This window comes from Phytobacter palmae (genome assembly GCF_039409775.1).
GTDB lineage: Bacteria > Pseudomonadota > Gammaproteobacteria > Enterobacterales > Enterobacteriaceae > Phytobacter > Phytobacter palmae.
Map to the genome: position 1 here is coordinate 1 of NZ_JBCIVJ010000027.1, position 47631 is coordinate 47631.

51 protein-coding genes and 1 pseudogene are annotated in these 47631 nt (G+C 55.8%); 8 read left to right on the forward strand and 44 right to left on the reverse strand.

Annotation, left to right across the window (positions count from 1 at the left end; all coding sequences use genetic code 11):
* Positions 1-166 precede the first annotated feature (166 nt).
* Positions 167-616, forward strand: a pseudogene (locus tag AAIG39_RS22380) (DDE-type integrase/transposase/recombinase); the annotation flags it as partial.
* Between the two features lie 195 nt (positions 617-811).
* Entirely contained in the window at positions 812-1213 is a 402-nt protein-coding gene (locus AAIG39_RS22385; protein ID WP_050597357.1) for a hypothetical protein, read from the forward strand.
* A 24-nt stretch (positions 1214-1237) separates the two neighbouring features.
* Here AAIG39_RS22385 and AAIG39_RS22390 read toward each other — a convergent pair whose 3' ends face one another.
* The 21 genes from AAIG39_RS22390 to AAIG39_RS22490 form a co-directional block, all read right to left on the reverse strand.
* A complete protein-coding gene (locus AAIG39_RS22390; RefSeq protein WP_032636818.1) occupies positions 1238-2761 on the reverse strand; it encodes a conjugal transfer protein TraG N-terminal domain-containing protein in 1524 nt (507 codons plus the stop codon).
* Positions 2762-2763: 2 nt separating this feature from the next.
* On the reverse strand, positions 2764-3102 hold the full coding sequence (locus tag AAIG39_RS22395) for a hypothetical protein (protein WP_032636816.1): 339 nt from the start codon (positions 3100-3102) through the stop codon (positions 2764-2766).
* 10 nt (positions 3103-3112) lie between these two features.
* Positions 3113-4588 carry an integrating conjugative element protein gene (locus tag AAIG39_RS22400; RefSeq protein ID WP_032636814.1) on the reverse strand — a complete coding sequence of 492 codons (1476 nt, stop codon included), beginning with the start codon at positions 4586-4588 and terminating at the stop codon, positions 3113-3115.
* On the reverse strand, positions 4588-5580 hold the full coding sequence (locus AAIG39_RS22405; RefSeq protein ID WP_032636812.1) for a TIGR03756 family integrating conjugative element protein: 993 nt from the start codon (positions 5578-5580) through the stop codon (positions 4588-4590). The genes AAIG39_RS22400 and AAIG39_RS22405 overlap by 1 nt, the downstream gene beginning before the upstream one ends.
* The gene (locus AAIG39_RS22410; RefSeq protein ID WP_032636811.1) at positions 5577-5975 is read right to left on the reverse strand and encodes a TIGR03757 family integrating conjugative element protein; all 399 of its coding nucleotides are present in this window, start codon (positions 5973-5975) and stop codon (positions 5577-5579) included. The genes AAIG39_RS22405 and AAIG39_RS22410 overlap by 4 nt, the downstream gene beginning before the upstream one ends.
* A gap of 682 nt (positions 5976-6657) precedes the next feature.
* Positions 6658-7962 (reverse strand): 5-methylcytosine restriction system specificity protein McrC, encoded by a 1305-nt coding sequence (locus tag AAIG39_RS22415; protein ID WP_032636809.1) that lies wholly within the window; start codon positions 7960-7962, stop codon positions 6658-6660.
* Positions 7963-7965: 3 nt separating this feature from the next.
* Entirely contained in the window at positions 7966-9105 is a 1140-nt protein-coding gene (locus AAIG39_RS22420; protein WP_110212582.1) for an AAA family ATPase, read from the reverse strand.
* Positions 9095-9667, reverse strand: coding sequence for a hypothetical protein (locus AAIG39_RS22425; protein ID WP_016808250.1), 573 nt, complete (start codon positions 9665-9667; stop codon positions 9095-9097). The genes AAIG39_RS22420 and AAIG39_RS22425 overlap by 11 nt, the downstream gene beginning before the upstream one ends.
* Entirely contained in the window at positions 9660-11888 is a 2229-nt protein-coding gene (locus AAIG39_RS22430; protein ID WP_032636805.1) for an Eco57I restriction-modification methylase domain-containing protein, read from the reverse strand. The genes AAIG39_RS22425 and AAIG39_RS22430 overlap by 8 nt, the downstream gene beginning before the upstream one ends.
* A complete protein-coding gene (locus tag AAIG39_RS22435) occupies positions 11885-12979 on the reverse strand; it encodes a DNA adenine methylase (RefSeq protein ID WP_032636803.1) in 1095 nt (364 codons plus the stop codon). Before AAIG39_RS22435 ends, AAIG39_RS22430 begins: the two co-directional genes overlap by 4 nt.
* Before the next feature lie 691 nt (positions 12980-13670).
* A complete protein-coding gene (locus AAIG39_RS22440) occupies positions 13671-14048 on the reverse strand; it encodes a hypothetical protein (protein WP_016808254.1) in 378 nt (125 codons plus the stop codon).
* Positions 14045-16903, reverse strand: coding sequence for a conjugative transfer ATPase (locus AAIG39_RS22445; protein WP_160840701.1), 2859 nt, complete (start codon positions 16901-16903; stop codon positions 14045-14047). Before AAIG39_RS22445 ends, AAIG39_RS22440 begins: the two co-directional genes overlap by 4 nt.
* Complete coding sequence (locus tag AAIG39_RS22450) at positions 16903-17313, reverse strand: TIGR03751 family conjugal transfer lipoprotein (protein ID WP_023205278.1); 411 nt, start codon at positions 17311-17313, stop codon at positions 16903-16905. Before AAIG39_RS22450 ends, AAIG39_RS22445 begins: the two co-directional genes overlap by 1 nt.
* Complete coding sequence (locus AAIG39_RS22455; RefSeq protein ID WP_020899223.1) at positions 17313-17708, reverse strand: hypothetical protein; 396 nt, start codon at positions 17706-17708, stop codon at positions 17313-17315. Before AAIG39_RS22455 ends, AAIG39_RS22450 begins: the two co-directional genes overlap by 1 nt.
* Complete coding sequence (locus AAIG39_RS22460; protein ID WP_006785974.1) at positions 17692-19191, reverse strand: TIGR03752 family integrating conjugative element protein; 1500 nt, start codon at positions 19189-19191, stop codon at positions 17692-17694. Before AAIG39_RS22460 ends, AAIG39_RS22455 begins: the two co-directional genes overlap by 17 nt.
* Positions 19181-20131, reverse strand: a complete 951-nt coding sequence (locus AAIG39_RS22465; RefSeq protein ID WP_006785972.1) for a TIGR03749 family integrating conjugative element protein — start codon at positions 20129-20131, stop codon at positions 19181-19183. The genes AAIG39_RS22460 and AAIG39_RS22465 overlap by 11 nt, the downstream gene beginning before the upstream one ends.
* Positions 20131-20790, reverse strand: coding sequence for a PFL_4703 family integrating conjugative element protein (locus AAIG39_RS22470; RefSeq protein WP_004115533.1), 660 nt, complete (start codon positions 20788-20790; stop codon positions 20131-20133). Before AAIG39_RS22470 ends, AAIG39_RS22465 begins: the two co-directional genes overlap by 1 nt.
* Positions 20787-21143 carry a TIGR03750 family conjugal transfer protein gene (locus tag AAIG39_RS22475; protein WP_004115534.1) on the reverse strand — a complete coding sequence of 119 codons (357 nt, stop codon included), beginning with the start codon at positions 21141-21143 and terminating at the stop codon, positions 20787-20789. Before AAIG39_RS22475 ends, AAIG39_RS22470 begins: the two co-directional genes overlap by 4 nt.
* Positions 21144-21155: 12 nt before the next feature.
* Positions 21156-21542 (reverse strand): TIGR03745 family integrating conjugative element membrane protein, encoded by a 387-nt coding sequence (locus AAIG39_RS22480; protein WP_006785968.1) that lies wholly within the window; start codon positions 21540-21542, stop codon positions 21156-21158.
* 35 nt (positions 21543-21577) lie between these two features.
* Positions 21578-21820, reverse strand: coding sequence for a TIGR03758 family integrating conjugative element protein (locus tag AAIG39_RS22485; RefSeq protein WP_003029734.1), 243 nt, complete (start codon positions 21818-21820; stop codon positions 21578-21580).
* Positions 21820-22167: an integrative conjugative element protein, RAQPRD family gene (locus tag AAIG39_RS22490; protein WP_006785967.1), complete on the reverse strand. Its 348-nt coding sequence runs from the start codon at positions 22165-22167 to the stop codon at positions 21820-21822. The genes AAIG39_RS22485 and AAIG39_RS22490 overlap by 1 nt, the downstream gene beginning before the upstream one ends.
* Positions 22168-22351: 184 nt before the next feature.
* On the opposite strand from AAIG39_RS22490, the gene AAIG39_RS22495 reads away from it, so the two are divergent.
* Entirely contained in the window at positions 22352-22699 is a 348-nt protein-coding gene (locus AAIG39_RS22495; protein WP_016808262.1) for an FxLYD domain-containing protein, read from the forward strand.
* Positions 22700-22789: 90 nt separating this feature from the next.
* Here AAIG39_RS22495 and AAIG39_RS22500 read toward each other — a convergent pair whose 3' ends face one another.
* The 16 genes from AAIG39_RS22500 to AAIG39_RS22575 form a co-directional block, all read right to left on the reverse strand.
* Positions 22790-23548 (reverse strand): TIGR03747 family integrating conjugative element membrane protein, encoded by a 759-nt coding sequence (locus AAIG39_RS22500; RefSeq protein WP_006785966.1) that lies wholly within the window; start codon positions 23546-23548, stop codon positions 22790-22792.
* On the reverse strand, positions 23541-25640 hold the full coding sequence (gene traD / locus AAIG39_RS22505; protein WP_006785965.1) for a type IV conjugative transfer system coupling protein TraD: 2100 nt from the start codon (positions 25638-25640) through the stop codon (positions 23541-23543). Before traD ends, AAIG39_RS22500 begins: the two co-directional genes overlap by 8 nt.
* Entirely contained in the window at positions 25633-26121 is a 489-nt protein-coding gene (locus AAIG39_RS22510) for a hypothetical protein (protein WP_006785964.1), read from the reverse strand. Before AAIG39_RS22510 ends, traD begins: the two co-directional genes overlap by 8 nt.
* Positions 26122-26131: 10 nt before the next feature.
* Entirely contained in the window at positions 26132-26704 is a 573-nt protein-coding gene (locus AAIG39_RS22515) for a restriction endonuclease (protein ID WP_006785963.1), read from the reverse strand.
* Entirely contained in the window at positions 26704-27237 is a 534-nt protein-coding gene (locus AAIG39_RS22520; RefSeq protein WP_006785962.1) for an integrating conjugative element protein, read from the reverse strand. The genes AAIG39_RS22515 and AAIG39_RS22520 overlap by 1 nt, the downstream gene beginning before the upstream one ends.
* 5 nt (positions 27238-27242) lie before the next feature.
* Positions 27243-27878, reverse strand: coding sequence for a lysozyme family protein (locus tag AAIG39_RS22525; protein WP_006785961.1), 636 nt, complete (start codon positions 27876-27878; stop codon positions 27243-27245).
* Positions 27857-28579 carry a TIGR03759 family integrating conjugative element protein gene (locus AAIG39_RS22530; RefSeq protein WP_006785960.1) on the reverse strand — a complete coding sequence of 241 codons (723 nt, stop codon included), beginning with the start codon at positions 28577-28579 and terminating at the stop codon, positions 27857-27859. The genes AAIG39_RS22525 and AAIG39_RS22530 overlap by 22 nt, the downstream gene beginning before the upstream one ends.
* Before the next feature lie 11 nt (positions 28580-28590).
* Positions 28591-29349, reverse strand: coding sequence for a hypothetical protein (locus AAIG39_RS22535; RefSeq protein ID WP_160840699.1), 759 nt, complete (start codon positions 29347-29349; stop codon positions 28591-28593).
* Positions 29346-30011, reverse strand: coding sequence for a PFGI-1 class ICE element type IV pilus protein PilL2 (gene pilL2, locus AAIG39_RS22540; RefSeq protein WP_032636767.1), 666 nt, complete (start codon positions 30009-30011; stop codon positions 29346-29348). The genes AAIG39_RS22535 and pilL2 overlap by 4 nt, the downstream gene beginning before the upstream one ends.
* A 136-nt stretch (positions 30012-30147) precedes the next feature.
* A complete protein-coding gene (locus AAIG39_RS22545) occupies positions 30148-30396 on the reverse strand; it encodes a DUF2442 domain-containing protein (protein WP_004115558.1) in 249 nt (82 codons plus the stop codon).
* A complete protein-coding gene (locus AAIG39_RS22550; protein WP_032636764.1) occupies positions 30380-30622 on the reverse strand; it encodes a DUF4160 domain-containing protein in 243 nt (80 codons plus the stop codon). The genes AAIG39_RS22545 and AAIG39_RS22550 overlap by 17 nt, the downstream gene beginning before the upstream one ends.
* A 64-nt stretch (positions 30623-30686) precedes the next feature.
* A complete protein-coding gene (locus AAIG39_RS22555; protein WP_032636762.1) occupies positions 30687-31223 on the reverse strand; it encodes a single-stranded DNA-binding protein in 537 nt (178 codons plus the stop codon).
* A gap of 61 nt (positions 31224-31284) precedes the next feature.
* A complete protein-coding gene (locus tag AAIG39_RS22560; protein WP_032636760.1) occupies positions 31285-31755 on the reverse strand; it encodes an STY4534 family ICE replication protein in 471 nt (156 codons plus the stop codon).
* Between the two features lie 635 nt (positions 31756-32390).
* On the reverse strand, positions 32391-34400 hold the full coding sequence (locus AAIG39_RS22565; RefSeq protein ID WP_032636758.1) for a DNA topoisomerase III: 2010 nt from the start codon (positions 34398-34400) through the stop codon (positions 32391-32393).
* Positions 34401-34415: 15 nt separating this feature from the next.
* Entirely contained in the window at positions 34416-34970 is a 555-nt protein-coding gene (locus tag AAIG39_RS22570) for a hypothetical protein (protein ID WP_032636756.1), read from the reverse strand.
* A 1-nt stretch (position 34971) separates the two neighbouring features.
* The gene (locus tag AAIG39_RS22575) at positions 34972-35697 is read right to left on the reverse strand and encodes a PFL_4669 family integrating conjugative element protein (RefSeq protein WP_032636754.1); all 726 of its coding nucleotides are present in this window, start codon (positions 35695-35697) and stop codon (positions 34972-34974) included.
* A 68-nt stretch (positions 35698-35765) separates the two neighbouring features.
* On the opposite strand from AAIG39_RS22575, the gene AAIG39_RS22580 reads away from it, so the two are divergent.
* Positions 35766-35990: a hypothetical protein gene (locus AAIG39_RS22580; RefSeq protein ID WP_139152775.1), complete on the forward strand. Its 225-nt coding sequence runs from the start codon at positions 35766-35768 to the stop codon at positions 35988-35990.
* Between the two features lie 34 nt (positions 35991-36024).
* On the opposite strand, the gene AAIG39_RS22585 is transcribed toward AAIG39_RS22580, so the two are convergent.
* From AAIG39_RS22585 to AAIG39_RS22615, 7 genes are all read right to left on the reverse strand, one after another.
* Positions 36025-37263: an STY4528 family pathogenicity island replication protein gene (locus tag AAIG39_RS22585; RefSeq protein WP_032636752.1), complete on the reverse strand. Its 1239-nt coding sequence runs from the start codon at positions 37261-37263 to the stop codon at positions 36025-36027.
* Positions 37264-37362: 99 nt separating this feature from the next.
* Positions 37363-37611 carry a ParE family toxin-like protein gene (locus AAIG39_RS22590; RefSeq protein WP_032636750.1) on the reverse strand — a complete coding sequence of 83 codons (249 nt, stop codon included), beginning with the start codon at positions 37609-37611 and terminating at the stop codon, positions 37363-37365.
* Complete coding sequence (locus tag AAIG39_RS22595) at positions 37608-38195, reverse strand: DUF2857 domain-containing protein (protein ID WP_020899225.1); 588 nt, start codon at positions 38193-38195, stop codon at positions 37608-37610. The genes AAIG39_RS22590 and AAIG39_RS22595 overlap by 4 nt, the downstream gene beginning before the upstream one ends.
* A 9-nt stretch (positions 38196-38204) precedes the next feature.
* Positions 38205-38915: a DUF2786 domain-containing protein gene (locus tag AAIG39_RS22600; RefSeq protein ID WP_032636747.1), complete on the reverse strand. Its 711-nt coding sequence runs from the start codon at positions 38913-38915 to the stop codon at positions 38205-38207.
* Positions 38908-40608 (reverse strand): ParB family protein, encoded by a 1701-nt coding sequence (locus tag AAIG39_RS22605; protein ID WP_032636746.1) that lies wholly within the window; start codon positions 40606-40608, stop codon positions 38908-38910. The genes AAIG39_RS22600 and AAIG39_RS22605 overlap by 8 nt, the downstream gene beginning before the upstream one ends.
* Complete coding sequence (gene dnaB-PI, locus AAIG39_RS22610; protein WP_032636744.1) at positions 40605-41975, reverse strand: SPI-7-type island replicative DNA helicase; 1371 nt, start codon at positions 41973-41975, stop codon at positions 40605-40607. Before dnaB-PI ends, AAIG39_RS22605 begins: the two co-directional genes overlap by 4 nt.
* Positions 41968-42843 carry a ParA family protein gene (locus tag AAIG39_RS22615; RefSeq protein ID WP_032636742.1) on the reverse strand — a complete coding sequence of 292 codons (876 nt, stop codon included), beginning with the start codon at positions 42841-42843 and terminating at the stop codon, positions 41968-41970. The genes dnaB-PI and AAIG39_RS22615 overlap by 8 nt, the downstream gene beginning before the upstream one ends.
* Positions 42844-43080: 237 nt before the next feature.
* Here AAIG39_RS22615 and AAIG39_RS22620 point away from each other — a divergent pair, with 237 nt between their 5' ends.
* From AAIG39_RS22620 to AAIG39_RS22635, 4 genes are all read left to right on the forward strand, one after another.
* Positions 43081-44670 carry a site-specific integrase gene (locus AAIG39_RS22620; RefSeq protein ID WP_122008382.1) on the forward strand — a complete coding sequence of 530 codons (1590 nt, stop codon included), beginning with the start codon at positions 43081-43083 and terminating at the stop codon, positions 44668-44670.
* A 29-nt stretch (positions 44671-44699) separates the two neighbouring features.
* Positions 44700-45635, forward strand: a complete 936-nt coding sequence (locus tag AAIG39_RS22625; protein ID WP_057056247.1) for a hypothetical protein — start codon at positions 44700-44702, stop codon at positions 45633-45635.
* A 715-nt stretch (positions 45636-46350) separates the two neighbouring features.
* Positions 46351-46914, forward strand: a complete 564-nt coding sequence (locus tag AAIG39_RS22630; RefSeq protein ID WP_122008383.1) for a recombinase family protein — start codon at positions 46351-46353, stop codon at positions 46912-46914.
* 14 nt (positions 46915-46928) lie between these two features.
* Entirely contained in the window at positions 46929-47414 is a 486-nt protein-coding gene (locus AAIG39_RS22635; protein WP_196594954.1) for a DUF5683 domain-containing protein, read from the forward strand.
* The last annotated feature ends 217 nt before the right edge of the window (positions 47415-47631 follow it).

Sequence of the window (47631 nt, forward strand, 5' to 3'; positions counted from 1 at the left end):
CCAGATATCTTGCCCCGTTAACATGTCCGCCTCGTGCTGTGAGTTCAACGGGTCGATGTAACGCTACCTTAATCAAGTGGGACGTTGCCATGAAACGAAGAACTCGGATTAACTACATACCAGAACAGAAGGCGATTATCTGGGACAGATATAAACAAGGTGATTCAAGCGCTGGGCTTACCTCACCGTAGTTCTCCAACTGTTCGCAAGGAAACCAGTGGGATGGGCAATGTCGTTCTCACCGGATAGCAGACTGACTATCAAAGCGCTGGAAATGGCGTGGGAAATTCGCGGCAAGCCTGCCGGGGTGATGTTCCACAGCGATCAAAGCTGCCACTTTACAAGCAGGCAGTTCCGGCAATGTCTGTGGCGATATCGGATCAGACAAGGTATGAGTCGGCGTGGAAATTGCTGGGATAATAGCCCAATGGAACTCTTCTTCAGAAGCCTGAAGAATGAGTGGGTGCCAGCGACTGGCTATATAAGCTTCAGCGATACTGCCCATGCGATAACTTACTATATTGTTGGGTATTACAGCGAACTCAGGCCACACGAATATAACGGCGCGTTACCACCAAACGAATCGGAAAAACGATACTGGAAAAACTCAAAGTAGAGGCCAGTTTTAGTTGACCACTACATTACGCATAGAATCCCCTTCTATGATGGGTAGTCGTAACGAATTGGTAAAAATATTAACCTTATGATTTTAGAGAATTTATTAGGTAGCCCAGAGTGCTGAAACAGTAATTAGCAATTGCTCAAAAAATCCGCTATAGTCCCTGAGAACTCACCTACTTCGGAGGGGGATATGTATCAGTCTCAAGAGAAACGCGCCTGGGAACGTGGTGTTCGTCTCGCTGCAATATGGAAGGGTACCAAAAAAATTTTTACACGTTTAGATCAGCGCTGCGTCATGCTGGCTAAACTATACAAACTGCCGAAGTGGTTAGGCCACATGCCGCTGCTTTTAGCTGTCCTTTGTTCGTTAGTTGCGCTTATAGCAGGCGGTCTCCTGATAAGCTGCAGCGCAGTTTTATTATGGGCTTTAATTGCTGCCATAACACATATCGGATCTGGCTCTGAAAATGCTTCAATAAATAGTTTTAATGAAAAGAAAGATGAAAATAATTTTCATGATGAATTTGTAATGAATAGCGCCACCAATAATGAATATGATGGCGCTCCTTACAAATCCCCGAGTGAAGATTAGGCCGAATTAACTGTACCAGTAAAACTACCCTTTGGTTGCTTTACTGCCGATAGCATTACCAGCAGCTTCTCCAAGTTTCCCGCCTGTATTCTGAGCAGTTTCAGTACCCTTTTGAAAGGCAGCGCTAACAGCGACACCCACGCTGGCCCCTGCCCACGAAAGAGCTCCCAGCCAAACAGCAGGCAGTACAATAAACATCGCTCCCATCACCAGATTCATAATGAGGTCATCTGAGCTGTTCTGCAGTCCCGCCATATTAAAGCGGCTGTGTGTATCTGAACTGTACAACGCTGTCAGGAGCCAGCTGTCGAGCCAGCGCGCCAGTTCCCACCAGAACGTCAGGAAGTTCAAGGCGAATATTACAAAGGTCAGCGTAATAACAGTCTTGAACTCGTAAGCCGCAAACGCCAGAATCAGCGGCAGCATGACATACATTGCCATCAGCAGGATGGCCTGTATCATTGGCAGCGCCTGTCGCATCGCATCGAACGCCGGGAACGCCGCCAGACTGCCGAGAGATGTCCCGCCAATTGCCGCCACGCGTGCCGCTGCATTATCCAGGGTAAAATCGGCGTTGCCGCCATAGCCGGCATACACGTGACCATTCTGTGAGACCGTCAGGCTTTCCGGGCTGACCAGACGACGGATGACGGCTTCCTGATAGTCACTGTCGTTAAAGCCTGACATTTTCATTGCGGCCGAGATACGCAGCCACATATCGGGGTCGGCCTGATCTTTCACCCGCGCTTTCAGACCATTGTCCGTACTGCTCCACCACTCGCTGCAGGTGGGATAGCCGCCTCTTCCGGTATTGGGCCGCCCGCTGTCCCGGCTGTCAGACCATGGGAACGCAGCCCGGGGCAGTTTGGACTGCAACGAAGGATAGTACCGGCTCAGGAAGGTACTGCTGCCAATCCATTCGATATCACGCAGCGTGGTTTTGTCCTTTGTCTGGCCCTGATCCTGTTGCTTCCACAGATACAGCGCAACCGAATAGCAGTCGTTGGTGAAGTCCTGCAGTTCCTGCGCCAGCGCTTTGTTGTCGATACGCGTATGCTGCACTTCAAAGCGGATCTGCCGCATGTCAGGGCGGCAGGGAATGGTCGCCACGGCCGCCTGGGTGACCCCTTTAGAGAGTTTATGAATCAGTACCCACCACACCGGTGCCGCAGCCGTCTGATCGTTGAGACTGGATACCACGCCGGCATAACCGCTTTCATCTGGGGCTTTCGGCGTCCAGACGCCACAGGTTTTGGCCCGGGTTGTATCGTACTGCATCGTGCTGAGGCTGACGTTAATCAGCGGCACACAGCAGGCAATCATCACCAGGAACCCGGCATACAGCGCGTTTTCAATGCGGGGCAGCGACAGCATCCCCTTGTTGCCTTCATCCTCCCCTTCTTCGCGGACCTTCAGCCAGATGCCCACCACCTTGAACGCCAGCGGCAGAACAAAAAGGCCGGTGCCCAGCAGGACGTTCCACAGGCCATTGTTGATGACCCAGCCGAGCAGTGTGAGAAAATACTCAAGATAGCTGTTTGTTGTCATCGTCAGGCTCCCGGACCGGTAAACATCGCGTACTCACACAGCGCGATAAAAAGCACACTGACCACACTGATGCGCAGCAGCGGCCGCCGGTATGCCTCCCGGAAGCCCGGCGCATGCCGGATTTTCCAGAGGCCCCAGGCAACCAGCGCATACAGCGCCAGTCGCCACATCAGCCAGCCGTAACGCGTCGACTGCATCCAGCTCCGGAATGCAGCAGCTTCAGTCGGATGTTTCATGGCGGTGTCAGCCATCATCAGTGAGACCACCATGAACAGCGCCATGCAGGCGAGGAAGATGCCGGCACGGGTAAGGACTTTCCTGACAGTCGTTTTATTACGCATCCTTATTCCCTCATTCAGCCGACTGCGGCGCTGCCATCTGGTTGAAGCGACTGTCGGTATTGTCATCAGACTGGGTCTGCGGGTTGGTTTCGACGCGCTGGTTCTCCCTGTCGATAATGGTCAGCACCGAATTACGTGACAGTTCACGCTTCATCTCCATCTCGGTTTTGAGCGCCGCGATTTCACGGTCCAGTGCCTCGATGCGCTCACCGGCAGCACCTATTGCCTTTGCCTGGGCGGCGGCATTGGGCTCTGACATACCGGTGACCATCATACGTCGCATCAGGAGCGCCGTTTCCACCGTGTCGGACATGGCCAGCTCGCCGGCAAGGCGGGCGGTCAGGGCAGCATTATCCGGGTCACGCTGCAGGGCTTTAATCACGCCAGCCGTCACCGGCAGTCCGCCGGTTTTCAGCTTCGCCAGATTCGCGGCCGTGGGCTTTTCCGTACCGTTGATGAGCCTGACCAGCTGCTCAGCGTTGGCTTTAGTTGCCTCTTCCAGCAGTGGGGCAAAGCCGGTGCCGGCAACGGTCGTACCGGGCTGGTCATCCGCATCACCGCTGGTACATTCGCTCGCGTTGGCACAGGTGCGCATCGAGCGATCGCCCAGTACCTTCACGGTCATGGCCGCCGCCTCTTCAGCGCTGCCGAATTTAGAGCATGCGCCACCGTTACAGCTGCTTTCGGCGACAGTCGAATCAGACGTGACGGGCAGACCGTTCATCATGTTGTAGCCGGCAGCGACAAGGTCATGGGTGACACGTATCGCGGGCTGCCCCGCCCCCCCACGTTTTTGGCCGCCAACCCAGTTACTGCCTGAAGCGCCGCTGGCCTTGCGACCTGCGTCATCAACACGAACTGCGTCGGCATCACCGCTGTTTACGATGGATTTGTATTCATCCATCATGGCCTGCTGTGTCCAGTTACTGCTGTCGCTGAAGTCCATCATCTTTTTCGCCATGTTCTGGCAGTTGAGCTGCGCCTTGTCGAATGACACATTGGCCTGAAGTACGCCGTTGGTGAGCATGTCATACAGACCGGGATTAGCCCGCTGAATGACCATCGCCGGCAGACTGGCCACCGCGCCGGTGGCCCCCTGAATCACGTCGCCCATCAGGTTTTTAAAGCCGGATGTGACGCCGTTGAGCTGGTTGCCGACGGTGGTTTTCAGGTCAAAGTTGCCGCACATCAGGTCACTGCTCCAGCCGGTATTTAGCCCCAGCTTCTGCATATTGCCGCGCGTGGCCGGCTGGGAAATGACCGAGCCGCCGCCGAGGGTGTAGAACAGTTTGTCCGACACCGCACCATCGACGGACTTGCCGTAACCGATGGCGCTGTTGTTCACCTGCGGCAGGGACATGCCGAGGATGGTATTGTCATCATCGGCCGCGTGCGCGGTCGGGAGAACGGTCAGCAGGGAGCCGGTCAGCAGCAGGCTTACGCGAACGGCTGAAAATGAAGGTGATTTTTTCACGATTTTCCTCATCAGATATCAGTGCTGCCCAGAAATTTCTGCCCGCGCTTTTTGCAGCAGCTGTAGGGCTGCCAGAGCGCAAAGGCTTCGTTGTTATCGCTCGCGGCGGTGTGGCTCCCGTCCGGGAAGACGGCACAGGACTGTGTCATGTGGGGAGCCAGCCGCTGCCATTTGTGATTGCGCGTGCCGGTGTTTTCCGTGACCTCGCCCGGTGGCCAGTACCCGTCATGGCGGTTGCCCCGGAGCACCTGATAAACATGGGGCTGCCCGGCGCGGGTGATAATGTCTGCCACACGCTGCGCCACCACGGCAGAGGCTTTGTCATCATCGGTCTGGCTGATAAACCCCGAACGGGGATAGATGTTGCCCCACATACTGGCCGCGGCCTGACTGCCGATTTCCCGTTGGCCGGGTACAAGCGCTTCCGGATACAGGGACTCCGGCACGCCCGTGCGCCAGGCCGCCGAATCCAGCGTACTCAGGAAGTAAGGCATTAAAGGGGTGGCTGCGGTATCACAGGAATAGCCCGGGATACTGCCACCAATCAGGGAGGTGGCCGGGTGGCCAATCGCATCGGCATACTTGAAACGCACGGCGGACTTGCGCTGGCCGGGATTTTTCATGTCGGCCGGATTGGCTCCTCCGGCAGAAACACCGGAAAGCCCGCTGGTCACGGCACTCTCTAACCCGCCGGCAGTCTGGCTGACAAACGCCATTTCCTGCCACGGGTTGCCGCCCGGAGCGACATAGGTCGAAACGACTGCCTGAGGAATGAAGTGAGTGACTTTGACCGACGTGCGCACTTTGCAGCCAAAGGGGGTGCAGAACAGCCAGTAACAGATGCCACTGACACGCCAGCTGATACAGTTTTGCGACACGGCGCTGGCAATAATCTGCGCAGTGTTAAGTGCTGCAACAGCTGCCGGCGCGGTTGCCGTACCCAGTACCGTGGCAACCGCCAGCGAGCACACCGTGGTTCTGATGCGGGAAGGTTTTGTATTCACTGACCACCTCCCCGGTTACGCACGGATGTGGCCACGGCCACATCCGTGGTGCCGTACACCACATCGCGGTCATCAAACACCACTGCCGGCACTTTTTTAATGCCCAGTTCCCAGGCCCGGACCACCTGGCGATAGGAATCATTCAGCTGCAGCTGTTTTTGTTGCCAGGCAGGAGACGCCATAACCTGCCTGACGTGTGCCTCGGCCTGCTGCGGATCTGCAGGCAGTTCCCCGAATATGTCGGCCTGCAGCCGGTCAGGACCATCAAGAAGGACCACCGGCACGTCCGGCGGCAGATTTGCCGGCAGATGCTGACTGTCGGTGAAGACGACCGTGCCGGCCAGTACGGATGCCGGCAGCAGAGCCGGCAGGAAAACAAGAGAGGTCAGTTTCATGAATCGGGACTCCGTCAGACTGAATCGTCTGTCAGCGTGCCCGCGGCCGTTCATAAAAGCCGCAATAAACTCATTTTCAGAACTCAAAAATTAATCTGCGAGTTTAGACTTTTCCTTTCCCACTGCTTTACCTGTTCTGACTGACCGCTGCGTGCCCAAGCCGTGTGAAAACTGTTTTGGTCGCTTAATCTGAGAAAAACGGGGCTGAAAACTACGCTCATACGTAAAATTTGGCTCAGCTAAACAGTCGAGTAATTACAGATTTTGCGTAGGTGCGCGAACTTCAGTTTTGGGTCAGGGCCCATAGCGCAGTCGGACTGACGGCTCGGTCTGAGGAGGATCCGGGGGCGGGCTAAACCGGGCAGTGGCTGAAGTTTTGATGATCAGCAGCAGGCACTTTGGAATGCCCCCGCTTCCGCAGACAGTATCTGTCCTCACGGTGAGGCCTTTTCGAAGGCCTCCGGACTGACGCCTTCCAGGTGACTGTTAAACCCGTGGCGATTCATACTTAGCGATTAGAAAGCCTTAAAGGCATACTGGTACGCCAACACTTGGAACTACTTAACCTGCTGTTATGGCGCAGTCAAGCTCCTGGCTGCCGACAATGTTAAACGTTTTCATACCGCCCCTAAATGTAAAATCAACCATCGCTAAATCTGTTAGGAAGAAGCCCTTGAATCAATCACACAAAGGCTGCTGTAACCCCAGCAGCCATGTTTGTGGCAAATAATCTGAGAGCTCCCGCCCTAGAAATCAGGCGGCTCTCAATCTGAATGCCCACGATTTGCACGGCATCCACCACAGCCTTTTCAAAGACAGTGCACGTCCCTACGGGCTGCGGGGCATCGCTTGGTTGTGCAGGATAGGCTAGTGCCACTAGGTTGCATCCAGTAGCCTTGGAGAAGGCTAGGGCTTCGTAGATGTCAGCTTCACTGATGCGAAGCTGTCCCTTCTCCACGTGGCCCTTGTACTTGGCATCCAGCAGCATCCTGGGCCTTGTTCCATCGAGCTCAATTACACAGTCTGGGTACACTGAAAGCTTGCTCACAGCACCGGTAATCATCCTGATTTTAGTGCCTAAGGGATAGCCCTGTTGGGACACTACGGCACTGCGACCAAAGCCCAATCGTGCGGCCACCGTTAACAGATCTTCCCACACGCGCCAGGTATTCACTAAGTAACCAGGTGCATGGGCCTGTCCCTGCTTGTAGTTAAGCCCCAGGCCTCCGAGCACATCGATAGACAGCTCATGCAGTGGTTTCCACGCTCGGTGCCGTGCAGGAATGGGGTTTCGACGGTTAGCAGCAACGTTCTGAGGCGAAAGGTCTTCAATCAAACGCACCAGCGAACTTGCGGCTGAAGGGTCACTTACTTCAGGGAGTAACTCCCTGGCCGCTGCCACGATATCCCCGTTCCAACCGTTCTTGCGATCAAAGCGAATGAGCTCTTGCTCAAAGCCATCAGGTGAAGGAAAGATGAGATCCACCGGATCAGGATCCCCATCGATGAAGAAGTCTGCTTCACGCACACTACGATAGCTGCGCAGTGGCCGACGTTTACGGGCCTCGTACATGCTCGTGATGGAACGAGCTACCAGCGTAGACAAATCCCTTGGGGTACCACCTGATGCCGATAAGCGTTCGGAAGCCAAGAGACGCCCATGACGTGAAAGCGTGGAGAGGAAAAAGAAATCTTCGCGCCACGCTGCATCTGTGTCGTCGAGTCCCAAAAACTTGGGAGCAACTTCCAGTTCCAGTGAAGGTGCCAGGCGAATGAGGCCCGCAAAATCGATGGCACGTGTGCCCTTGGCATCCACACTGATAGGGTTGTAGCTAAGCCTCAAGCTCGACGCAGCCCGGTTCCCAGCCTCCAATAAAAGGCTGTTGGCCTTTGTGCGATCCACCCCAATCGCTTCAGCAATCGCACGGCTCAGGTCAACGGGTGTACCGTACTCAATTAGGGACAGCCGTGTTCGGGGGTTCACCACGTGCTACCCCCTCGGATTGGCAAATGCCCTGAGAGCCGCGTAGATATTGTTCTCAGCAAAATTCGTGGGCCCTTCAAAACGAAAGCGTAAATCATCCGCAAAAGTTGTCTCGGTGAGCTTGAACGGATTAAAGGCTGGCCCATCGAGCGCATTAAGAGCCGCTGCAATTCCTCGTGTGTCCCCGAAGAATACCTCTTCCACGTGTGCCCGCACCTTCGCCCACCCTACACACAGCGTGCCCAAAGCTTCATTAAGGCCCAATGTTTGCGGCTTCACATCCGACATCAGTACACCATGCCCGATCTGAAACTCGGGACCACGGCCCAGAGCAATTTGCGCGTTTACAGCAATCCAGGCACTCACCGAAGCCTCCAAGGCATCGTTCACGCTGGCAGGTACATCAGGCAATGCATTGACACCCTTGGCACCCAAACCGTAAAACGTCCGCAAAGCCGCTTCATCGGGCTCTAGGCGCATAGGTTCCCAACGACGCAAGAACGCGACATCCAAGGGCTCCACAGACGCATCGGCCTGATTCATCGCAGCTAAGATATAGAGGTCATGGGGCAGTGCGTATTCGATCACATCACCAGAGACGGGATCGAGCATTTCAAAGAACTGCGTTTCAGCAAGTTTGGCCCCATCAGAGGCCAAGCGTTTATCGGACTCAATGGCCACAATGGCACCACCGAACACCTGCACCGCAGGACCTCGGTTGATCTCATCAATGATCAACAGTGCAGCCCCATTGGCACCCTTCGCATGCTCACTGGCACGGTACAGAGTCCCCTTCACGATGGTGAAGTCTGGGTCTCCTGCTGTCTTGTTGACCGCAGGCGTGATGCCCGATAAGAAATCGCGGTACTTGGAGTTTTGGTGGAAGACCGTCCGAAAGACTTTGCGGTCCATCTTGGTGGGTGCAGGAATGTCTTTAACAACCCCAGCAGCAGGGGGAATAGGGATGCCGCCCATGGGATTGAGCTGCGGTGGGCCACCTGCAGGAGCAAGACCAAAGGCTGTTTCAAAGGCCAAAGCAACTTCGGCCAAGAGCTTGGACTTGCCCGTGCCAGGTGCACCAGACACCAGCACGTTGCGCGAACGTGCGAGTAGCTTTAACACCTGTTTGCAGTTTTTACTTACCATTACAGAACCTACGCATGTTCGTGAAGTCGATATAGCCAATTACGGCTCGATTAGCAGCCCGCTGTGCATCCAAACAACTCAATAGCTCTTGAGCAACTGAAGGATCCCAAACGCCTTTAACACGAAGAGTTGCTTCTTCCGCGAAGTGCGGCCAAACCGACTGGTCATGAAGCTGAATCAGAAGCAACAAAACGCGATTCCCAATTCCCCCTGATGGCATTCGGTCCGAATCAAAACATGAAAATTTCGGCACCTGAGAAATCCATCCCTCTCTCGGCCGAGACTTTGTGGGTGACATAAACTCAGCTGCTCTTGATACAACCTGTGTTGAGTCCGGCTCGTTCCAAAAGAAGGTACCTTGATGTACTGCCTTTCCACCCCGGAGAATTTTATTGGGAAATATCAACTCAACAGCTGGCAACACCGCCTCGTAGGGAAATCGAAAGTCTCTTGCCCCCCCTCCAGAATCAGAGTCATTAGACTCCGCATCAGCTTTCCGTCGATCTCCCTCAACAATCTCCTTGTACAGAATTCGAGCAACCTGTCCCGCTCCATTAGCCATGAATTTTGGATCCTTCTTCTATTTCTTCGCCCCCTAGGGCGAGCTCAGAGGGCACATAAGCAATCGCCCCCAGCGCGCGTGCCTGCATCGCACGGTGCGACCAAACTGTAGACAGACTTCCTGTGCGTTTTGCCATTGCAGCCAAAACATTATCTCGGGTAATTGTGGACTTGGCCTCACCTGGCAAGCCCACTTGGCCCCGATCCAAAAGCGGGAAGTCTTGGAGCACTAACTCCATGTCCTTTAAATCGAGCCCATAGGCCACGGCCACTTCCGCATCAATCTCCCCACGAAGCTGCGCCATGCGCTCGTAGGTTTCACGAGTAGCCCCCGCACTGTCAAGTGTGCGCAATTCGCGTGCAGCACTCACCAGCCTCTTCCATGGCAAACCATCTTTGGCGAGTTTTGGCATGGGCACGCTTTGCAGCAGGAAGTAATTCACCGTCGTAGTGAGCACACGCCGAAGCATCCAGTCAAAGGCAAAACTGTTAGCGATGGACACCCACACCAGCAGCCGTTCTTCCGATGGGTCCTCAGGGAAAAGGATCGTGGGTACCTTATTGCCACAGACCACCCCAGCAGGAATTAACGAGGCCATGAGCGAACGCTCATTGGTCTGACCCGCAATGTCGCAAAAGCCCACACGCAGCACGTCCGCACGGTGCTGGTTAGCACTGGGCATGTCGGAGGGGCGAATCCAAAACTGGGGGGCAAGGCGTGAGTCTCCGATGGCATAAGCCTCCCACAACGCACGGCGACCAGTGCCTGACACGTGCCCTTTTACACCAAAGCGATGCGCCTGCACCATTCGACCTTCCACCAGTGGCAAAGCGCCAGGCGTGGCACGCCCCAGGAACTTAGGACGCTCCTTGGTCATATCAACTTCACGGCAAAACTTCGGGGTCCAGCCATAACCAGGCTCTTCCCACGAAACACCTGCTTCTCCGATCTTTGAGAAGAGCTTCCACTCAGACACGTTACGAACCTCGGGCAGGCTCAAATCGCCCCGAACACCCGCAAGTGCTGCACGCCCAATAGTGGCAGTTCCCGTAATCTCCAATCCCGTAGGGGTGCCCCGCTCATGCATGAGAGTGATGGGCTCACGCTTGCTCTTTTCAGAGCCAGCCTTAGTGAGAGCCACGGCTAGGAACTTAAAGCGTGTGTCGATCGTAAAGAACCGTGCACGGTTATCGATGATCGACATGGACACGCTTTGGCTCGCATCAAAGATTTTCTGCCGCATGGCGCGGGTACCTTGCGAGCGAATGAGCCCACCCGGAATTAGTGCAACCACCACACCCTGCTTTTTGCAGAGTTCAAAAAAGAGGTCCGTGAAAGCAATGTATAGGTCTGGCTCTCCATTACCCAAATCGGGATAGCGAGCCAACAGGCGACGAGAGTAGTTCGCTACCTCATCGCGCTGCTGGGCAAACAGATCCTCATCAAGCCCATGAATTTGGGCCCCGTAGTGGCGCTTGGTGCCTGAGGACTTCAAGAATTCGTGCCGTGAGATCTTGACCTTTTCCCATGGTGGGTTGCCGATCACCGCATCAAACCCCTCAGGGACCATGGCAGTCCAAACCTTGCGATCTGCCATCAAGCTATCGCCACAGTACCAACGGGCACGCATAGCCTTAAGAGTCGATACATCATCAGTGAACGAAGCAAGCGCAAGCAGTGCCGCACGCAAAGAGTTGCCAGAAAGATCCGCTGCACACACACCGTGAGCCAACCAATGCGCCGTCTTGGCTCTATCCATACCACACACTGCGTGAGTCAGCGCTGCTAGCAAAATTCCTGCGCCGCAGGCAGGATCAATCACCTTGCTCTTGTGTGTGAGCTTGGGGGCTGCGAGCTTCGCCAGTCGTGTAGCCAGGCGAAAATCCGTATGGTAGGCGCCCGTGCTTTTTCGATCCTGCTCATGCAAGACCTCACGCGCCAAGACACTCAGTGCCAAAGCAGGGTGAATAGGTGAACGCTCGATGGCACTTGCTACAGGTACCGCAAGCTCCAAAAGCTCTGATGCTGCGCGCTTGCTCTTGACTCCAAAAGCCTCATGAAACGCCGTTAGGTCAAACCCGCCAAAACGCGCTGACGCTGCCTCCAAAACTTGAAGCCGAAGCTCAAAGCTGGTTAGGCTATAGTCCCCTCCCACAGCCTGAGTGAGTGCCGCTTCTGCTGGGGCTAGGTACTCTGATTCAACAGGCCGAGGAGCACTCATACATAGCTCCTCACGAGAACGGGTTTGATGGCTTTAACTGTTTTTGACTGGGCTTGGGGAAGCTGTGCCATGGACCGTTTCACGACCACCAAAAACTCATTCACATCGGACGCCGAGCTACTGGCTGCCTTGTTTGGCCGGTATCGACCAATGGCGCCCAAAGGGTACATTGTGGACGAGCCGATCTTAGAAAGCTCAGCCTTCATGTCCTGCATGCAGATGTGCCCTTCACTACTGTACGAGAGCAGTACCCTTTGAGCCTTCAAGCCATGCACCAGACGCGAGAGTGTTTTGAGAGCACGGCTCTTGTAGCAAAAGTCAGAAGCCAAGGCCTTCCATGGACGAAGTCCCGCAACCCCCTCCACCACAGGCTCATCGCCAAGAGCCACCGTTTCAAGGATGTGGTAATAGCTCGCGTATTGACGCTTGGTGTATGGGGGGTCCAAATACACGAGGTCGTGTGCAACATTCGGAACGTCGAACACATCACCCACGGTAGCCTCAACACACACGCCAGTTTCTTTGAGATCACGGCAACGCATGGCAATCTTGTTTTGAGATTGGCTTGTCCATTTGGAGAGGAAGCAGCCAAAAGTGCCCGCAATGTTGGCAACGCGGTTCAGTGCACTAAAGAGATCGGCAATCAATAGCCTCTCCTCAATTTCGTCAATATATCCGGCACCTTTCCACTCAGCAATCAAGCAGCGCATAGCGTCTATCTGAGCTGCATTTTCTTCGGTGAAGTACCTACGCTCAATTCCACACGTATCGATCGAAGCGGGGCTATAAGTGCGCCACATAAAATCATGCAATGGCTTAACTGCGTTTAGCTTGCTAACAGCACCAGAGTACCCACCAAGTTTTTTGAAGGTCACCTGATCATGGCTGATAAGACGTGCTCCAGCAGAGATAACAGCTGAGTGCAAGCTATCATTAATCCGCACATTCCAACCATGCTCCGCAGCAGCCTCAGCTACAGCTCCAGTTCCACAAAAAGCATCCACAAAAAACGCGCCCTCTCTAGGCGGCCCAATGTGGGATGCTATCTTGTCGATGAGTCTAGATTTGGAGCCAATATAGCGAAAAGTCATATAGAAACCCCTACGTTTTTTTTACGGCCAGTTACTGCTCGACCCTGACCAAGTTCTTGGCTGGCTTCTGGGCTTTGCAACACAATGCCTTTGCGGTCGCAATAGTCACAAAGGAGTACCTCAAGCATATTCACCATGCTCCGCTGCTCATGCTCCGCTGCCTCCTTTAAGGCCTGTTTGAACTTTCTGGAAACTCTTAGATTTAAGGTCTCACTTTTGAGGTCAGTGAATCGCATGAAAACGCCCCGCATATGTCTGTGCAATTGCGTTATTGTATATATACACATACTGAATAGATACACTATGACAGCGATTCTTAACCTTACGTACAATGCAGCACTTTTTACTCGCGGACCAGACGGCATCCTTCATGGTTTCTCCTACTCCGAAGGCGAGCTATAGGGAAACCTGACTGCTTAGCAATACATTTATCCAATTTTCGACGTATCTCGAGTCTTAATGTGCCAGCCATAACAAAGCCAACGTCCTAGTTGATATCATCAACATAGCGCACGTTGGCTTAGGGTGAAACTCTATTTTCAAGGATGAAACTTTATTTTCATCCCACACCTCGCGCGTTACCGTTTTACTAAAACTCGCCAGTCATAAAAAAACCGGCCCCAGCGGCCGGCATCAAAAAAGCATTCTGTTCTTTTTGTTATCATGCACCTGGTGAAGGCAAGTTTTCGTTTTAAACGTCCAGCCCGTTAATCCACAGCATCAGATACGCCAGGTCGGCCGAATCCGGCACCGTGATATACCAGCGCGGATGCGCATACTCCTCTTCCTGCGGCCAGCTCGTCTGTCCCGTCACGGTGATAAGGATGTTCACCGCCTGCTTCAGCTTTCCCTCAAGATAGATGGCCACGCTGCTGCTGAGTCCCACCCGGTGCGGGTGACAGGTCATTCTGACCGGACCGGTCAGGCGCTGCCTGAGCATTGCCCGCAGCCTCACCAGGTGCTGATGGGTCGCCGGGAGCACACCGGGCTCCCCCTGAGGCGACAGGGTGAACAGGGCTGAGCCACTGTGCTCATGAATAGTGGGTTCAGGGTACTTCAGTGTCATCATACCGTGGCAGGCTCCTGTTGTTTCTCCGTCAGACCGCGCAGACGGTCCAGATTCAGTGCGACGCGTTTTGCCGCCTCCAGTTCGCTGCAGTTAAACTGATTCATCAGCGCCCGGCGTTCGGCTTTCTCTTCTTTTTCCGTCATGCCCAGTGCCAGGAAGAGGCTGGGTGGCACGGCGCGAAACAGCGCTTCGATCCGTTTCGCCAGTACCACGCCTTCCGTATAACACCCCGACAGTTTACTGGCGGAAAGCAGCACCGATTCCTGCTCCGGCGTGAGCGCGCGGAAACGGCTGATATCTTTGACCTCCTCCGGGGGCATGGTCAGACAAATCCACCATTCCGCCATGTTCAGCATTTTTTCGGCAATATCCGGGTAGTCTTTAAGGTTCTGGGTGGCCAGCCACAGCCAGGCACCGAGCTTACGCCACATCTTGACCACCTTCGTCATGTAGGGCGACAGCAGCGGGTTGACCGTCACGATATGCGCCTCATCCACCGTGAAGACAATATCCCGGCCCAGGAACTGGTCACGCTCCGCGATGTTGTTGATCATGTTGGTCATCGAGACCATGGTCAGGGCCATCTGCGCCTCGTAACCCTCACGCGCCAGATGCCCCAGGTCGACCAGCGTCACGTCCGCTTCCGGCCACAGCTCCCCTTCGCGGTTGAACAGCTCCGCTTCAAAGCTCCCGGCCTGAGTGAACATGCCCAGGGATTCCGCCATTTCCGCCGCTTTCGCCTTGCGCTGAGCATTGCGGACATTGATGACGCCCTCATCGTTGTCAGAGGCAATGTCGTACAGCGCCTTCTGCAGGTCAGACGGCAGCATCTGCCGCCCTTCCTTATACGTGGCATGTGCCGCCATCAGCAGCGCCTCACGTATCATCGCCCTGTCGGCACGCTTAAGGTCAGCCTCTTCTTTCGGGTCGCCGCCGGTGATCATCATGCGCGCGGAGATTTCCATTTCACCGAGAACGTCACGCTTGTCATCCTCGCCATCGTCGTCCGTGTCGATATCAGGCAGGTCGCTCTCATCCACGGCCTGGGCGGCCAGGCCTTCTTCCACCAGTTTGTGAGCATCAGCAAACGGCGGCAGACTGACGCCGCTTCCGGGTTTGACGCTGATTTTATTCACCGTCAGCCCGAGGCTGTCAAAGAAGTCGGCCAGCAGGCCGAACGAGTTGCCGGCCTCCGCAATAAACAGCCGCGGACGATGGACGGCCATCAGCTGGGAGAGCGCGGCACACAGCGTGGCCGACTTGCCCGCCCCGGTCGGGCCGAACAACAGCAGATGCGCGTTCTGGGTGCGGTCGAGCTTGTTGAGCGGATCGAATGTAAGGGTATCCCCGCCGCGGTTGAAAAAGCTGAAGCCGGGATGCCCCGTGCCGGTTTCCCGCCCGGTTACCGGCAAAAGTCCTGCCAGGTGCTGAACCCATGTCAGACGGGTATACCAGTGTTTTTTGTCGCTGTCCGGGTTAAAGCACATCGGCAGCGCCCGCAGCCAGCTGTTCAGCGGACCTTCTTCAAACTCCGGCCGTACCGGCTGCAGACCGGCCCCTAGCAATACGGTGGACAGCTCCAGCCGCTTGCGCTTCAGGCTGGTCATGTCGTCGCCGCGCAGCAGGAAGGTGATCCCCGCCCGGTACAGCTTGTGCCGGTTGCCCAGATACTCTTTGACCGTCTTCACATCCTGGCGGACGCGGCCCGACTCGGTATTCTCACCGACCGCATTTTTCGACAGCCGGTTAAACTGCTCTTCAAGCCGGTCCTGGGGCTGTACCACCACGGTCATGCACACCATGGTCCCTTCCGGAAACATATCCATCAGGGCATTAATTTTCTTTTCACCCCGGCTTTTCTCGCCGGTCAGGGTGCCCGGCTCCGGCGGTGTACGCAGTTTTTCCACCGCCACCGCGCAGTGCGGCTTGTTGTCAATCCACCACACGCCGTTTTCCGGGTCTGAAACCGGCGGCGTGAACCACAGGGTTTCGGCAAAATCATTGCTGACCGGCACGGTGCCTTCAGGTGTCTCGCGCGGGTCTGCGTAAGCAGCCTGCCGATAGAGCGTGGTTTTCTCCACCCAGTCCGGTGACGGATTGAACAGCCGCAGCAGCCAGCCATGCACCTGCAGGCCGTTCTGCCGGGTGCAGCGGATCCCCGCCCCGCCCAGGGCATTAACGACCCGGTCACACACCTGATTGAGCATCGCCACCGGCGGCATCGGATCCCGGCTTTTACCAAGCCAGCGATAAACAACCATCCGGGTGCGGCGCTGCTGCCCGCGCCACGGCTGGCCGGTAATCAGCGAGTCAGTAAAAAGTCCCTCAGGCCGGGAGATACTGCGGATATGGCGCTCCATTTCACCCAGCCAGGCGTCGGTAAACGCCGTGCGCTGTGCATGTGGTTTGACATACCCGCGCAGCCTGTCCAGGTACGCGTCAGTGTCGTCCTCGTCCTGGCAGAAGAACTGCACGACCCAGGGATTCACGTCATGTTCATCAAAGCTGTCCTGAAGTGCATCCTCAACCGAGTCCCGGATCTGCTCCAGGCGCTCTTCGGTTCGCCCTTCGGTCGCCACCGGTGTCACATCATAAACGGCCCCCACCGACACGCCGTCATCAAGCAGGAGACACTGCTCTTCATCGAGAAATTCTGCCCAGGGCAAAAAGTCAATGATGGACGGATTGGCGTGATAAACCTTCTCCTCATCCTGGCGCGTCATTTTCCCGGGGCGCTTCAGAGGTTGCCGGCCCTTCACGGCCGCGGTCAGGGTTTCATCTGCCTGAACGGACTGGCCGTCATCAACCGGCGTCTGCCGGTCGGTGGATTTATTACGCGTAAACAGTGAAAGCATTACAGGGCCTCCGTGCGCTCGCCAGGCATGGCATACTGCGTCTGGCTGTAGAACGGGAACACAGTGCTGTAACCCGGCACCGGCGTGTTACCGTCTGCCAGATGGGGATACAGGTACATCACCATGTCGGGGTTGGGCAGCCGGGGAAACTGCTGGGTGATTTCGCTTTCCTGAGTACGGCTGTAGCTGCGGTCGGCCTGCGCGTCCGCCTGCGTTTCGCTGCCCGTCAGCGGGCGTCGCAGCGTGTCGCGGGCCGCCGCAGAATGGCGGGAAGTACTGCCGCCACCGTCCGCCCCGTTCCACAGTTCAAGCATGGTGTTATCGCCCGCCGGCAGCATTTCCTCTTTGGAGGTTGAGCAGCCGCTGAGCATTACACAGCTCAGGGCCAGAATGAAAACCGTTCTGTACATTACCGGTATCTCCTTTGTGAGGCGGCCGGATCGTAACCGCCGCAGATAAAAACGAACGCACTGACATTCAGCAGGTGCCCCAGCTCCCGTAATGTCATACGCGGGCAGTAAAGCCGGCGCGGGATTTTCGGGCTGCGCCACGAAACGGCACACTCCCGGGCACTGAGCGGCAGGGAGAACCTGCCGATATCCAGTAAAAGCTGGCCATTGCGCCAGCGCAGTAAAGGTGCGCCGGCAGGCAACAGCGCGACGGGTCGCAGCAACAGAACCGCAGAAGACGCAGGGATCACGTCAATATGCCAGCCTGCCCCGTCGCTGAACATCCAGCACACGGATGAAAGAGGGAAAAACGTTATCTGTCCCGCCATGGCCGTGTACTCAGTCCAGTCCGCCATTGTCACTGACGCCACCCGGCAGGGTGAAGTCGTAGCGCACCTTACGGCCCTTATCTTCATAATCAATGGCCAGCTGACGGGTGATATGCACGGCGAGACGGGCACCGGGCGGCACATAAATGGCATCAAACGTCATCCCGTAACGCTGTTTGATCCAGTCGGTGGTTTCAGACATGCCGCCGGAAATGGCTTTCCCCAGCGCCGCCTGTCCGGCGTCGCCGGTCATGGTGGCGGAAATGCCATTCACGTTGTTCTGCGTCGTGTACTGCCCCTGGCTCATCGCTTCACCCGCCGCACCGGCAGCCGACAGGCCAAAGATGGTGGGCAGGTAGGTGGAGGCGTTGGACTTACGTTCGCCGCCAATGCACGGGATCCCGTTTTCATCCGAAATCCAACCGATACCGCCACTGGTGCCGGTATCCTGTTTAGCCTGAGCGTTATTATTTTGCCCGCCGGCGTTGTTACTGGTGTCGGGTCTGGGGAGGGTGCGCACCGTACCGTCGGAAAAAACAAAGGTGACGCTGTTAACCTGCCCGCGCACGCAGGACAGCGTCCAGTCGCCGCTGGCCGTCCCCGAAACAATCGCCCCTTCGACGTCCGGTAACTCGATGCCGTTCGCCGTCAGGTTATCCTTACCGATAAGCACCTTGAACGGATAAGGATCGGTCACGGTGCCGTTGATGGGCACCCGGCCAAGCAGTGCCGTCATGGCGCGGCTGCCGACCAGCGTGGAATTTTCCGGCAGCGTGTAAACCGGCTCGGCGCTCTCTTCCGCCCCTTTTTCATTCGTCCGTCCCTTCACTTTCTGCTCATAGGCGGCTTTCTGGCGGGTCAGCTCATTTTCCCCCAGAAAAGAGGTCGGGAACTGAGGTGAGGCTTTGCCGCTGGCCGCATCCCGCGGATCCGTCTCTTTCTGGTCCGTCGGCGCGACCCACATCATGCCGTCACTGCCCTGAGAAGCGCTCCCCCCGGTGCTGCTGCCCATGCCGTCCAGTCCCAGCCCCAGCGGGATATCGCTGTCCGCCGTTTTTTTCTCGCTGTCAGGCTTTTTGAGTTTGTCAGTCAGCTCCTGGATTTTCGCCGTCAGGCTCAGTTGTTCGTTCTGAAGCTGAGCCTGCCGCTTGTCGTACTGCTCGCGCAGGCCATTAACGGCCTCATTCACCTGTCCTGAAACGTCCTGATTGCGCCGGCGCAACCGTTCGTTTTCTTTCACCAAATCCGCGTTCTGCTTATCCAGCGTTTTCTGGCGGTCACGCACATCGTTCAGCCGGCCGATGAGCGTGCGCAGGGTGTCCTCCGGCGTGTCGCCTTCCACCCCCAGCGCCTTCAGTTCATCCGGCGAGAGGTTTTTCAGGGAGCCGCTTTGTTTTGCCTGAGGTTGTTCTGCCGGTTCGTTTTTGCAGCTTTTGAGCCCCACGGCCAGCCCGGCAATCACCACGGCCGGCACGATAAACTTCACCAGGGCATTAGATTTAATCTGCATGGCGGGCCTCCTGTTTTACCGTGCGGGTCGCTTTACGCAGTGCAGACGGCTCAGCAATGAATGCGCTCTCCGGACGACCGGCGGTCACCACATACACCGTGGTGGTGTCTTCAGGCGTGCCGGCCGGACCGACCCAGCGGTGCTGGAAGGTGGCGGACACAAACTGTCCCTGCAGCGAGCGTGGATCCAGAACGACCTTACGGCTGCCGGTGTTCGTGAGCCTGAGTGCCACCACGCTGCGGTTTGCCACACCCCAGCCAGCCAGCGGCGTGACCGTTAATGGTTCAGAGGGATACAGCGTGCTGACACGTCGGGGCAGATGAGGATTGACCGGATGAATACCCGGGACCGCCTCGACCGTACGTGCCGGAGCATAAAGGCTCTGAGCGGCATATCGGGTCAGCAGCACCGGGATGGGGGCGCTGTAGCGGATTTTTTTACGCTTTGCCTGAGTACCATCATCGCTGCCGGTGGGAGCAGATGAGCCTGATCCGGAAGCAGCCCGGTCTGCACCACCTGGCTGACCGGCCGCATCGCCGGCGTGACTCAGCGTGCTGACATCACCGCTGTAGACCAGCCGCACCGGCTCAGTCGGCCCTTTTTCACCGGCGGCGATATCAAACAGCAGAACCTCGCCGCTTTCCACATCCTGCAGCTGCACCCGCGTCTGCGGAAAGGCGCTGTCGGCTTTCAGGTAGACGGCTCCCCCGGTGCTCTGCACCCGGAGTTTACCGTTAAGCGCCGGCGGAAAACCGACGCGGACGTTTTTGTCCACAAAGACCACCCGCTCCTGCCCCACCTTCAGGGGGATCTGCAGCGGAATACGCTCCCATTTCATCAGCTCATCTGCGCCGGCAGGACGTGATACCAGCATTGCCAGGGGCAGCAGGGCGAAGGACAGCGCCATCAGCCCGGCGCGGTAGTGGGGGTTTTTACTCATCACTGAAACACTCCTGACTTCTCCGGTTTAGGTGCAGGCGGTGCCGCCTCCAGACGCTGGGGCACACCGGCATAACAGTCCAGCGCCAGCCCGAACGGGTTGCGCTCCGCATCACCTTCCCAGCGCACCACTTTAAGCGGGTAACGTACCAGGGCGCGTTTGACCGGCTCGGCATGGAAATATTCGTCGGCCACCACGTCCAGGCGGGCAATCCAGTGATCGCGATCCTGTACGGTCACGCTCTGTGACTGGTAACCGCGACCAGGCACTTCATACACCACGCGCACGCGGTCGGTGAGCTCCCCGGCGTCACCGCGTTTCTTTGCATCCGCTTTCAGGAAATCCTGACAGGACGGCGTCAGATACGGCGACAGCGCATTGATTTTGGCGGAATAATCCACCTCGCCGTTTTTCGGCCAGGCATTGAGCTGCTGAAAAATGTAGAACGCAAAGGAGTAGACCGTCGGGGGCGGCACTTCCCACCAGGGCCGCGTGCTGCCGGTACGTAAATCCGGCGGGTTATGCACGGTCAGCTTGCTGGGTGCCAGCATCCAGCCTGCACAGGTGAATAAAAGGAAAAAGGCAAGCACGGCGCAGGCGATGCGCAGCGTCTGAATATGCTGGTCGCGGTCTTTTACCGCATGGCGAAAACGGCTCATGAGGCTCTCCTGTTACGTTTCACTGACCAGCCCCGGGCATCCACAATCAGTTTCGGATTGCCCATCCCCAGCCGGCGTTTTTTCGTCTCCAGTCGCTGCCAGAGCCAGTTCTCGGGCTTACCGCGCTTGAGCCTGGCCATCCAGCGGCCGCCGAACCAGACGAGCAGCAGCGGCATGACCAGCAGGCCGGTGGGAACGACAACCCAGCCGGCAAGCGGGATAAACGGCAGTGACAGGAGCAGACCCGCACCCGCGCCGGCAAGGGCTGCCAGCCCCATCTCATGGGTGGTAAACCCGCGAAATACCACGGGCTCACTGTTGAGACGGTCAGGTAAAAAACGAATGGTCTGCATCGTCGCAGGCTCCTACAACAGAATGTCGGCAGACTTGCCGAGCAGCCAGATAACGGCAACCAGCAGCACCACACCCACCACCACAATGGCCCCGAATTTGGTCCAGGTGGCTTTCTCATTGCGGACTTCGGTGAAGGTGTGCAGGGCGGCAATGGCAACGTTGATAAAGGCAACGGCCGCCACGACCAGCCCCCCGATAACAATGCCGTCCTGCAGGTAGCCCTTGATTTGTCCGGACAGCCCGCTTCCGCCTCCGGATTCAGGCGCTTCAACGCTTGGCAAGTCCGCAAAGGCCGGTTTGCAGGTGAGCCAGCCCAGGAGGGCAAGCGTACCGGCGCGGGTCAGCGTACGACTGGCGAGACGGCGCAGGCGGGCAACAACAGACTCAGAATGGTGCATGGAATTCATCTCCTGACTTAACGTTCATAATCGGGTTAACTGGCAAACATCCAGATACACACAAGCAACAGCAGCACGGTGCGGACGGCAAAACGCCCCAGGGCCGCGTCCCGCACTTTGGTGTTACTCCAGCCGGTCCAGACATCCGACAGCGCCCACGCGGCCCATAAAAAAAGAAATGCCAGCAGTGCCCCGATGCAGAGCAGATGAAGGATGTTCACATCAAGACTGCCGGAGCCGGCTTTAAACGCGTTCGTTTGTTCGGATGTCATGGGCATCAGGGCCGCTCCCGCCGGTAATTACCGGCCACATAAGACGGGTCACGCGGTTGCGCGCGGGAGGGCTCCAGATAGCGGTCAATGCCGCTGCGGATGGTGTTGAGATCGGATGTGGCCTGACGGTAATCAAAGAAAAAGCGGCCACGGTCAGCCGGGTCGGCCTGTGCAGCCGCCACGCGGGCCCGTTCAAGCGACGCCTGAACCTGGTCCAGCTGACGCTGAACAGACGCAAGCTCGTCTTTCTCGGATGCCTGTGCAGCAGCTGATGCCAGAAAGGTCAGCAATACCAGGCCAGTGATGCCCGGGACACGACGGTTGCGCCGCATGGCCGGACGATTTGAGTTCATACGCACCTCCAGAAGGATTAAGGGGTGCGGACAGGATGCGGAAGAGGGAGCGTCGGGTCAGCGATAAACCCTAAACAGGAATTTCAAAATTAATTGCAGGTCAGTGCCGGTGGCAGGTTTAGCTGTAAATAAAGGTTCATTGTGATATTAAGAAAACTCAACGGTAAACAGAGGGAAAATGAAAATGATGAAGACTGTTCTGAAGGCCACGTTAATCACTGCACTGATTACCGGCCCTGTTCTTGCGGCCGACGGTACTGGCAAAGTCCAACTTTCAGACCTGCATTTCGCCACAGCAGCAAATGGTTTGCAGCAAATTGAAGGCACGGGAACAAACGTGTCAGGTGGGCCTGTGAAGACTGTAATTGTCAAATTCAACTTGCTTCAGAATGGGGCAGTAATAGGAAATACGGCAGCGATGGCTGAAAATCTGGAGCCGGGTCAGCAATGGAAGCTACAGGCACCCTACGACAGCATAACCAACAAGCCAGACAGCTTCAAAGTGACAGAACTGACGGTATTTAATAACTGACACTGACGCGCCAGTAACAGTGGTTTCATGGCTTGTCTGCTGACGGCAGGCGCGCAAAACAAGTTTTGCACGCCTCCGTCCAGCCCTGATTTAAAGATACTTCTTGAATGAGGCAGTGGTCACGGTCACGGCGATACCCAACAGGACAGCCGCCGGCAACAACAGCAGATTGGGGTAGACTGCAGTGGGCCAGGAAAGGTACAGCATGGCGGGCACCACGGCTGCCGGTTTGACCAGTTTCTTGGCATGGTGATAGACAAAAGAACTTTCATACCCCGCCCCGTAACGCCGCAGATCACGCCGCCCCAGCCCCTCAACCAGGGCCACCACCACGACCAGCACAAACAGCGGGACGGACAGCACCAGGATGGTGACGCGTACCAGTGTGATAATGCTTATCCATACCGTGGCCAGCAGGTATTCACGCAGGTAGCCGGCAAGCCAGCCGCTCCAGCTGTTGATTTCCCGCGTGACTGCATTGTCACTGTGCATCTGGTGCGCATACTGCTGCCGGACCCAGTCAAGGAAGCCACTGTCCACAAAGGCCCACTGATACGCGGTGCTAACCCAGCGCACAACCGTCACCGATGGCTCAGACAGCAGCAGGCTGCGGGTGAACTCTGTGGACAGCCACCCCAGCTCGGTGTTCATGACCGCTTCACTGTGCGCCGCCCCGGCTTCCGGCCAGAAGAAGGCGATGCCGATATATTCAATCAGCAGGCTCAGCAGCAGCGAGGACAGCACCACGCCCACCAGGGCCCATGGCCAGCCCCAGAGCAGATTATACAGAATGCCGTGCTTGCGTTCCGGCAGCGTCTGCTGCTGTGGGGGACGTTTTACCTCAGCCATTCGCCCCTCCTGTGACCGGCACGTTCAGGGCCGGGCCGTCCCGCCACCAGGATTCGCCGCTGTGATAGCTGCGCCGCATCTCCTCCGCTATTTTCTCAATACTTTCCGGCATCAGCACATCATCAGCATCCCCGGCAGGCAGCGGCATGCGGATTTTCCACAGTTGCCCTCCTTCCAGCAGGGCAAACGCCTGCCCTTTTGGTAGCGTCACGATATCGGCCGGCTCCAGTAGTGGGACTTTTACCGTCCCGACGCGGTCCTGGGTGCTTGAGGTGAAGTCCTGGTCTGCATTGACATCCGCCGTGTCCTGGTGCCCGGAGACCAGCGTTTTGGTGTAAATCTCCACCTGCGGCAGCTGCGTGGTCAGCAACTCGGCGGTGCGGTTCTCCCTGACGCGCAGCATAATCAGGTTGTTAAAGTTACCCTGTACCTGGGCCGTCTTGGCCGCATTCCCGATGCGTGCCTCAATATCAGAAGACGTCTGGGTATAGGCCGTCACCTGCATGCCGGCACCGCCCCCTTTGTTGATGAGAGGAATAAACTCATACCCCATCAGCTCGTTAAACTCATCGCAGTGCAGGTTAATCAGGGACTTCCCTTCTTTCCCGCCCGGCAGGCCCGCATTGATACCGTGTTTATAAATGTGCCCGGCCACACTCACCAGATCGGCGAACATGGAGTTACCGACCGCGCTCGCCACTTCACTGTCACTGAGCGCATCGAGCCCCACATACACCACGGCTTTTTTACGGATGATCTGTTCCCAGTCAAAAATCGGCCGCGTGTCGTCAATGTCCTGATAATCCGGCGACAGCAGCTCGGCGGTCTTGCCGGTGGTCAGTTTTTCCAGCAGCGGCAGCAGCGACGCCACGATTTTGTCAAAGTAAGTACGGTCATAACGTACCGCTGACCGCAGCCCGTCAAGGATGGGATCATAGAGTTTTTTACCCTCTTCTGAACTCAGGGCAACCTCAATGGCCCAGATACGTAAGGCATCCGGCTGACCCTGCATGTTACGGGGCACGTCGTCCTCTCCCAGCACCTGCTGATTATTCTCAATCTGCGTCTGCAGAGCCGGCAGCTGCGCCTGGATGATTTTTTCCGCATAGCGGATATAGAGATCGGCGATATTGTTCACGTAGCGCATGATCAGCGTGTAGTCAGGGCGCTCACCCAGGGCGACCAGCGCACGGGCGATGATGTTGACGAACCGCCAGGCAAATTCGCGAAATGCCGCGCTGTTCCCCTCACCCGACAGCTGACCGGCCACGCGGGACGCCACCTCTGACACGCGACCAAAACGCCCGACGGCATTATAACGGGCTGAAATTTCAGGCCAGCCAAGATGAAAAATATACAGCTTGTCCCCGCGTCCGGCCCGGTGGGCCTCTGCCCAGACGCGTTTCATCAGGTCTGCGTCGCCTTTCGGATCAAACACGATGGTGACTTCACCCCGCCGGATATCCTGGGTGACCAGCAGCTCTGCCAGCCGGGTCTTCCCGACGCGCGTGGTGCCGTACACCACCGTATGGCCAACGCGCTCCCCCAGAGCCAGGGTGACGTCTTTTTCGTCGGGCTCGATGCCGTGCAGCGCCGGATTGCCGCCCACCGGTGGTAATGGCCGCACCGGGTTCAGCGGCGTATCGGCACTCAGCAGCTTACCCAGCCAGGGCAGACGGTGCTCTGTCATCATTTCGAGCTGACGCGCCCCCAGGTAAAAGCGGTTTGGCTGCAGGTAACGGGCCACTTCAGGGCGCAACGTATCCTGCAGCCGCTGGGTGTGTTTCTGCGTCCAGCGGAACCCCCGGCCTAGAAACAGGCGACGATGACTGACGGGGATCTGTTTAGTACTCATGACATAGCGCGGCAGGCGGCGGAGATTCCGGCGGTAGCGAATAATCTTCATCCCCTGATGCGTGCGGGTGACGGCCAGCGCCGCAAACCCGGCTGCGGTGACATAGCTGACAGACGGAGCCAGAGCGACAGCCCAGGGTGCCTGCACACAGACATACGCCGCCATGCCCGATACCACGGCGGTATTCAGCTCAACGGCCGGACGCAGCAGGGCCTCAATGACGTAACGGTTACTCATCGTCTGCCTCCTTTATAATTTTACCGTCGGCTATACGGATATACGTTCCCCTCCCGGCACCGGCTTCCCTGCAGGAAAGGGAGTGGTAACGCAGGGCATCCGCCAGTAAGCGCCAGAGCACATACAGAACATTCGACAGGATGAAAAAAATGATCCATACAGCCCGCAATGACAGCAGGTAATTGTTCGCCGCGGTTTCTGTGGAGACGGCAGTGACGGTACAGGCTGCCGGCTTTGCATCAGGCGGAGCCGCATTATCAGGCGCCGGGCATTCCTCCCACATGTAATGTCCGGGCGGCGCGGTGCGCCATGCCGTTGCCTCCTTCTGCAACTGGTCGTTCAGGTCACTGACCGGATGGCCGAAAACAAGCCAGGCGAGCAGGTAGACACCGCCGAAAGCGGCAGGCACGAAAACGGCATGACGGAATAAACAGAACACAAGCCACAACGCGTAACGCAGGCTGTTCAGGAAGATGTGCATAAAAGATTCCTCAGAGATACTGCCGGACGTCCTGACCGGCGAGAATGGCCAGCAGGCGTTGCCCGCTGATGATGCGCAGACGCGGTGACGCCGTGCGAATGGTGCGGCTCATTTTTCCGGTACGGCCCGTGTGGATAAACAGCCCCCGGCGGCCGGACTGCAGGAGAAGCCGGTCGAAGTCCTCAACATGTGCGGGGGAAACAGCACGACTGTACCGTTTGGCCTGGATAAGCCAGTGCTCACCGTCAATGATGACCTGACCATCAAGGCCGCCGTCACCGCTGTAGGAGGCATTGCGCACCACGGTCAGCCCCTGGCGTTCAAAGGCAGAGAGCAACAGCTCTTCAAAGACATAGGGACTGACTTTGCGCAGATAGCTCAGACGCTGCCCGTCTCCCGGCAGGCGGGTCAGTTTATCCAGTACCCGCCCCGCCGTTGCCCGGTATCGCCGGTGACGGCGGGTGCTGGCTTTCTCCCGCCGACGCAGGTTCAGAAAGGCCATCACCACCAGGAAAAGGACAACCAGTATGACCGCCCCGTAAGGGTGCGCCATCAGCAGACCGTTGATATCTGGCGCGCTCATCACGGCTTAACCTGCTGCGTCAGGCCGGTATCGGTGATGAGTACCGGATAATGCGCAATCTGCAGGCGACGGGCCAGTTCGCTGCCGGAAGCCGGGGCCAGGCTGACACCGGGTGCCAGCTCGCGCAGCTCGCGCACGGTATCCATGTCTGTGACGTTGACTATCATCCCGGCCGCATGCTGTTCAGCCAGCGCGCCGGCATTGGCTTTCAGCCATTCACGGGACAGAGCATCATCCCCGATCAGAAACAACGCCCCAATGCCGGGCAACTGCAGCGGCCGGTCTGCTGTATTCCCCGGGCTCAGTTCAGGTGTGTTAACGGGTAACATACCCGCCATCCCGTCAGCCAGCGGAACACCGTGGTCCGGCTGGCGTGAAGGCTGTACGTCACTGACGCCGGGCATGCCGGGCTGTTTATTAACGGCCTCAAAATACGGCGCAGCATCTTCACCGCCCAGATCAGCAATCACATTCAGTTCAGCATGGCCGGTCAGGGGAAGGAGGGTAAACAGCAGTAAGGACAGCGTTTTCATCAGGGTTATCTCCCGGGTTCAGTCCAGACGAAGCCTGGATCGGGGGTGAGCGCAGCAACCGAGCGGGGCGCTTCAGCTGCCGGCGCAGAAATGCGGGGTGCAGGGCTGATTTTTGCCAGATGCCCTCTCACAATGGCGCGGTAACGTGCAGCAGGCTGACCACCTGCGGGATGGTGGTAGCAGCCGGCCGCATCCAGCCAGCTGCCTGGCTTACGCGCCCAGCACTCACGCAGAATGGTGGCGGCGGCGTTCAGGTTGGTGTAAGGGTCAAACGCATCCCACGTCGAGGCAAAATGATGACCGTTCCAGCCCAGATTGACCTGGGCAATACCGACATCGATGCGCTTAAGCGGGTGACGCTTCATAAAGACCTGCAGCGCCTGCCAGGCCTGCAGGCGCGTCTCATAGCGATACCCTTTGCCTGCCACATTGATGGTCCAGGGCCATGGCCGTATTCCGCGGGGAAGTTTGCGCGAAGACTCGCTCAGTGATACCGAGTAAAGCGCTTCGGGGGGCACGCCGTGCGCCATGGCCACGCGGACGTAACCCTCCGGCACCGTCTGGTCAGCATGGCCGTCAGGGACGGCCGCCATCAGTAAGCCCAGCGCCAGCGCGCCGGTCAGAATGCTGCGATTGCCCATTTACCGTCTCCCGCCTGCTGCAGTAAAACCGGCATCAGGCCGTTACCAAAGCGCATCCACCGGCCGCCGTCGTGGTTAAGCGTGATCTGGCGCTTGCGGACCTTTTCCACGGGAATGTGATGGTCCCGCGCCCAGCTGCGAAGCGCATCATCACTGCCCTGGCTGTCGACCAGATAGATGTCCACCGGCCGGTTGTCAGCCAGCACGGCAGACAGTTTCGCGTCGCAGGTTGCGCAGTCTTTTGACCTGACGAACAGTGCCAGCCGGCCGCCACTGTCGTGCGCCACGCCGGAGGCGTTCCCCATATTGACCGGCAGTGTGCCCGGATACAGGCGCTGCCAGGCCGCGTTCACCTCACGCTGGAAATCAAGCTCTTTCTGGGTGCGGGCAAACTCTTCCTTCACCCACTTTTCAGCAAACTTACGGCGCTCTGCCGGCGTCTGCGCCTCGATACCGAGGGTGGAAAGCGGATCGAGACCCGGCGACTGGGTACCCCGGGGTCCCTTCATCAGCTGCTGATAACGCTGATAATCGTCGGCACTGAGTCCCCACTGACCGGCCTGCTGCTGCAGGTTTTGCTGTGCGGAGTCCGCCCGTTGTGTTGATTCCTGTCGGCTGACATCCGTCTGTCCTGATGTGGTCGCGGCCAGGGTCAGGGGACTCAGCAGCATGGCGGCTAAAAAGGTGTGTTTCAGTTTCATCATTCGCTCCGTTATTCTGCTCTGAGCACGGTCAGGCGGCCGTTAACCCGAAACGTCGCCTCACCATAACCGGCACTGACCAGCGTCCAGCCGGCAACGGTTTCGCCCTCTCCGACCAGGGCCACCTGCGACAGGCTGCTGTAGCCCCGGGGCGCGATGGCAGCCCAGGACTCTGCCCCCCGCTTCTCCACGCCCGTCAGCACAAAAGGCGCATTGCGGGCCACGCGAAGGGACGGAGCAGCACGACGTGTGTCAGCGGGACGGGGCTTTTTTGCAGCAGGCGCGTTTTTTTTGACCGGTGCGGCGACAGGTGCGGCGGGTGCGGGTGCCGGCTGTGATTTCAGCGCTGTCAGCTGCTCAGTCAGCGCACTCAGGCGGGTTTCCAGCCCCTGCTGGGCGTCCTGAAGGGTTCGCAATGACTGACGCACGGCGTCGTCGCTGCCGGCCTGTTTCGCAGCAGCGCTCAGCTCCTGCTGCATCTCACCAAGTTTTTTCCGGGTGTCCTGCAGACCGGCTCTGAGCATGGTCACATCTGACTGCAGGGTCGCGACTGTCTCAACAGTGGCCGCTGTACTGCCCTGAGATTCAAGGCGTGTAAGGCGTTCATCAAGGTTTGATATGCCCAGACTGAAGGCGGTGTAGCCCAGCGCCAGAATGCCAGCCAGCGCCACACCGCCGGCAGCGCCCCAGATGAGACGGCGGCGGGGACGCCAGCTGAATCTTTTACGGGCCGGCGCGGGGTCCGTATGGAATGGTTGCTGTTCGCTCATTTTCTCAGAAACCCTCCGCTGACAGGTTTAACGGGTACTGACTGAGGTGTTCTGATGGCCGGTTGTGACACTGCTGACGGCGCAGGCGTGGACCAGGTGCTGACCGGCGGCGGAAGCTGGGAGACCGGCAGCTGGTAGCCATCGCGCAGGATGTGGCAGACCACCCGCTGCACATCGTCCACTTCCAGCTGCCAGGCCGGACCGGCCATAACCTGCAGGGCAGTACGCAGGCGCATCGGGCCCAGCTGGTACTGGACTGCCGGCAATGCCTGGCGGTAAAGCACGCCGTTGGCGGAGCCGGTCGCGCACAGGGAATAACCAGACTGGCGCAGGGCGTAACGCAGCGCATCCGCCACGGTAGGATGCAGGGATGACGGGATGCGAATATCAATAATCTGCGAGAGAGGGTCACGCTGGGCCGCCTGCGGATCGGTACTGACCAGCAGATAACGATCGTAGCGCACCACTTCCGGCGTCCGCGCATACTCGTCCGGAGAGACCGGCTGAACGTTGCGGGTGACGGTGGTGCCGGGTGTCGGGTCGGCAGGCGCACGCTGTTGCAGATTTTGCGGCTGGGAAACGCAGCCCGCAAGGAGCAGCAGGGGAAGAACAGTGGCAAGCCTGCCTGGTGAAAATACGTTATGAGAGGTGTTACGTTTCATCCGGAATTTTCCTGTAAAGTGATAAAACAGCCCTCACTGTGCGGAATCGGTCCGGTTTCACTCAATTAACAACTGATTTTCCGTTGATGAAAAAAAACGCCGGCAAAAGCCAGCGTTTTTCACTAATAGCGCGCTGTCAGGCTACTTTATGGGGACGATGGGTCACATCGCCGCGGCCTTCAAGCAAACCCGCAATAGAAATGTCTTCGTCCAGCGCGTCCCAGTGGATACCACGGGGACTCAGTTCATAGCTGTTAAGCTGTTCAGTTGAAGCATGCAACAGGCGTGGAAACCATGCCAGCGGCACACCGATGGTACGGGCGTCGTTGAGTTCAACCCACATCGTGGCCTCATCGAAGCTGACCCGTTTAGCTGAAATAGTCATTCCAGGCCTCCAGAAACAATGCTTGGTTATCTTCAACGATCCCCGTCAGTTCTTTTAATACCCGTGAATTAAACCCATCGTTACTGGCCAGTGCCACTGATGGCGTTAACCAGAATTTGGCTTCACTACCTGCTTTCATTACGTGAATGTGTGCAGGTTCGAGCGGGTTACCTTCATTAGAATAAAAAAAGAACCGGAAACCGTTGATCCTCGGTATAACAGGCATGTCAGTTATCCTTAAATGCTGACCGGATTATGTGTAAGTTCAGAGCAACTGCCATAAAGGCTGTTCAGAGTGCATGGATTGCCGATTTTGGTACTCCATACCCGAATCCAATGAACGGTATATCGTCATCGAAGTCCATCGGCGGCGCACCGGCACTGCTGCCGGAAGCCTGGCCACTGTGACTCGGTCCGGAAGGTTGCTGAGGCTGGCCCCAGTCATTACGGGAAGACGTATTCTGACCGCTGCCGGACTGCCGACCGCCAAGCATCTGCATGGTCCCACCAATATTGACCACCACCTCTATGGTGTATTTATCCTGGCCGGCCTGATCGGTCCATTTGCGTGTGCGCAGCTGGCCCTCGATGTAAACCTGGGAGCCTTTACGCAGATATTCACCCGCAATTTCTGCCAGCTTGCCGAACATAACCACCCGGTGCCATTCGGTCACTTCTTTCTGTTCGCAGGACTGCTTATCGCGCCAGCTCTCAGACGTGGCCAGAGAAAGGGTGGCAACTGCACTGCCGTTAGGAATATAACGAACTTCAGGATCCTGGCCGAGGTTTCCGACAAGGATAACCTTGTTAACGCCGCGTGAGGACATAATCATTTCTCCTGTAGGGAATAAAAGAAACACCCCGCGAACGGGGTGTGTCAGGTGCGCATCAGAATGAGTTCTCTGCGTAGTTTTGCTGTGCGGCAGAGCCATTCTGCGGCGGCATGGAGTCAGATTTTTCAGTCTTGTAAACCATGTCTTGGCCTATTTTTATCCAGTCCACCTTTATCAGGCGGGCTTTCAGACTGACGCGCTGTTCGCCGGCATGGTCGCCTTTGTTCAGCGTAAATATGTCCGTGGACGGGTTACTCAGGTTAAAGCCCAACAGGACTTTCTTGTCTTCATCGACGGCTTTCTGGCAGCGGGCGATAAGGCTGGTAGCCTCTTTACCTGCGACAGAAATGTCAAAACGGACGTAGGCCGGATTATCAGTCGGACCACTCAGTGCATTGATTACGCAGCTGAGGAACGAGCCATTCTGATGGTTAACCTGGCGAATGTTGCTGAGATACCCGATGCCTTTGATAGTCAGGTTGAAGTACTCAGATTTTGCAGATGCAGAAGTGTTGTTTGCAGACATGATGTTTTCTCCATGGAGGTAAAAATAGGTACGACGGAGAAACCATGTGCCCTGACGGGAGTAGTTTCCCGTCGGGGGTCAGGATCGGTTGAATCCTGAGAGTCTGGTATGTTGAAGGAACCTTCATCGCCGCGTCGTAATGCGCTTGTACAGGCGATATCTGCTTTCAAAGGTGCGCAGATGTACCAAAGTTTGCTCCCTTTCAGGTTACAGGAGCTTTCGCTGTAGCCACCCGAAGGCGATTCTCACAGGCTACTGAATCATTGGTGGTCGTATGAACGACGGTTTAGCACTTTTATAATTAAACCGTCCTCCCGGAATGTCAACGGTCAAAATGGAAAACGTGATCCGTAAAAATAAAAGGGCACCGTCTCCGGTGCCCTGGGGTCAGTGCCTTAACCTGCGGTCGTCTCATCTGTCTCCGGGGAATAATCCCGACGCGGTTTTCACGGAGTGCATGCGTCTTACAGGTCAGTTAGTGTGCAATAACTTCCTGCCAGGCCTGCTGCGGGTAAATCCCGTTAAAGTTTACCTTACAGCACCGTGGCCAGCGGGGCACCTATGCATCAAAGCCTGGCAACAATAGCAGAACCCGCCCCGGGGTTGTACAGTGAAATAGTTCAATACTGCGCGGATTATTCTGTTTTAGCCTTAACCGATGTTTTTTTACGCTTCGCTGCTTTCTTCTTACCTGTACTGATAATTCCCTCACAGTCCGGATAGCGTATGCACCCCCAAAAATCGCCATTTTTACCTTTACGTTTACGTGTGGGGCCTTTACATAACGGGCAGGGAGGCGTGACGGGAGCGGTGATTTTCACACTGTCCTGGCGGCCTTTTTCGACAAGGTGACGGGTCCACTGCAGCTGCTTTTGCATAAAGACCGCAAGCGACATTTTCCCCTGCGAAATATCATCCAGTGCCTGCTCCCATAATGCGGTCATGCCCGGGCTCGTCAGCGTTTCCGGCAGGGCCGCAATCAGCTCCCGGCCCATCTGCGTTGAGTGGATGTGCTTCCCTTTTTTCTCCAGATAGTGTCGTTTGAAGAGGGTTTCGAGTACTGCCGCACGCGTCGCCTCTGTGCCCAGACCTGCGTTATCACGCAGCACTTTCTTCAGCTTCGGGTCACTGACGAAACTGGCCGAGTTCTTCATGGCAGCAATCAACATCCCCTCCGTGAACGGTTTGGGCGGACTGGTTTTCATATCCTTAACCTCAGAACCGGTGACAGCGCAAATATTCCCTTTTGCCAGTGCCGGCAGCGCCATACTGTCACCGTCGACGTCCTCTTCATCGTCATCTTTTTCAGCCTGGAACAATGACTTCCAGCCCGTCACCACACCGACTTTCCCGCGTGTACGGAACAGCTGGCCACCGATATTGAAAGACGCCTCCGTCACGTCAGATTCCTGCAGCGGAAGGAACTGGGCGAAATAATGCTGGCGAATCAGATGGTAGACCTTCAGCTCATCGGCGCTAAGGCGCGACAAATCAAATGCCTGTCGGGTGGGAATGATGGCATGGTGCGCGGTGATTTTCTTGTCATTCCAGACACGCGAGACAAACTGCCTGTCCAGCTGATTCAGTACCGGGGCCACAGCGGGATCGGATTTTGCCACTGCCGCCAGAACGTCGGGTATTTCCTGCTGCATCGAAGTTGGAAGGAAACCGCAGTCTGTCCGGGGGTAGGTGGTCGCTTTATGGGTTTCGTAAAGTGACTGAGCAATGGCGAGCACTTCATTTGCGCCCATTCCGAATTTTCGGGAACAGACCTGCTGAAGGGTGCCCAGGTCAAAACAGAGCGGCGCAGCCGTTTTCTCCCGCTTCTGTGTCACCTCCAGTACCGTAGCCCTGCCCTGCTGCTGACAAAGCTGTCCCACCGCCCGGGCTGCCTGAGGATTGATGCAACGCTTTTCCTCGTCACAGTACTGCTCAACGGGCACCCACCCAGCCCGGAACCGGACGCCCTCTTTTTCAATAAGCGCATGTACCTGCCACCAGGGCTTTGGCACGAAGGACGTGATTTCATTATCCCGGTTAACCACCATGGCAAGCGTCGGCGTCTGTACCCGCCCGACGGACAGCACTTCTGACACCCCTGAGTCACGGGCTTTGAGGGTATAAAGCCGGGTCAGGTTCATACCGATGAGCCAGTCAGCCTGGCTCCGGCCCTTGCCGGCATCATACAGCAGGGCTGTTTTTTCCCCCGGAAGAATACTGCTCAGTGCTTCCTTCACACTGGCCTCATCCAGGGCTGATAACCAGAGCCGGCGCACCGCGCCACTGTAGTGGCAGTATTCCAGCAGCTCACGCGCGATAACTTCTCCCTCGCGGTCGGCATCGGTGGCGATTACCACTTCAGAGGCCTTTTTGAGCAGCTTACTGATAACGGTGAACTGCGATTTTGTCTGCTCTTTGACGACCATTTTCCAGGCCTCAGGCAGCACAGGCAGAACATCGGCACGCCATGGCCTGCCATACTGCTCGCCATAGGCTTCAGGGCTGGCAGTTTCGAGTAAATGGCCGACCGCCCAGGTCACAACGATGTTACCGCCGCTGATAAATCCCTGCTCACGCTTGCTGATACCCAGCACGCGGGCAATATCCTTTGCCTGGGAGGGTTTTTCACACAGAAAGAGTTGCATGTGTTGCCTCCCGCATCAGCGTTTTTCACCCGCCGCAACAGCGCGGACATCATTCATCAGCTTCGTGACGCCGGACCCGGCCAGACGCTGTGATGATGATGAGCGATAGACAACATAGAGCCTGCTGCCGGACCCGTTTTTCTCGATTTCGATATCCAGGTGATCACGTCCGTTCCAGTCGGAGCCCATTTTGTAGTAGCTGCCCGGCATGGCGTCCCAGACGGGATGCGCATCATCTTCAGCCGCCGCTTTCCAGTCCCCGTCATTTGCGGCCTGCCGCAGTGCCTCAAGCTCCTGTGTGGAGATAAATTTGTAATGGCGCTTCAAGCGGGCCGCCGCGGTATCCACATCGACCGGCACGGAGAACGTTTTATCGACGGACTGCATGGCCTGTTGCCCCGCCGGGCTCATCAGCGGCATCCCGCCACTTTCTCCGCTGCTGTTGCCGCCTAACGTTTTTGTCAGGGTCGCAGCGGTATCGCTGACCTGTTTATTAATCGCAGCCCAGTCCGTTGTTGCGCATCCGCTCAGTAAAAAGAAGGAGGTGAGGAGGAACACAGGGCGAATCATATTATTCCTCCTCTGCTATGGTGTTTTTAAGCGGAGGTGAGAACGAAGAACGTTTTTTACCGCTTAACACATCCGGATCAGGTTCGCCATTTCGCTCAATGGCAACAAGCCCTTGCGTGGTTTTTTCTGCAATATCACGGCGAGTCACTGCAAGTGTTCGGTAAGGCTGAATCACGCCATAGACCTGACGAACAGCATGGCCACCATTGTCCAGGATAGCGTCACGTTGCGAACGCGAAATCAGTCCGTAATGAAAAGCCTGGAAAGCTTTCATTGCTAACTGATCATATCCAACCAGAAGCCATACGCACCGGTATCCTAACGGTGAACGGCTGAAAACGCTGACATTTAACGGATCGGCTGATTCAACTTCCGAGAGCGTTACCCCTTTGGGTACGGCTGACAATATGGAATCCAGTGAACTGACGTTTTCATTAATTTTAAGTGTTGCTCGTTGCAGGGCTTCTTCGAGCCGTACCAGAGCCATATCGGCATAGGGATTATCTGCCGCTGAGTCTCGGGAAGCATTACCAGCTCGCGCAATGGCTTGAGGCATGCTGATTATTTCAGGCCTCTTTTTTTTCACCCCTGTCTCGTCCGGAGCATCACGTTTCCTGCCCTCCCAAAGCCGGATTGCATAATGTGTATGGAGCAGGATATTAACAGAGGACTGTAGGGCCCCCGCTCGTGAAGCGGTTGTTCCACCCTTTGTTTTACCATCAGACATGTCTAACGCCTCTCTTTAGTGGGTAATGAGTTTTGACACGCTTGAGATAGTCCGGGCGAGAGGGGTATATGAACAACTTAAAACCAGATCGTCACCGTTACAAATTTGCAGAACCGTCATCTCTTTTATGGCGAAGAAGTATTGCCTGGCTTTTAACCAGTGTTGCCACTGGCAACAGTGCTCGCTTTTTAGCCAGTGTTGCCAGTAGCAACGGTGCTCATTTTTTATCCAGCGTTACCAGTGGCAACAGCGCTCATTTTTTGGCTGGCATTTTCACTGGCAAAGGTGCATGACTTCATGCTCCGCTGCCTGTAAAAATCTGCAATCTTATGAACTTATGATTTTTTCCCGAATTTTCTTCACCAAATCCCTGATATTTTCCTCCGATACCGGGTGGGCAGAGGCGCGTGGTTCGGGTTTCCACAGCTGTTGTTCAGGACGCTGAGCGTTTTTTTGCACGGCACTCTCAGGCGAATCATCAGCCTGACGGGGCGCGTATAACCTGCCCTCACGGGCCTTTTTCATTACGGCCAGCAACCAGCCAACCGGGTTGCTGAGCTGCTGGCGTGCCATCACCTTTTGCAGGCTGAGCAGCACAAGTTGTGCCTGTTCTTCAGGCAGCGCCTGCAGCTGTGCGGTCAGCATGGCAATATCTTCTGCCGGCACAAGTTCATGCAGGCTGTCGGGAAGCACAGGTTTACCCGGTACGTACGTATTTTTATTCACACTGTGTGTGATACTACGTACGTAATGGTTCGGTTTCCGAACCCGGTCATAACTGCCTGTTTTTACTGGCAGTACGGATTCCGAACTCAGTGAATTGTTGTGTCTTTCTGGACTGAGTTCGGTATCCGAACCCTGTTTTTTAGCGACGATTCCTGGCCGTTTATGACTGAGTTCGGTATCCGAACCCGGGGCGGGACAGGGTATTCGGTAATGACGTTTCGCCATCTGGCTGGCCGTCTGTGGGCGGTCCAGACGCGATTCGATCAGCGCAAGATGGCTGCGATAATGGCGCATGGTGGGGTCGTTTTTTATATCGTCGAGCACTTCACGGGCGGTCTGGCTGATAGTCCGGTTTTTACTCAGGCAGGCATCCGCCACCGTATCAAGGAAGCGGGGGTCGAGCATTTCCGCATCGCTGAACGTCAGGGGCTCATCGTGCTGAGCATAGATATTTCCCCTCACCCGCCCTTTATCATCACGCACGCGTTTACAGAGGCTGAGCCAGCCGGTTATTCGCAGCATCAGCAGGACGCGGCTTACCGTTTCCCTTGAGGCTTTTCCCTTTCCGGGTGAGGCAAGCTGCAGCTGCAGTTCGTCATAGCTGGGGAAAACCGCCCCCTCATTATTCTGTGCATACAGCCGGATCATCATCCAGCCCATCTTGTCCAGTGGTGACAACCGCGTGTCGAGCAGAAGGCGGCGGGGAATGGAATCATGCACATTTCCGGTAAACAGCAGGCCGTTACGTATCCTGCCATCATCCCGCCGGGGACGGGCCGCAAGGCGGGCATTCATTTTATCCAGCGTATAAGCAATCAGGCTTTCTGCAGGCAGACTCATTATTTTTCCTTTTCGGCCGCCATCACGGCCGTTCTGAACTGTCAGTATGCTTAGTACTGCACACGCGTACGGGTGCAGGGTAAACAGGCTGTCATGCTGCTATTTCCGTATGGCGCTGTTATAGCGTTCGTGGCTGAGAAGAAGCCATGTCCGGCCTTCGTTGCGACTCAGCAGACGCCAGAACGGGCCGAGATCGATTTTGTAGTAACCGCAGCCTTTCTCATCGAGCCGGGTGTAATTACGCGCCCCCTGCCGGAAATGGCGAACCTGACGTAACGCCTTCTGACAGCATTGCGGCGGCGTACCATGGGGAGCTCGCAGCCCCGGCGCAACCATTCTGTATTTCATGCCGTCTTCCTTACCGGCGTTCGGGCCGGAGAAGGCTGCCGGGTCTTGTGCCAGCCGCGGACCGCATGCCAGACCGACGTCAGCGAGACGTTCATCTGTTCTGCAGCCAGCATCATTACGTCCAGCCCGTCAGCACTTTCCGCATCTTCAACGCCGGACTTTTGCCACTGACGCCACAGGGCGGCGTTTTCCTCATCACCCAGTGCATTACCGCGCCCCGGCCGGACATCGATACCGGCAATACGACGGCGGGCCGCCACGTCCGTACTGGATAGCCCGAAGTAATTGGCCATCAGTTCAATGGAGCCGCCCAGCGCCAGCGCCCGATCGATACGCTGGAGCCGTTTCTGCTCCGTCCGGGCCTGCTGCAGCATGCGCACCAGATTGCCGTGATTGATGCCCACACTGATGATCGACACCTCACTGCCGGAAAGGTAGTGAAGCTCTTCAAGCGAGAGCCCCTGCAGCATCTGCATTTCCTCGCGGTTCAGTCCCAGCGATTCGCAGCGGCGCAGATAGCCACTTCTCAGATCCATAACCAGCTGCATCAGCAATCCGTTTGCAGCCTGAGATAAACTGTTCATCCTTCCCCCTTAATCCTGACGGTAACCAATGGCTGCCGGACCCCGGCCGCTGACACCCTGATGAAGACGGGCATTTTGTCCGGCTTCATACCCCTGATAACGTGCTGTATCCGCCCCGCGACAGGCTTTCAGTTCACGGGTTGTGACTGTTTTCATACTGCGACTTTCCAGCCAGTGGCTCATCACCTGCTGCTCTTCGCTGCTGATGTCAGTCGCCGATATCACCTCACGCACCCCGCATACCCAGCCGTCACGAAACTGCTCCACTCTCGCCCGGCGTGTGGCCAGTTTCAGCCGCTTACTCTGGGTTTTGAGATAAGAATTTGTGGCATCTTTCAGCTGGCGCGTCAGCACATCAAAGGCATAGGCTGCTATCTCAGGTTTTTCACTGAATCCGTAAAAGGTTACCGAACGGCGATACCCGGCAGAGGTCTGACGCCATGAGTAATAAGCGCAGCAGCCAAAGGCATGACAGACGCCCCCGACAAGGGTCACCATCCATTCCGGAACTTTTTCAGCATCCGAAGGGGCCGTGCGGGAAGACGCTTCGCGCACGGATGTAAGGCCGGCGTCAAGCTCGCTGATACCGTATCTGGCCATCAGCTTCTGGGCACGCTGCAGAGCCAGTCCTGCCTCATGGGCATTACTGTTGCTGCGGCCCAGCTTCAGCAGTTTCCTGACAAGATTCAGCAGTCGCAACTGTCGCTGTGAGTTATTCATCACTGTTATCCTCCCCGTACGTCAGACCGCGTTGCAGCTCCCGGAGACGGCGCATAACGCGCATCAGGCGGAGCAGTTTCAGAGCATCTTCATCTGTCAGGGCAGGTGCTTCCCCCTCACCCGGGCCGCCGGTGAAAAGCTCCGGCAGACCACACCCCCCTGCCGCAGGATGCAGCGCAGGCGCTTCGCCGGTCAGGCCCAGCAGAAATGCGGCGGCTTCAGAACACACCTCACCTGCCCCGACGTAACCGGCAGACATGTCCTTGTCGCGTTGAGGAAGAATTTCATCTTCGCAGCCAAGGACCTCACCCAGCTCCCATGCCAGACGAAAAGCGGTATTCTGCAGGTGTTCGATATCGTCCTGATAGGCCGGCACATGCCAGATGCTGTCATTAGTCACCGGCGCGTCATCCTGCAGGACAACTTCAGGTTCTGGTGTTAAAAGAGAAAGCAGGCCATCCTCCCCATTGTCCTCTTCTCCACCATTCTCTTCTCCGTACCCATCGGAGAGGGTAACCAGCCCGCTAACATCCCCGCTCTCACCTGAAATAACCGGCGCGGCACCGTACATATCTGGCTGAACCTCATGCCGGGGGGGCTCATTAATCGGTGTTTCAGTAGGAGAAGACGCATTACCCGGAACGGGCGTTACAGCCCCTCCTGAGACCTCAGGACGTGAACTGGAGACAGGTAGCGGGACGCCTTCACTCTCATCTGAGCCTGTGGTATGCAGGGCGTGATCAGCATTAACAGGCTTGTTTGCGGCGGGAAAGGCAACCGTCTCCGGCTCGCCAAAGTGATGTCTGCGGTTGCGTTCTTTAGGATCGAGTTCCATCATCCAGCGGTCATAGTCCAGTTCCGGATGGGGTAACGCCTGCAGTAAATCACCGATAAATTCATCGCGAAACATCTCCAGAGACCACAGTTCCGGTGAGTTGAAACGGCCACAACACTGGCCAAAAACGTCGCTGAAGGATTTGTCGCCTGTGTCTGAAATCAGGCAAAACTCATCCCACACGCGTTCCGCATCATGCCGGAGCGCCAGCAGCGCCGTTATCTGCGGCCTGCCGAGCCCGGACTCAAGCAGGTCTGGGATCCACGGATAAAGATATTTCAGCGCATCTTCCATACGGCTGACTGTTGAGTAATGGACTGGCAAACCTTCATGGGTCAGTAGCTCTGACAACTGACGCAACGAAACCGTCTTTCCCATCTGCTCTTCATATATAGAGCGGGCTTTATGGATCCCCTGCGCTTTTTCAATAAAGCTCAGCTCCCCGCGCACTTCATTCTCTGCCAGATGGCCGATAACACACTGCAGCCGTCCCGGCCACGGCTTGAACAACACATGGACGCGGAAAAACCGGTCTTCTCCGGTCTCATGCCACAGTTCTGACAGGATCTGATAACGTGTATTACCCCCGTCGCTGAAGATGTACATATCTGGCTCACCATCCGGGTCACGGGTGACTTTGGGCACGGTGTCCAGCCCGCGCGAACGGATGGAAGTCTTGATATCGTCATAACGCGGATTGCGTGATGTGCGAGGATTATCAGGATTCGGGCTTAACTGGTCGAGCGTCAGGACCATGGGCATTTCAGCCGCCGGCATGACGCTGATATTGCCGGCCGCCTGCGACTGGCGTCCGGGCTGCAGCATGGCAGCCCCCACATTAGAACTTTTACGGCTCATGCCTGTTTCCTCCCGCTGCGGTAACCGAAGTCATAGCTGCCTTCCTGAAATTCCGAAAACAGTGTGTAACGCCCGTCAAATTTGACTTTTACCGTGCCGGTTGGCCCCTGCCGCTGCTTGCCGACAATGATCTCAGCCACGCCGGCATCAGGGGTGCCGGGGTTATAAACCTCATCCCGGTAAATAAACATGATGAGGTCCGCATCCTGCTCCAGTGCACCAGAGTCACGCAGGTCACCATTATTGGGGCGTTTATCGGCCCGCTGCTCCACCAGGCGGTTGAGCTGGGAAAGCGCCAGTACCGGACAGCCCAGCTCTTTACCGAGCGCCTTAAGCGAGCGGGAAATTTCCGCTATTTCCTGCGTGCGGTTTTCCTGCTCGGGGGAGCGGACAAGCTGCAGATAGTCCAGCATGATGAGAGAGGGTCTGCCGTATTTGCGAACATAGCGACGGGCGCGGGCGCGCAGGGTAGCCGGGGTCTGGTAACTGGTATCATCAATGATCAGACGGTTTTTCCACTCAATAATGCGACCGGTAGCCGCGGATACGCGAGCCCAGTCTTCATCATCCATGTTGCCGCTGCGAAGCCGGGACAGTTCCACCCGGCCTTCCATCGCCAGCAGGCGCATCATCAGCTGCTCCGAGGGCATTTCAAGGCTGAACACAAAGACGTGGTCGTCAGGTTTTGCGCCCACGGCCGCGGTGCAGGCGGCCATGGCCAGCGACGTTTTCCCCATGGAAGGACGGGCGGCCAGCAGGGCCAGATCGCCGGGCTGGAGACCACAGGTCATCGCGTCCAGTTCACTGAAACCGGTCGGTGTCCCGGTGAGGCCGTCACTGGCGGACATACTTTCCAGATGCGTCAGCAGTTTATCCAGCGCCTCGTTAACGCCGGTCTCACTGTTGAGCTGCATGGCTCCCTGTTCGGCAATGTTAAACAGCTTACCTTCGGCCGACTCAAGGATGCCGGCCGAGCTGGCTTTCGGGGCCTGCACATCGGAAAGAAGACTGTTACCCACTGTCATCAGCTGCCGCAGGCGGCTTTTCTCCGCCACCACCCCGGCGTAAGCCAGGATATTGGCTGCAGACGGCGTGTTTTTACTCATTTCAGCCAGATAAGCAAAGCCGCCACACTGTTCAAGGTCGCCTCTGTTCTCCAGCCGTTCCGTAATAGTGATGAGATCGAGCGGTAGCCCTTCTCCGGCCAGCTCGGCCATCACGCGGAAGACCATACGGTGCGGCCGGGAAAACAAATCTTCCGGGGAGATTTGCAGTATCACCTCATCCCACCGGTCGTTATCAAGCATCAGTCCGCCCAGTACGGCCTGCTCAGCCTCATAAGAGCATGGCATCATCGTCTCAGACATGACGCACCTCCCGGGTCAGAACGTCACTGAAATGGCTCTGCCACTCAGGGAACAGTTCACACGCGAGGTCGTGCATGGTGACGGCTGCGGCCGGACCTTTGCGGCGTGTTTTGTATTCCAGACGATGCACGGGCTGCTGCTTGACGTGCCCCAGTTTGAAAATATCCAGCGCCTCGATACGGGTATCGAGTAAACGATAAACGTCACGGTTGCCCAGCGCAGAGGCGTCGTAGTGTTTTTCGTTAATGATGGCGGCAAGACCGTCCATTGCTTCACGGTCAAGCAGGGTGTTTTCGATACAGTTGACGAGAATGGAAATATCAGGAAGGCGGATACCGTAATTTTCATAGGTTTTCAGGCGGGTAAGCATATGAAGGGAGCCGCGGATAAATTCACGGACATCCGGAAGGATGGGCTTAACAACGCCCATCACATTACCGGTAGAGGACAGGAGGGAAAGTTCGGTCATGACGCCTGTTGCGCCTTTCGAATCCACAATGATGGCGTCATAACGGTTAAAGAAAGGATGCTGAAGTATGTTACGCAGGCGAAGACGGCCGTCTGCAGCGTGGAGCATCGCGGTCGGCAACAGCTCGTCCGGGTCGTTAGAGTAGATGACATCGAGATTTTTTATGGCGGTCTGCGAAATGCATTGCGTATGGTCACTGACCATCTGCATTAGCAGTTCATAGAGGCCGCAAGGGGATTCATGCTCCAGCGCGAAGATACTGCTGGCTGTGGGCTGGGAATAGTCTGCATCCACAAGGAGGGTGTTCAGGCCAGCATCGGCAAGGAAACCGGCAAGGTAAGCAGCAAACGTGGATTTGCCTTCTCCACCTTTGGGAGAGATAACGGGAAGTATTTTCATTTTGCACACTCTTTACAGTATGCAAATACGCCTGTTTACAAACTATTAACTTTGACTCAGGGATTGAAAATCCCCGTGTCCTTGGTTCGATTCCGAGTCCGGGCACCACTCATTTATAACCCTCGCTTCGGCGGGGGTTTTTGCTTTCTGAGTCAACAACTTGTTGGTTTATCAGTAGTTACCTCTTTTTAATTTCCTCCGGCCCCGCTTCCCGGTGGTACAAAAAGGTGGTACAAAATGGGCATTATGATAAAGCCTACCAAAGACCGTAACGGCACCTACTACATCCGCAAAGCGGTTCCTCAGGAGCTACGTTCCGCTATCGGCAAAGGTGAACTTAAACGCTCTCTTGAGACGAAAGACCTTGAGCATGCCAAACTCAAAGCTCCTGCCGCACTGGCTGAAATCAACGCGATCATTCAGAACGCCAGAGCAGAACGCTCAATAACACCGGATGACACAGAAGTAATCGCCTCAGTATGGATGACCAAAATCCTCCAGCAACCGGAAATCATCAAAGCACGTTATGTACAGCAATACGATGAGGGCTATGGCCTGACCGCTGATAACGGGCAGTTAAGCGAATGTCTGCGTAAAGGTGAGCGGGCAGGCGAAGCTGATTTCCGGCTTGTCACCCAACTAATGCAGCCAGAACTTGAAGAAGCTCTTCGGTGGACACCAGCGGTACTGACTCCTGCATGGCGACAAAAGCTCGCATGGCGTCTGGCTGAGCACAGACTCAGTACAGCGGAAATGTACATCCTTGATGAACTTCCAACATACGCCGCCATTACCGCCACGCAGAAACAGAAAAGCCTGACCTTCGCGGGTCTGTTCGAGCATTACAAAGCACACATCAGCCGCACCGAGCCTGACAGGGAGGCATCGCGAATCCGTGATTACACCCCATCGGCTAACCGCTTCATCAAATTTATCGGTGATAAACCCATACGGGATATCTCAAAAGGCGACCTCTCGGCGTTTCGTGCTCTGCTGGAACAGGCTCCAGCTAACCGCAGTAAGTCCGTCAACTCGTTGTCACTGGAGGAGCAGACCAAAGCACAGGGGAAAAAACTTAGCGCCAACACCGTAAGAAACATCTTCATGCATCTGTCAGCCATGTTCAGAGTCGCACTCGAAGACGATCTGCTGGACGAACATCCTTTCGACAGTTTCAAAATGCGTAAAAAAGTGCAGGTAATCAACGAGGATATCCCGTTCACTGATAACGAAATCAGGACGATGTTCCGACTACCATTGTTCCACGGCGAGCCGTCTCTCTATGGCGAAATGGCCTACTGGGTACCGATAATTCTTTACTATACAGGTGCTCGCGTTGAGGAGATCGGACAGTTACGCAGGTCCGATATTGTCGATGCTTTCGGTGTTCCCTGCTTCAAAATCCAGATGGGGGAAGAGCAATCAGTCAAAACTGCTGGATCCGTGCGTTACGTACCGATACACAGCCATATACTGGAACTGGGTTTTATCGATTTCGTCAACACCAGAGAAGGTCAACTCTTTGCGGAGAAATCTGACATTAACGACAAATACGCCTACAACTACGGTCGTTGGTGGGGGCGGCTGATCCGTAAGCATGGTGTCCGTAAGGAAGTTAAGCCCTCTCACAGCTTCCGGCACTACTTCATTACCCAATGCCGTGCTCTGGACGTCCGGGAAGATACGCAGAACAATATTCTCGGGCATGTACCCGGCTCCGTTCCACGGCGTTATGGCAGCTATCTGATTGAAACAAGCCGGGTACTCATTGAGCAAATCCCCAGACTGGCGCTAAAACGGTTGAATAAGCAACTTTCAGCGGTATAAGGCACAGTAACTCACTGGAGATTATCGATATGCTAAAAATTCCTGATACCGATTGGCGGATCGTTGACGGGGTCCCCCATGTTTCCGTTGATTTCTTGCGGAAAAGGACACCTCAGGCAGTACGATTCACGCAATGGGTGCAGCGTACACACGCAAATTTACTCAAGGCTCCCGAAAATGTCCTGTCACGCTGCACATCCGGGCTAATTGACGGCATTATTCCCGATAAAAATGGCTGGTTTTCTGCTTATGATGCTCTTGCCCTGCTTACTTACAGCATCCACAGCAGCCAGAACGAGCCACTCATTGACGCCATCGGACAAAAAGCGGGTTTAGAGCTACCAGTCAGGCCCGGAGAAAGCAGGCTTGAAGGGCAGTTTGGCATCAGATTACGCGATTTGATATCCGAATTGAGAAACCAGCCGGATTTTGTCCATTATGAGCTTGAGCAGCAGAAACTTATTGGCCGCTATCGGGTGGATTTCTTCCTTACCGAACAGTGGTATACCGATATGGCAAAAGGGGAAACAGCTAAACGCCAGTTCATCATTGAATTCGATGAGGCTGCTCACAGGACAACGCGTTATCTGCTAAATGATAAACGACGGGACAGGTGGTTCAGGGAAAATCTGCCCGGTGTAACGCTAATCAGGGTCAGACATGAGGAACAGGAGACATGGCTTCAGGCCGTCCGCCACCTGAAAAGATTCATTCGGCTGGAAGATTGCTATGCTCACTGCCTGCGGAAGGCATGTGTTGCTCGTCCGGGTCCCGAAATGCGAATAAACAGCACGTCCGTGCGAAATGCTTACAATGCAGAGCAAAACATGTGTAGTTTTCTGCTTAAACGCCCTACACAACCCCTCCGCGAAATGGAAAACCTGCTTCTACGACTTGGCATTCCTTATGAGAAACCGCGTGATGTCCACTTCCGGCGGGCGTATCTCAGAACATACGGAATTTAAACGGGCAGGTTACAGGAAAAGTTACAAAGAAAGCCTCACAGGACGGGGCTTTCGGGCTGTTCAAACGTTGTAACCTTTTAAACGTCCCCCAACACACCCTTATATAGGATTCTATAGGTTTACTAATATTTAACTACTCAAATTCATCTATTCTCTCGGTAGTTTAAAGATATAAATCCCTTAAGGCAACAACGAAAACAAAGACCGTGAGAAGCATAAAAAAAGTGCAAGCTTTCAGCACATCAATAAAGCCAGTATGCCCTGTAAATCAACGGAATCAGCCTGCGTCGGTATAAGGAGGTTGTAATTAACCACACAGGAGTTCTTCGATGATGTACTACCCCGTAAAACGCTCTCAAACGCATCAGGTGGCGTTCAGACTTCCACCCGACACTTACCCACCAAGTGAATGCTGGAGGGCCGTACAATGAGTCTGAAACGTATCTTATGGCAAGCAGCGAGAGCAGCACTGACCGCCTTTCTTGCTGCTATTCTGAAAGCTTTGTCATCGGGTTTCCCATCACCGGAACCAGCCTGACGAACCAGCCTGACCCACACCCTTTAACTAATTGTCCCCCTGCCAATAACCATGATATGCTGAAAAAACCTACCAAAATGCCAAACCGACTCTGTGGCAGGGTCGTGTGTAGCATTCCACCGTAGCGGTGATGGCAGATCTTTAGGGCATGGCCTATTGGCAGGGTAAGGAGTTCACATGGCTACTGTCGGCTACGCCCGCGTGTCCACCACCGGGCAAAGTCTGGATGCACAACTCGCTGCTCTTTCCGGCTGCGAGAAGATATTCAGAGAGAAGATAAGCGGGGCAAAGGATGATCGCCCCGAGTTACAGGCACTACTGGAGTTTGTACGTGAAGGCGACACCGTAGAAGTGACAAAACTCGACCGCCTCGCCCGTAATACCCGCCATCTGCTGGAGATATCCGAATACCTACAGGGTAAAAGCGTAGCGTTAAACATCCTCAACATCGGCATTAACACGGCGACGCCGACCGGAAAACTGATGTTGACCATGATCGGAGCCATCGCCACGTTTGAACGCGAGATGATGCTGGAACGACAAGCAGAGGGAATTGCACTGGCAAAGCTGAAGGGCAAGTACAAAGGTCGGAAAGCGACGGCCAGAAATAAATCTCAAGAAGTCATCAAAATGGTCGAAAACGGTATGAGCAAACCGGAGATATCCCGACAGTTGGGGATTGGCATAACCAGTATTTATCGCATCATTAGAAATGAACGTCCAGACCTTTTGAACCTTTGACAAGGATAATCTTCATGGCAGAACAAACTCTAAAGCAATCTAAAGATCCATCTCTGGCAGCAATTTTATCATTTATAATTAGTGGTAGCGGGCAGATTTATAACGGGCACATACTCAAAGGAATTATGCTGTTTGTTTGTGCATGTATACTGGGGGTGTTATTTCTTCCACTAGCATTAATCCCAGCTATTTATGGTTGTTTTGATGCTCACTCATCAGCCAAGGCAATTAATGCAGAAATTGAAAAGGATGAGCAAAAAGATGAACAGTATATTGACTCTTCTGATTTCATTGGAAAAATTAAAAAACTGTCCGCACTCTTAAGTGCTGGCATGATTAATCAGGAGGAATTTAATAATAAGAAAAATGGGCTGATTGCAGAGATATGCATGAAAAAACTAAAGGAAGATCCTTTGGAGTTCCTAGCTTTGTTAGTACCGCTAAAACAAAGTGGAGTACTTTCCGATGATGACATATCAGTGTTGAAAACCATAGAGTGATAGTTTGACCATCGTTAATGGCCCAACGCCCCTTTCAAGGACGTACTTGCAGCCATTGAGTATGGTACAAAATAGTGGTACATTCGGAATCGAAGCGTAAAGGTAACTTACTGTTATTCGGTGATTTCGTTGTTATAGAAACGAATCCTTGGTTCGATTCCGAGTCCGGCACCACTCATTCAGAGAACCCAGCCTATGGCTGGGTTTTTGCTTTTCT

What these genes read in the sequence shown, in the direction of transcription:
- AAIG39_RS22385 (WP_050597357.1), top strand. Translation starts at nt 812, where the DNA reads ATGTATCAGTCTCAAGAGAAACGCGCCTGGGAACGTGGTGTTCGTCTC.
- AAIG39_RS22390 (WP_032636818.1), bottom strand. Translation starts at nt 2,761, where the DNA reads ATGACAACAAACAGCTATCTTGAGTATTTTCTCACACTGCTCGGCTGG.
- AAIG39_RS22395 (WP_032636816.1), bottom strand. Translation starts at nt 3,102, where the DNA reads ATGCGTAATAAAACGACTGTCAGGAAAGTCCTTACCCGTGCCGGCATC.
- AAIG39_RS22400 (WP_032636814.1), bottom strand. Translation starts at nt 4,588, where the DNA reads ATGAGGAAAATCGTGAAAAAATCACCTTCATTTTCAGCCGTTCGCGTA.
- AAIG39_RS22410 (WP_032636811.1), bottom strand. Translation starts at nt 5,975, where the DNA reads ATGAAACTGACCTCTCTTGTTTTCCTGCCGGCTCTGCTGCCGGCATCC.
- AAIG39_RS22420 (WP_110212582.1), bottom strand. Translation starts at nt 9,105, where the DNA reads ATGGTAAGTAAAAACTGCAAACAGGTGTTAAAGCTACTCGCACGTTCG.
- AAIG39_RS22425 (WP_016808250.1), bottom strand. Translation starts at nt 9,667, where the DNA reads ATGGCTAATGGAGCGGGACAGGTTGCTCGAATTCTGTACAAGGAGATT.
- AAIG39_RS22430 (WP_032636805.1), bottom strand. Translation starts at nt 11,888, where the DNA reads ATGAGTGCTCCTCGGCCTGTTGAATCAGAGTACCTAGCCCCAGCAGAA.
- AAIG39_RS22435 (WP_032636803.1), bottom strand. Translation starts at nt 12,979, where the DNA reads ATGACTTTTCGCTATATTGGCTCCAAATCTAGACTCATCGACAAGATA.
- AAIG39_RS22440 (WP_016808254.1), bottom strand. Translation starts at nt 14,048, where the DNA reads ATGATGACACTGAAGTACCCTGAACCCACTATTCATGAGCACAGTGGC.
- AAIG39_RS22445 (WP_160840701.1), bottom strand. Translation starts at nt 16,903, where the DNA reads ATGCTTTCACTGTTTACGCGTAATAAATCCACCGACCGGCAGACGCCG.
- AAIG39_RS22450 (WP_023205278.1), bottom strand. Translation starts at nt 17,313, where the DNA reads ATGTACAGAACGGTTTTCATTCTGGCCCTGAGCTGTGTAATGCTCAGC.
- AAIG39_RS22455 (WP_020899223.1), bottom strand. Translation starts at nt 17,708, where the DNA reads ATGGCGGACTGGACTGAGTACACGGCCATGGCGGGACAGATAACGTTT.
- AAIG39_RS22460 (WP_006785974.1), bottom strand. Translation starts at nt 19,191, where the DNA reads ATGCAGATTAAATCTAATGCCCTGGTGAAGTTTATCGTGCCGGCCGTG.
- AAIG39_RS22465 (WP_006785972.1), bottom strand. Translation starts at nt 20,131, where the DNA reads ATGAGTAAAAACCCCCACTACCGCGCCGGGCTGATGGCGCTGTCCTTC.
- AAIG39_RS22470 (WP_004115533.1), bottom strand. Translation starts at nt 20,790, where the DNA reads ATGAGCCGTTTTCGCCATGCGGTAAAAGACCGCGACCAGCATATTCAG.
- AAIG39_RS22475 (WP_004115534.1), bottom strand. Translation starts at nt 21,143, where the DNA reads ATGCAGACCATTCGTTTTTTACCTGACCGTCTCAACAGTGAGCCCGTG.
- AAIG39_RS22480 (WP_006785968.1), bottom strand. Translation starts at nt 21,542, where the DNA reads ATGCACCATTCTGAGTCTGTTGTTGCCCGCCTGCGCCGTCTCGCCAGT.
- AAIG39_RS22485 (WP_003029734.1), bottom strand. Translation starts at nt 21,820, where the DNA reads ATGCCCATGACATCCGAACAAACGAACGCGTTTAAAGCCGGCTCCGGC.
- AAIG39_RS22490 (WP_006785967.1), bottom strand. Translation starts at nt 22,167, where the DNA reads ATGAACTCAAATCGTCCGGCCATGCGGCGCAACCGTCGTGTCCCGGGC.
- AAIG39_RS22495 (WP_016808262.1), top strand. Translation starts at nt 22,352, where the DNA reads ATGATGAAGACTGTTCTGAAGGCCACGTTAATCACTGCACTGATTACC.
- AAIG39_RS22500 (WP_006785966.1), bottom strand. Translation starts at nt 23,548, where the DNA reads ATGGCTGAGGTAAAACGTCCCCCACAGCAGCAGACGCTGCCGGAACGC.
- traD (WP_006785965.1), bottom strand. Translation starts at nt 25,640, where the DNA reads ATGAGTAACCGTTACGTCATTGAGGCCCTGCTGCGTCCGGCCGTTGAG.
- AAIG39_RS22510 (WP_006785964.1), bottom strand. Translation starts at nt 26,121, where the DNA reads ATGCACATCTTCCTGAACAGCCTGCGTTACGCGTTGTGGCTTGTGTTC.
- AAIG39_RS22515 (WP_006785963.1), bottom strand. Translation starts at nt 26,704, where the DNA reads ATGAGCGCGCCAGATATCAACGGTCTGCTGATGGCGCACCCTTACGGG.
- AAIG39_RS22520 (WP_006785962.1), bottom strand. Translation starts at nt 27,237, where the DNA reads ATGAAAACGCTGTCCTTACTGCTGTTTACCCTCCTTCCCCTGACCGGC.
- AAIG39_RS22525 (WP_006785961.1), bottom strand. Translation starts at nt 27,878, where the DNA reads ATGGGCAATCGCAGCATTCTGACCGGCGCGCTGGCGCTGGGCTTACTG.
- AAIG39_RS22530 (WP_006785960.1), bottom strand. Translation starts at nt 28,579, where the DNA reads ATGAAACTGAAACACACCTTTTTAGCCGCCATGCTGCTGAGTCCCCTG.
- AAIG39_RS22535 (WP_160840699.1), bottom strand. Translation starts at nt 29,349, where the DNA reads ATGAGCGAACAGCAACCATTCCATACGGACCCCGCGCCGGCCCGTAAA.
- pilL2 (WP_032636767.1), bottom strand. Translation starts at nt 30,011, where the DNA reads ATGAAACGTAACACCTCTCATAACGTATTTTCACCAGGCAGGCTTGCC.
- AAIG39_RS22545 (WP_004115558.1), bottom strand. Translation starts at nt 30,396, where the DNA reads ATGACTATTTCAGCTAAACGGGTCAGCTTCGATGAGGCCACGATGTGG.
- AAIG39_RS22550 (WP_032636764.1), bottom strand. Translation starts at nt 30,622, where the DNA reads ATGCCTGTTATACCGAGGATCAACGGTTTCCGGTTCTTTTTTTATTCT.
- AAIG39_RS22555 (WP_032636762.1), bottom strand. Translation starts at nt 31,223, where the DNA reads ATGTCCTCACGCGGCGTTAACAAGGTTATCCTTGTCGGAAACCTCGGC.
- AAIG39_RS22560 (WP_032636760.1), bottom strand. Translation starts at nt 31,755, where the DNA reads ATGTCTGCAAACAACACTTCTGCATCTGCAAAATCTGAGTACTTCAAC.
- AAIG39_RS22565 (WP_032636758.1), bottom strand. Translation starts at nt 34,400, where the DNA reads ATGCAACTCTTTCTGTGTGAAAAACCCTCCCAGGCAAAGGATATTGCC.
- AAIG39_RS22570 (WP_032636756.1), bottom strand. Translation starts at nt 34,970, where the DNA reads ATGATTCGCCCTGTGTTCCTCCTCACCTCCTTCTTTTTACTGAGCGGA.
- AAIG39_RS22575 (WP_032636754.1), bottom strand. Translation starts at nt 35,697, where the DNA reads ATGTCTGATGGTAAAACAAAGGGTGGAACAACCGCTTCACGAGCGGGG.
- AAIG39_RS22580 (WP_139152775.1), top strand. Translation starts at nt 35,766, where the DNA reads ATGAACAACTTAAAACCAGATCGTCACCGTTACAAATTTGCAGAACCG.
- AAIG39_RS22585 (WP_032636752.1), bottom strand. Translation starts at nt 37,263, where the DNA reads ATGAGTCTGCCTGCAGAAAGCCTGATTGCTTATACGCTGGATAAAATG.
- AAIG39_RS22590 (WP_032636750.1), bottom strand. Translation starts at nt 37,611, where the DNA reads ATGAAATACAGAATGGTTGCGCCGGGGCTGCGAGCTCCCCATGGTACG.
- AAIG39_RS22595 (WP_020899225.1), bottom strand. Translation starts at nt 38,195, where the DNA reads ATGAACAGTTTATCTCAGGCTGCAAACGGATTGCTGATGCAGCTGGTT.
- AAIG39_RS22600 (WP_032636747.1), bottom strand. Translation starts at nt 38,915, where the DNA reads ATGAATAACTCACAGCGACAGTTGCGACTGCTGAATCTTGTCAGGAAA.
- AAIG39_RS22605 (WP_032636746.1), bottom strand. Translation starts at nt 40,608, where the DNA reads ATGAGCCGTAAAAGTTCTAATGTGGGGGCTGCCATGCTGCAGCCCGGA.
- dnaB-PI (WP_032636744.1), bottom strand. Translation starts at nt 41,975, where the DNA reads ATGTCTGAGACGATGATGCCATGCTCTTATGAGGCTGAGCAGGCCGTA.
- AAIG39_RS22615 (WP_032636742.1), bottom strand. Translation starts at nt 42,843, where the DNA reads ATGAAAATACTTCCCGTTATCTCTCCCAAAGGTGGAGAAGGCAAATCC.
- AAIG39_RS22620 (WP_122008382.1), top strand. Translation starts at nt 43,081, where the DNA reads ATGGGCATTATGATAAAGCCTACCAAAGACCGTAACGGCACCTACTAC.
- AAIG39_RS22625 (WP_057056247.1), top strand. Translation starts at nt 44,700, where the DNA reads ATGCTAAAAATTCCTGATACCGATTGGCGGATCGTTGACGGGGTCCCC.
- AAIG39_RS22630 (WP_122008383.1), top strand. Translation starts at nt 46,351, where the DNA reads ATGGCTACTGTCGGCTACGCCCGCGTGTCCACCACCGGGCAAAGTCTG.
- AAIG39_RS22635 (WP_196594954.1), top strand. Translation starts at nt 46,929, where the DNA reads ATGGCAGAACAAACTCTAAAGCAATCTAAAGATCCATCTCTGGCAGCA.